This is a genomic window from Ruegeria sp. BHSC223 (genome assembly GCF_059613025.1).
This window is the reverse complement of record NZ_JBXWRR010000006.1, coordinates 1-55,073: the sequence shown is the minus strand read 5'-3', so window position 1 is coordinate 55,073 and position 55,073 is coordinate 1. Positions and strand designations below refer to the sequence as shown.

Sequence of the window (55,073 nt, the reverse complement as noted above, 5' to 3'; positions counted from 1 at the left end):
CACGCTCTCTTGCACGCCGCCCGTCAGGCTGGCGCCGAAGCCGCCGATGCGTTGGTGGTCGAGGGTACCTCGGTCTCGGTCGAGGTGCGCGGCGGTGCCCTGGAACATGCCGAACGTTCCGAAGGGACCGATCTGGGCCTGCGGGTGTTTGTCGGCAAACGGCAGGCGATCGTGTCCAGTTCGGACAGCCGCCCCGAGGCGATGGCCGCGATGGCCGAACGCGCGGTGGCGATGGCGCGTGAAGCGCCCGAGGACCCTTACGCCGGGCTGGCCGACCCTGATCAGCTGGCCCGCGACTGGGACCTTGCAGCGCTCGACCTGCGTGACCCTGCCGCCGAACCCGATCCCGAAGCGCTGATGCAGGACGCGTTGGCCGCCGAGGCCGCCGCCGCGGCGGTAACCGGCGTGACCCAGGTGTCGGATGCCGCCGCGTCTTATGGACAGCATCATGTTCATCTGGCCGCCAGCAACGGGTTTTCCGGCGGATATGGGCGCAGCGTGCGCTCGTTGTCCTGCGTTGCGATTTCGGGCAGCGGGACAGGGATGGAGCGGGACGCCGATGGCGACAGCCGCACCTATCAGTCCGACCTGCGCAGCCCCGAAGAGATCGGCCGCAGTGCCGGCGAACGGGCGGTTGCCCTGCAAGGCGCGCGCAAACCGGCAACCGGCAGCTATCCGGTACTGTTCGATGAACGCATCTCCTCTTCGCTGATCGGGCATCTGCTGGCAGCGGCCAATGGCGCCTCGGTTGCGCGCGGCTCGTCCTGGCTCAAGGACAATCTGGGCGAGCAGGTGCTGCCTGCCGCCCTGTCACTGGTCGAGGATCCGCATCGCCCGCGTGTCTCGGGTTCGCGCCCTTTCGATGCCGAAGGATTGCCCACACGGGCGCGCGCCATCGTGCAAGACGGAGTGCTGACCGGCTGGACGCTGGATCTGGCCAGCGCGCGCAAGCTGGGGTTGGCTTCGACCGGCAATGCCACGCGCGGCGTATCGGGCCCACCCTCGCCCAGCAACTGGAACCTGACGCTGACACCCGGCACGGCGTCGCGTGACGATCTGATGCGCGATATGGGGACAGGGCTGCTGGTGACCTCGCTGATCGGGTCGACGATCAACCCCAACACGGGCGACTATTCGCGAGGGGCCTCGGGCTTCTGGATCGAAAACGGCCAGATCGCCTATCCGGTCAACGAATGCACCATCGCGGGCAATCTGCGCGACATGTTGCTGCGGATGATCCCGGCAAACGATGCCCGCCCCTGGCTGTCGCGGGTGGTACCGTCGATCCTGATCGAGGGGATGACGCTTGCCGGAAACTGACCTCGACCTGTTGATCCGCGCCGCACGCGAGGCCGGGCGCATCGCCACCCGCTACTCAGGCCGCGATGCCCAGAGCTGGGACAAGCCCGATGGCGCCGGCCCGGTGACCGAGGCCGATCTGGCGGTGAACGCGATGCTGGCCCAGATGCTGCCCGCTGCCCGCCCCGGCTATGGCTGGCTCAGCGAAGAGACCGAGGACACCGCCGCGCGGCTGGATCACGACCGTGTGTTCATCATCGACCCGATCGACGGCACCCGCAGCTTTGCCGAAGGGTCGCGCACCTGGGCGCATGCGCTGGCGGTCGCGGATCGGGGCGTGGTTACCGCCGCCGCCGTTTATCTGCCCCAGCGCGACCTGCTGTTCACCGCCGAGGCGGGCGGTGGCGCCTTTCTGAACGGCGAACCGATCCGGGTCTCGGCGCCCACCGACCTGGCGCAGGCGCATATTCTGGCCGCGCGACCAAATCTGCGCCCCGAACACTGGACCGGGGGACAGGCGCCTGAGTTCCACCGCGACTATCGTCCTTCGCTTGCCTATCGTCTGGCGCTGGTGGCGCAGGGGAGATTCGACGGGATGCTGACCCTGCGTCCCAGCTGGGAATGGGATATCGCGGCTGGCGAGTTGATCCTGCGCGAGGCGGGCGGGCTTTGCACCGACCGGAGCGGTGCGGCCTTGCGCTTCAACAATCCCAAACCCCGGCTGGACGGGGTCATCGCCGGTGGGGATATCGTGCATCGCGGCCTGTTCGGCGCCCTCGATCCCGCCGGTACGGGCATTACGGCGCATTGACCGCGGCGGTCCTTGGCGCCCGATGACTTGACCCGGGCCGCCAAACCCGTAGGGTGCCGCCGATTTCAACCCCTCTCCGTCAGGAGCGCCGCATGGCATCCACTGCCCAGACCGACCGGCGATCCGGCGCCCCTGAAGGCATTGCGCCACGAGGGCAGGACTAAGCCATGGCACGGTCTCTCAGCCTTGCGGCCTATCGCGTGCTCAATTGGCGGGGTGTGACCCCCCCGGGCCGGGACATGCCGGATCGCCCCGAGGGCGAACTGGTCTGGATACATGTGAACAACCGCAGCCGGTTCCCCGCGCTTTGCGATCTGTCGCAGCGGCTGGTCGCCCTGCGCCCCGAGCTAAGCCTGCTGTTCACAATCCCGGCGGATATGCGGATCGATGACTGGACCGCGCCCCGTGGTCATATCTCGGTCCTGCCCGAGGATCACCCCGCCCCGGCGCGCCGGTTTCTGGATCACTGGCGTCCGGATCTGTGCCTGTGGTCGGGTGGCGCACTGAAACCCAACCTGATCGACGAGACAGACAGCGCCGGCATTCCGATGCTGCTGATCGACGTCTCTGAACGCGAGCTACAGGCCCGCCGCCACCGCTGGCTGCCAGATCTGACACGCACCATGTTGGATTGTTTCGACATGATCCTGACCGATGGCGAGGCAACCGCGCGCTATGTGCGACGGGCCGGCATCTCGCCAACCAAGGTCCGCGCATCGAGCCCGCTGCAAATCAGCGCAAACCCCACGCCTTGGCCCGAAGAGGAACTGGTCGAGACCAACGCAACCCTGGGTGGCAGGCCGGTCTGGCTGTCGGCCTGGACCCAGCCCAAAGAGTTCATCTCGGTTTTGACCGCGCATCGCCACGCGCTGCGGCTGTTGCACCGGCTCTTGCTAATCGTGCATGTAGTCGACCCGAGCGAGGCTGGACCGCTGCGCACACGGCTCGAGGCGATGGATTTGCGTTGCGCCGACTGGGATGCGGGCGACCGGATCGAGGATTCAACTCAGGTTGTGATCAGCGCCCATGCCGAGGATCTGGGCCTTTGGTACCGGATTTCACCGCTGACCTTCATGGGCAGCTCTCTGGAATTCGGCACTGGCGGGCGCGATCCGCTGACCGCGGTGGCGCTGGGTTCGGCGCTGCTTTACGGTCCGAATGTGCGTGCTCACATGGAGACATATATACGGCTGGCCTCGGCCGGTGCCGCGCGCTCGGTGCGCGATGCCGAGGCGCTGGGGCGCGAGGTCGTCGACCTGCTGGCCCCGGACGCGGCGGCCCGCATGGCCCTTGCGGGCTGGCAGGTTGCCACGGAAACCGCCCATCTGACCGACGAATTGATCGACATGGTGCAGGACCGGCTGGACCGGCGAAAGGCGGTTCATGCGAGCACCTGAATTCTGGCAGAACGATCCGGCACATCCGGGCTGGCAGTCGCGGCTGCTGGCGCCGCTGGGCGCGCTCTATGCCCGCGCCACCGCACGGCGACTGGCGGGCGGTGATCCGATCAAGGTGCCAGTACCGGTGATCTGCATCGGCAACCTGAACGCGGGCGGCACCGGCAAGACCCCCAGCGCGATTTGGGTGGCCGAGCGGCTGCGCGATGCCGGGCACGAACCGCATGTGGTCACGCGTGGCTATGGCGGCACGCTCGAAGGCCCGGTGCAGGTCGATCCACGCCGCCACCGCGCCGAGCAGGTGGGTGACGAGCCATTGCTGCTGGCTGCCTTTGCCGAGGTCTGGGTGGCCAAGGACCGCGCCGCAGGCGCCCGCGCGGCGGCAGCGGCGGGGGCCAGCGTGATCATCCTGGATGACGGGTTCCAGAATCCCGCAGTGGCCAAGGATCTTTCGATCGTCGTTGTGGATGCGGCCCAGGGGTTTGGCAACGGGCGCTGCATTCCCGCCGGCCCATTGCGGGAACCGGTGGCAACAGGTCTTGCCCGTGCCGACCTTGTTCTGGCCCTGGGAGATGCGCAGGCACAGGACCAGTTTCGCGACACCTGGGGCGCCGCGCTGACCGTGCCATTGATCACTGCCGAGCTGAAGCCGCTGCGCACCGGGATGGACTGGACCGCGACCCCGGTGCTGGCCTTTGCCGGGATCGGCAACCCGGCCAAGTTCTTTCGCACGCTTCGGGCCGAAGGTGCCGATCTGCGCCGGGCCGAGGCGCTGGACGATCACCAGCCGCTGACACCGGCCCTGATGACCCGGCTGGAAAACGAAGCGCGGCTTTTGGGCGCCCAGATGGTGACGACCGAGAAGGATGCCGTGCGGCTGCCACCCGCGTTCCGGTCCAAGGTCATCACCCTGCCGGTGCGGCTGGAGGTCACGGACGAGGACAGATTGCGCAGCATCCTGCTGGCCGCCGCGCCGCCCCCGCCCTGAGGTCAGCTACCCAGTTCGGCCTCGATCAGGGCCTTGAACCCTTCATAAGCCTGGTTCTCGACCTTCTTGCCATTGATCATGAAGCTGGGGGTCGAGTTGATCTCGTCCCGGGTCGCGTGCTCCTGATACCAGGCCACCAGCGTCTGTGCCATGGTGGCATCGCCCAGACACGCCTCCAGCTTGTCATTCTCGATCCCGGCCAGTCGACCTATCTTGCGCAGCTCCTCGGCGATCTCGGCCGGGCCACCGGCGCGCGACCATTCGGCTTGCCCCTTGTAGATCAGGTCGGAAATGCCAAAGAACTTCTCGGGACCCGCACAGCGCGCCACCATCGAGGCCCAGAGACCGTAACGGTCGAAATACACCTCGCGATAGACAAAGCGCACCTTGCCGGTGTCGATGAAATCGGCCTTGAGCTGCTTGTAGGGGCCCTGGTGAAACGCTGCGCAATGCGGGCAGGTATACGAGGCATATTCGATGATTTCGACAGGCGCGTCCTCGGCCCCTTGCACCATCTCGACAATGGTCGAGGTGTCGATTTCGGCCTGCTGCGCCTCGGCACCGCCGATAAACGGGTTGGCGGGCAGGTTGCCCTGTGACGGCAGGGTCAGCCAGTAGGCCCCCGCCACGACAGCCACACCGGCAAACACCAGGGTTCCCAAACGGTTCATCTTTCTGCCCTTCCTCAAGATTTCTGTCTCGATAAAACGTTCTGCGCCAGCCTTTCAAGGGCCGCGCGCAAATCTTCATCTTTGGCGCCGTCGGCCACCCGCACCGCTTCGGCCACGATCTCGGGGCGCGGGACGCTGGTAGCGGTCTTGGGGCGATGCTCGAATGTGGCCTGACCTTCGGCAAAGCCGACGGGCGCGGTCTGGGTGATGCGGACCCTGCTGATGGCGTTATAGCCATAGGCGGCGTTCACCCGTTCGCGCAGCTGTTCCTTCTGCATTTCCAGCATCGGCGCCTGGGCCCCGGTGGTCAGCACCGTCAGCGTCGCGCCAAAGCCACCCTTGCCATAGCCGATGTTGACCGGGCGGGCGATGGCGGCCAGATCCTGTCCGACGATCTCGGCCCAGTGGGTCAGCACCCGGCCCACGGCAAAGCCGCGTGTTTCGCCAGCGCGGCGAATCTGATCGCCCAGCACGCTGGCGGTGCGCTTGAAGCCACGGGTCGAGGAACGTCTGCTTGCCATCTGGAATCCGACTCTGTTGCCGCTATTCTAAAGCCCACGCACAGCGGCACCAGTGAAACCGATAGAAGCAAGGGAATTTTCGTGCGCGACCTCCAACACTTTGACGTGAGCGGTGCGCTGCTCGACTGGTACGACCGCCACGCGCGCGAAATGCCGTGGCGGGTGGGGCCAGCGGCGCGCGCGGCAGGCACGCGCCCCGACCCCTATCGCGTCTGGCTGTCAGAAGTGATGCTGCAACAGACCACCGTGGCGGCAGTGCGCGACTATTTCCACCGCTTCACCACCCGCTGGCCAACGGTTGCGGCGCTGGCCGCCGCACCGGACGAGGCGGTAATGGGAGAATGGGCGGGCCTTGGCTATTACGCCCGCGCCCGCAATCTGCTGAAATGCGCCCGCGCGGTAAGTGAGGAGCACGGCGGCCAGTTCCCCGACAGCTACGAGGGGTTGATCGCCCTGCCCGGCATCGGCCCCTATACCGCCGCTGCCATCGCCGCCATCGCCTTTGACCGGGCCGAGACGGTGCTGGACGGCAATGTGGAACGGGTGATGGCGCGGCTACACGACGTGCAAGAGCCGCTTCCGGGCGTGAAGCCGGTGCTGAAGGAGCACGCCGCCGCGATAACCCCGGCCAAGCGGCCCGGCGATCACGCCCAGGCGGTGATGGATCTGGGCGCGACGATCTGCACCCCGCGCTCGCCCGCCTGCGGTATCTGTCCGCTGCGCCCCCCCTGCCTGGCCCGCCAGCGCGGCACCGCCGCCGACCTGCCCCGCAAAAGCCCCAAAAAGCCCAAGCCGATCCGCCATGGGCATGTTTATCTGGCGCAGCATTCCGACGGTGGCTGGCTGATGGAGCGTCGCCCGGACAAGGGCCTGTTGGGGGGCATGCTGGGCTGGCCCGGCTCGGACTGGTCCGAGGCGCCTGCCCCCTCGCCCCCGTTCGAGGCCCAATGGCGCGAACTGCCCGCAGAGGTGCGCCACACCTTTACCCATTTCCACCTGATCCTGCGCATTCATACGGCGCCGCTGGAGGTCGACACCGCGCCCGAGGGGCTGGTCATCATCGACAAACACGCCTTTCGCCCATCAGACCTGCCCACGGTGATGCGCAAGGCCTTCGACCTCTGGCGCGGCCAATAGCGTCATGGGCAGACCCCGAAAAAACGGTTATGTTTCAGGCATTCGGATGTGGAGCCTGCAATGATCCCCACACAAACCCTGGCCCGTTGGCAAAGTGCCTTGCCGTTCTGGCTGTCCTTCCTTCTGATCCCGCTGGTCTGGATCGTGGCCAGCCAGGGCGGATGGTGGCTGTTGGCGGTGCCGCTGTCGACCTGGTGGGCGTTTGCGATTTACGATCAGGTAACGGGCCTCAACGAGGAAAACGCCGACCCCCAGACCGGTGACGAGGCGTTGGGCTGGTACATCCTGCTGCCGAAGCTTTGGGTGCCGCTGCAATTCGTCACGCTTTACGGGCTGATCTGGTACGCCACCCGCGCCGATCACCTGTCGACCGGTGAAAAGATCGCGCTGTTCTTTGGGGTCGGGGTGATTACCGGGACCATCGGCATCAACTATTCCCACGAATTGATGCATCAGAAGAACCGGTTCGAGCGCTGGCTGGGCGATATCCTGCTGGCCATGGTGCTTTACTCGCATTTCCGGTCCGAGCACCTTCTGGTGCATCACCGCCATGTGGGCACCCCGCGCGACCCTGTCACCGCGCGTTACAACGAAGGGTTCCATCGCTTCTATCCGCGCGTCCTGGTGCAATGCCTGCGCTCGGCCTTTCGCGCCGAACGCGAGATGCTGGCCCGCAAGGACCGGCGCTGGACCGATCCGGCCAATCCGTTCTGGCGCTATTGGGCCTTGCAGGGGTTGATGCTGGCGCTGGCCGGGCTGCTGGGCGGTTGGGCCGGGATCGGCCTGTTCCTGGTGCAGGCAGGCACCGCGATCTGGCAGTTGGAACTGGTGAACTATGTCGAGCATTACGGCCTGACCCGCAAATACCTGGGCGACGGCAAATACGAACATGTGATGCCGCGCCATTCCTGGAACGCGGCGCAAAAGGCCTCGAACTGGCTGCTGATCAACCTGCAACGCCATTCGGACCATCACTACAAGCCCGACCGGCGGTTTCCCCTGTTGCAAAACCATACCGAGGCGGATGCGCCGCAGCTGCCCTATGGCTATCCGGTGATGACGGTGGCGGCGATGATCCCGCCACTTTGGCGCCGGGTGATGAACCCGCGTGTGCGGGCTTGGCGGCACCGGTATTACCCCGAGATCACCGACTGGAAGCCCTATAACAAGGCGCTGAACCCGACCCCGCGTTGAGTTCTGTTACAGAACCCAGACCGCCATCGGATCCGCCATGCCCGGGATCATCTCGTCCCGGCGTTCGTCGAACCCATCCATCAGGATCGCCCCACCCTCTGCCTCCACCTGGCGGCGCAGATCGTCGCTGATCACAATGCCGGCGTCATAGACCCGCGACTGGGCTTCCAGCTTGGCGGCAACGTTCACCGTGTTTCCGATCACGGCGAATTCCAGCCGATTGGCACCGATATCACCCAGAACCGCAGGGCCGAAATGCACACCGATCCCGGCCCGGATCTCGGGCTCGCCCTGGCGGCGGCGCTCGCGGTTCCAATCACCGATCACCTTGGCCATGGCGCGGGCGCAGGCCAGCGCGTTGCTGCCATCGGTCTCGCCGGCCACCGGGGTGCCGAATGTCGCCATCAGCCCGTCCCCCAGGTATTTGTCGAGTGTGCCGTTATGGCGGAACACTTCACCCTCCATCCGGGCGTGAAAACCACGCAGCACCTCGATCACCTCATAGGGGTCGCGCCCTGCGGCAAAACGGGTAAAGCCGATTATGTCGATGAACAAAACGGCGATATCCTGTTGCCGCACCTGTTTCAGCGGCTCGTCATTCTGGCTGAGCGCATCGACCACATTGGGCGAGAAATAGCGCGACAGGTTGGCGCGTTCGCGTTCCAGCCCGGCATTGGTGGTCAAGAGCCGGTTGAAACGCCGCACAGTCACCCCGAGCGTGACCGCAACGATCAGGAACACCACCACCTCTTGCACGCGGAGTTGAACCATGAAGCTGTTGGGCTCCATCACTTCGGCCACGTCGGGGAAACCCGCGAATGCCGCCTTCGCGCGGGCGCTTAGCTCGGCAATAGGTTCGGACTGCCACCGGGCGACAACCCAGCCAAGCGTCCACAGGATCGCGGTCCATGTGCCGATTGTAATCACCGTACGCCAGGAATAGGCCAGCGTCCCCGCCGCCAGGATGACAAAGAAGTACTGGAAATTGTCGAACCGGTACTGCATCGCCAGCGGTCGCACGTCGTCGGACAGCGGGTTGGGTATCACCATGCCCAACGTCATGATCAGCAGATCGGCGAGGATCAGCAAGAGCTCCAGCCGCGATTGCCCGACACGCCCCGCCCGCCGGATGAACCAGCCATTGACAGCGAGCAGCGCCAGAATGCCGTGGTAATAGATCACGTCCCAATGCGGGTTCACAAAGATGAGCAGCACCGAGATCACTGCCATCGCGACCCAGCGCGCGCGCACCGCCAGTTCCAGCCCTTCGCGCTTGTGCTTGCTCAGCGCCGCCTGAGTAAACCGGTTGTCGAAATCGAACTCGTCGGGCTGGGTAAAAAAGAACCGCTCACGGCGCGGAGGCGCTGCTGTGCTGTCGGTCATGGGTAGTTTCCTTCGTTCCTGCCCTATCAGATAGTCACAATAGGCCGGGGCGGGTACCGGGTGCGACAAAGAAAAAACCCCGCCGAAATGCGGCGGGGCAAGGTGTAGTGCCATGTGTCAGGCCACAGGCACCGGCGGTATTCTTGGGATTTTATGAGGTCAGTTTTCCAGTTCTGCCCGGATTTGCTGGCGCAGAACATCAATCGGCACCGTCTTGCCGTCACGTTTGAAGCACCAATAGGTCCAGCCATTGCACGACGGCGCATTTTCCAGATGCGCGCCGACCTGGTGAATGGACCCCTTGATGTTCTGGCCGATCAGCGTGCCGTCGGCGCGCACCTTGGCCTTGTGCCGCTGGTTCATGCTGTACAGCTCTTCGCCCGGACGCAGCATGCCGCGCTCGACCAGTTGGCCAAAGGGAATGCGCGGTTCGGCCCGTTTGCTGGCGCTGACTTCCAGCGCCTCGCGATCGAACTTGCGCACCTTGGCGATGCGTTTCTCGGCAACTTTGCGATAGGCTTCCTCACGCTCGATACCGATGAACTCGCGGCCCAGCATCTTGGCCACCGCGCCGGTGGTGCCGGTGCCAAAGAACGGGTCCAGCACCACGTCGCCCGGATTGGTCGAGCTGACCAGAACCCGGTGCAGCAGTGCCTCGGGCTTTTGTGTCGGATGCGCCTTGTCGCCGTTTTCGTCCTTGAGCCGCTCATGCCCGGTGCAGATCGGCATGACCCAGTCGCTGCGCATCTGCACACCTTCGTTCAGCGCCTTGAGCGCCTCATAGTTGAACGTGTACTTGGCGCCTTCGGCCTTGGACGCCCAGATCATCGTCTCATGCGCGTTGGTGAACCGCTTGCCACGGAAATTCGGCATCGGGTTCGACTTGCGCCAAACCACGTCATTGAGGATCCAGTACCCCGCATCCTGCAACGCCGAGCCGACCCGGAAGATGTTGTGATAGGACCCGATCACCCAGATCGCGCCATTGGGCTTCAACAGTCGCCGTGCGGCCTTCAGCCAGTCGCGCGTGAACTGGTCATAGGCGGCAAAGCTGGAAAACTGGTCCCAGTGGTCATCGACCGCGTCCACCTGGCTGTTGTCGGGACGATGCAGCTGGCCCTTGAGTTGCAGGTTATATGGCGGATCGGCAAAGATCAGATCCACCGACGCCTCTGGCATCGCGTTCATCACGTCGATGCAGTCGCCGGCTATAATCGTGTTTAAAGGGAGCGCTGTTGCGCCCTTTGTCTTGGTCGTCGTCATAGTCTGCCTCAAATTCCACGGCGCTTTTTGCGCTCATTTGGTTGATGACAGGATGAGTCAAACCGGATTCGCGGTCAATTTCTTTTTTGAATCAGCGAGTTACGATTTACTCTTGATACAATATCTTGTGCACTGTCTTGAAAGAACGCCTATGGTGTGGGGTTGCACCAAGATCTTGCAAAGCGGCACGATGCTCTTTTGTCGGGTATCCGGCGTTGCGTTCCCAACCATAGCCGGGATGCTGTTGCGCCAAATCCACCATCAGCCGATCGCGCCATGTTTTTGCCACAATCGAGGCCGCCGCAATCGACACCGACCGCCCGTCGCCTTTGATCACCGCCTGCGACGGGATGCTGAGCCCGGCGGGAATCAGGTTTCCGTCGATCAGCAGGAAATCGGGTGCGGGGTCCAGAGCGGCCACAGCACGCTCCATAGCCAGATGCGAGGCGCGCAGGATGTTGAGGGCGTCGATCTCCTCGACACTGGCTTCGGCGATGCTCACCTGGGCACTGGCATGCAGGATATCGTACAACCGCTCGCGCCGGGCGGCCGTCAGTTTCTTGGAATCGTTTAGCCCCGCGGGAATGGCCGCAGGGTCCAGCACCACCGCTGCTGCAACCACCGGGCCGGCCAATGGGCCGCGCCCGACCTCGTCAACGCCGGCGATACGAATGCGGCCTTGCTCTGTCAGGGCCGCTTCGAGCTGGTAATCAGGCTGTGTCATGCCCCTTGGTTGACCTGAATTCACGTCTCGGGACAAGCAAAAAGGCAGGGAGCCATGCCCCCTGCCCCACGGCCCCTTACGGGCCTCCTGCTCGACCTCAGTTGGAATAGGCGACGCGATAGCCGAACTGGCGCAGGCAGTTGGGCTCGTAAGCGTTGCGGGTCCGCTCGCCATTCCAATAGGATACCTTGCATTGCTGCGGCAGGCTGTTGGCATGGCCATAATGCCGCGTCAGGCAACGTGCACCCAGCACCGGACCATGACCGCGATAGCCATCCGCCTCGCGCAAGCAGCGCGACGGAAGATTATAACGTGCCACATCGGTCGGCAGCGGCTTGGCGCGGCGATGCGGGTCATGCGTCGGATACGGGTTGTGTTGGTTGCGGGTGGCGTGCTCTTGCTGGCGGCGGCGGTCCTTCTTCTTGTCATAGTGATGAACGGCGGCACCCAGGATGGCGATGGCCGCCAGACCACCCAGAATGTCATGCGCATCGGCGGCACGCGCCTGGCTGACAGAGACACCGGTGACGGCGATGGCGGTGGACAGGACAAGAGCGATGAACTTGCGGTGCATGAGAGGGATCCTTTCGGTTGTCTGTTCTCTGGCCCGCATCGTCACGGGCGGTGGTGATGTGCCAAACTTGCGCCCGCCCCGTCCGGACAAGCAATATCGCCCCTCTGTTATCCGATATCAGCCCCGCTATCGCCCTGCGGTTATTGAATATCCTCGCCTCAGGGCGCAGGATAATGGCCATGAAACAGTTCTCCCAAATCCTGGCCCTTCTGGCCCTGATCGCGGCCCCCGCCAGCGCCGGCGCCGCGGAATGCTATGCCGATTACAAGGCCAAGCAGGAACAGCCGTTGCGGCTGCATTACGGTGTCATGCAGGTCTCCGGCTGTTCCGCCGGACAGGCCACACCCGAGGTCGCCGCCCGCCTGCAAGCCGCCGGCTGGACCCTGCTCAACGTGCTTTCGGTCTTTGGACCCGAGGGACTGGACCAGAGGAAGGCCGATGCCGGACCCTATTTTCTCCGTTTCTGAGGCACGCCGGTCAGGTACCCGGCTGATCGGGTTCGGCATCGGCGCCATCGTCGTCATCCTGGCGACGGCGGCCACCTTTCTGCTGCTGACCCTGCCCGACGCCAACGCGTTCAACGCGCGGGTCGAGCGGGTGTTCATCGAAAACGATCTGACCACCCAGGCCGAGATCCGGCTGCTGGAAATCCTGGCCCAATCCGGCACCGCCTTTGCCGACACCCTGTCGAGCTATCGCATGGTAATTTTCGTGCTGCTGGTCTTTGCCAGTGCCATGATGATCGCAGCACTGGCCTTTCTGGCGATGCTGGTGCTGCTCAACCGTCGCATGGCCCAGATCGAGCGCACCGGCATTCAGGTGACCTCGCTGCTGATCAGCCGCGAGGAGAACACCGTCTACCTCAACAACATGGAGTTCCAGCTGACCCCCGCCGCCATCGAGACCCTCGCCGTGCTGGCCGAGGCGCGGATGGATGACGAGGTGCTATCGGGGTCGCAGATCGAATCCGTGATCTCGGGCCGGGCTGCCGCCGATTGTGACGAGGCCGCTGGGGCCACCCGGATCAAGCGGCTGCGCGACACGCTGGGCAACCAGATGATCAGCGCCCTGCTGGTCAAGAACATCGCCAAACGCGGTTATATGCTGGCGATCGAGAAAAGCGTGATCCAGATGGTCTGATGCATCAGTGATTGGGCGACTCGCGTCCCGGCGCGGGTCGCGACTGCGCTTGCGCGGGCGGCCAGGCCGGGCAGGCGCAGGTGGCGCGATTGTCGATAATCAGCTCATCCCGGATATGCGGGCATGTCGGCGGCGGCCCCGAGACCCAGGCAGGACGGTTGGTCGCCTGACAGACGGCGATACAGATGCATTGATCGCGCGTCGGCTGGGGTATCCGGCTGTGCTGCGCCTCTAGCGGTGCAATTGGGGCAATGACAAGAGCTGTCATCAGAAGAGATCGCATCAGCTGCCTCACCGATAATTTCAGTTTCGTGCCCTTGGCATTCACCCCCCCTGCCCCCATCCTATGACCTGACGGGCAAAAAGGAGGTTGTCGATGAACGTCCATGCCACCCCACGGGCCCAGAGCTATGGCATCAGTATCGAGCCGCTCGACGGAAAGGTCGAGGTGTATCGCAACGATGTGCTGCTGGCGGCAACGACCCGCGCATTGGTGATGTACGAAACCCGCCTGGCGCCGGCAATCTACATCCCGCGCGACGACGTACTGGTGCCGCTGGGAGATCCGACCGAGCTTCAGACCTTTTGCCCGTTCAAGGGAACGGCCAGTTACCGCGACATGTATGTCGGCGAGGAGAAGGTGGCCAATGCGGTCTGGTCCTACGACACGCCTTTGCCCGAGAGCGCCGGCATACGCGGTTATGTCGGATTCATGCCGCAGGCGCATACGCGGATCGAACTGGGCGACAACAGCCTGAACGAGGGGGCGGATGGCCATGTCAGCGGCCCGCTTGTCGACTGGCTGTTGCGCGGTGCGGCTTCGTTCCGTACGGCCGAGGAATTCACCCGCGCGCTGGCCGAAAAGATGCTGGATCACGGGATCGCGGTCTCGCGGCTGAGCGTTCTGGCCTGGTCGCTGCATCCGCTGATCGCAGGCAAACATTACATCTGGGAAAAGGGGAAGGCCGAGATCTCGACCTATGCGCCGACCTATGAGATCCACGATCATCCGGCCTTCAACAACAGCCCGCTGCGGCATGTATCAAACGGCCTGGGCGGCATCCGTCAGCGGTTGACAGACGGGCCGACCGATACAGAATTCCCGATCATGCAGGAGTTGCGCGCGCAGGGCGCCACCGACTATGTCGCGATGCCGATGCCGTTTTCCGATGGGCGCATCAACGTCTTGACCATGAGCTGCGATCACCCGGACGGGTTCACCACCGCCAACCTGGGCCTGATCTTTGAATGCTCCGCCGTGATCGGCCGCTATTACGAGGTGTTCATGCAGCGCGAGAATGCGCAGTCACTGCTGGAGACCTATGTCGGCAAGCGCAGCGGGGCCCGGGTTCTGGGTGGCGAAATCCGCCGTGGTGACGGCGACGAGATCGACGCCGCGATCATGTTCTGCGATCTGCGCGGATCGACCCGGCTAGAAGAGGAGTTGGGGCGCGCCAGCTATATCGGCACGTTGAACCGGTTCTTCGAGACGGTGTCCGAAATCGTGCATGCCAATGAGGGCGAGGTCCTGAAGTTCATCGGCGACGCGGTGCTTGCGGTATTTCCTGCCGGTGCCGATGCCCAGACCGCCCATCGTCAGGCCATGACCTCGGCAACCGAGATCGTTACGAAGCTGGCCGAAACACCCGAGGGGGACGTGGCGCTGGATTGCGCCATCGGGCTGGCCTATGGCCGGGTCACCTATGGCAATGTCGGATCAAAGGAACGTCTCGATTTTACCGTGATCGGTCAGGCTGCGAATATCGCGGCGCGGTTGGGCGACTATGGCAAGGCCACCGGACACAGAATTGTCGTCTCGGAAGAGGTCGAAAGCGCCTGCGGCAATTGCCTGCCGCTGGGTGAAGTCGCGTTGCACAATGTCTCGCACCCCGTGACCTGTTATGCGGTCGAGATCGACCGGACAGTGTTTCGGGCGCAACAGCCAGAGAGCTGACCGCCCCACCGATCACCGCAGATTGCCCAACAGCGTCAAAGCATTCTGGGCCGCTGACGCTCCCTGCGATTGGCTGTTGATCTGTGATCGCGCCAGATAGGCAATGGTCACCTTGTCCAGCATTTCCGGATCGGTGAACTGAGACACTTTGGACGAGCCGGTCAGCGCCTGCAATTTGTCTTCGAATATCTCCAGTTGTTGGTCGATGTCGATACGCCCAAGGCCCGACGGCAGGCCCAGCGCGGTTTCCATCATCTTGCGCAGCGGCGGAACTCCCATCAGGCTGAACCATTTGGCATTGTCGCTTGAGCGGTCTTCGGCAAGGGCCTTCAACTCGTGCTGCGCATAGAGAGCGATCCGCATGGTTTCGTCCTGTTCGCCGATCGCCTGTTCGAACCCTGCCGCCTCGTTCTTGGCGACGATATCCTCCATGAAGGTGACCAGACCGGTTGTCCGCACCTCACCCGGCCCCAGTCCGAACGCCTTGGAGAACTCGCGATAGCGTTTGTCCGAAAGCTTGTTGGCCAGAGCATCGGACGCGGTTGTCCCGTCTTCGAGGATTTTGCGAACAAAGTAAGTATTGTTCAGATCATTCTCGAGGCCGAACGCCCCCAAAGCCACCTGCAAAAGCCGCCGGTCCGACACCAGGTCCTTGGCGTTTTTCACCTGGCCGATCTTCTCCATGAAGTAAGAGCTTTCGCGATTGCGAACAGCGGAATTGGAGAAGCTTTGCGCCTGAGCGTCATAGGTGCGCTGCAGGAACCGCCAGCCGGCAATGCCGCCCGATATCAGAACCGGCTGGTAACTCATTGCGGTCGCAGCGCCAGAATGCGCTCCTCGCGAGGAAGAAGAGTACGCAGCGCCTTGAGGCATTTATAGGGATGATCCGCGACCAGTGCCTCGGTCGCTTGCGCCAGCGCCTTGCGGCTGTCGGGATCGGTGAAAACTTGGCTGAGTTCCTCGATCCGGCGCAACAGCGACATTCTGGCCTGCTCGGGGTCGCTGTCGCCGGACAAAACCAGTTGTGCGGCATAGCAGACCCGACGCACCGGAGTCGTTGCTTCTTCGGGATGAATCGCATCGCGCAGACGCAGGATATTGGCATCGGGGGTCATGATCGACAGCCTGCCGCGGCGGTCACCATTCTCGATCACCGCGCCATTGATCAGAACTCGTTCTTTGGGTGCCAGTTTCAGGACCAAACCGCTCATTCCGTTGCGCTCCCTTGACGCAGACCGCGCAGGACGGCCGTGTTGATTTCAAGCAAGGGGCGCGGGGAAGCCTCGCGTCGCAACACCTTGCTGGTATGCACCTGAGTGAACTCGGCCAGATAGAACAGCCGGGCTCGCAGATCGGGTGGCAGAGCGTTGTCAGCCTCAGCCACATTGGTCGCCAGGACCCCCCACAACCGGTTGTTTTCGTGCAACGCCTCGACCAGTTCCCCGAACCCCGCGCGCCCCCGCTTGGCGGCGCTGTGCATGCGGTGAGTGATCCGGGACAGGACTTCGTATTCCATGTTCCGTGGCGTCCTGGTCGGAGCCGAAGCGGCCGAATAGGCCTGTCGTGCCTGAAGAAGCGCGTTCACGTGATGTCCTTACTGTTGGGAAATGTCGGCAGGAGGGACCGGGGCGCGAACGCCCCGGCCATACTGCTTAGCGGAACAGCGACAGGATCGACTGCGGCGCTTGGTTGGCGATGGACAGCGACTGAACCGCCAGCTGCTGCTGCACTTGCAGCGCTTGCAGGCGGGCCGAGGTCTCTTCCATATCCGCATCCACCATCGAACCGATGCCCGACTTCAGCGAGTCGGTGAGGTTCGAGATGAAGGTCTTTTGCGTCTCGATCCGCCCCTGAACCGAACCAAAGGCTGCCGCGGCATCAATCGATGTGTCGATCAGGGTCTCGACCGTGGCAAGCGCGGCCGTCGCACCAACACCGGTCGATACGTCGATCGTGCTCAGTGCGCCCAATCCGCCCGAACCGGCATTCGTGAACTGGCCACTTACGGTCAGGTCGTTCGCGCCACCATTGGTAAAGTCGAGCGTACCCGGCGTACCGCTGTCGTAATCGACGACAAGTCCGGCGACACCCAGATCGTCGATCTTGGCCTTCAGGGCCACAGCGACGATGTCTGCCGTGGTGGTCGCTGCCGCATCGTCGGCGGTCACCGTATACGACACGGTCTCGTCACCAACGGTGATGCTGACCTTGTCACCGGCCACAAAAGCCGCGCCATTCTCGGCAATCTCGATCTGCTCGTTGCCGCCACCATTGTCGAGCGCGATGGCCACGGTGTCGCCATTTGTCGATGCACCCGCCGAGCTGCCCGAGAAGATGTCGTTGGCAGTGTAACCGCCAGTAGACAGATCCTGCCCCGTCACCGTGATCGAGGACGCGGTCACGTTGCCGGCATTGTCACGGTCAAGCGATGCCAGGATCGAAGCGGAACCCGCGGAGCCATTGACCAGGTTCAGCCCGTTGAACTGGGCCGCGCCAACAACGGCCGCGATCTGGTCTTTCAGCGCAGTGACGTCGGCGTTGATCTTGGTGCGGTCAACGTTGTCCTCTTGTGCGGCAACGATCTTGCCCTTCATCTGGGTCAGAAGATCGGTCACGGTTTCAGCCGCGTTGCGGGCAACGGCGACCGTCGATTCACCCAGGCTCAGGCTGTCCTTGATCGCCTTGAACCCCTTAACGTCGGATTCCATCACTTTCGAAATGGCCCAGATGGCCGAGTTGTCCTTTGCGGTGGCCACGTTCTTACCGGTCGAAATGGCGTTTTGGGTCTGACCCAGGTTCATATTCACCGACTTGAGGGTCTGCAGCGCCACCATTGCGCCATTGTTCGTCAGAATGCTGGACATAACATCATCCTTTGATCTTGTGGGCCTTTGGCCCGGGTTTGCATCCGCCCCTTCAGGCGTTCGGAAACGTCTTTCTGACGAATGCGAAAGTCCGAGAACCGGTCTCGCGCCACACTCATTCCGAGGTGCGACGCTAGATTTGCCCCCGATCTCCTAACGGTTTGCTAAAGCGGGCCCGCTGCATTCCACAAATTTGACTCAACTGTTCTTTCATGCCCGTTTCTCTAGCTGAGTCTTTCCGAATGCTGCGTACCGATGCTTGTGACCATCACGGTCATAGGTTTCGAGCCCCTGTCGCACCTTGCGAAGTTCGGACATACGGTTGGACACTGCCCGAATCCCCTCAAGCGCGCTGTTCAACAAGACCTGGTTGCGGGTCACTTTCTGGTGCAGCGGCCTAAGCTGCTCATGTAGAAGATCGGGAGTCGCGTTGATACGCTGAACCAGTCTTTCCTTTTCGTCGGTCATCCGCCCGAGTTGTTCCAGTTCGCCCCGCACCAGCGCGGCGCGCTCCATCTCCAGCAGTTCATCAAGCGACGAGAGCAGATCATCAAGATCAGTATTGTCCATCTCGGGAGTCCTTCAATGCGTTGAAGAGTGATTCGGCCAATCCAATTCCACCGGATCGGGCCAGCTGATCCGCCTGTTGACGAACCAAAAATGAATTGAACTGTTCTTCGCCGGCACCGCCACCAAAGGCGCTGCGAGCCTTACCAAGACCCGCAGATTTCAGCATTTCAGCAAGAAAAGTCGCTTCCAGTTCAACCGCGACTTTTTGCAAAGCGCTGTCTGCCGTTTGCCTTTCGCCCGATAGAGTAGTGGCCAGATATGTCTGAGATACGTCCATTGATCGCCTCGAAATTGTTTCGAACTTTTCCGATCAGACAGATAAGCGGTTAAAAAAACCGTAACCGGTTTGCGACAATGCTTGGTCTCACAACGAAAGAAATTCGCATGACCGGACTGACCAGCCCCAACAACCTGCCGCTTGCCGGCCAGACAACAAATTCGCGCATAGAAACCCTTGCTCCTGGCCAGCACACCGGCAGCACTCGCTCCGATTTTGGTGACGTGTTTCATGCATGGACCGGCTCAACAGCAAAGCAGGGGCGCGTCCCGTTGGAAGAAAACGAACCCACGCCGACAGATGACGAAGCTTTGGCTGTCGAACAAGCTGACGAGATTGAAGAGGCAACCGCGCAGATCGGAACGAACCGATTTGATCAACAGCCAAAAGACTCGCCTATTCGAGAATCCGGCGTTCAGGAAATCACCACCCAGGATGAGATAGGTACCGCTGGCGACAAGCCCGTCTTGTCGGATGGTCCGGATGAAGCGCAACAAATTGGCAGCGCTCTCAGAGAGACGCGCTCTGGCGAAAATGGCCTGACCATCAATTCGGCGCGACTGAGTGCAGCCGTCCAACGCACGGATGACCGACAGAAGCTATCAGATTTCAGGCTCTCATCCTTTACTTCGCCTACTATCGAAACCAACCGCCCAACCCAGAGTACGAGGCAACAACAATACCTGAATCGGGTTGGAACACCTTCCTTCAAAGTCGGAGAGGTCGAGACAGCCGGTTCCACCCGCCTGATCTGGGAGCCTCCGGCAAAACCCATCCAAGTAGAAAAGCAGCTTCGGATATCTCCGTATTCCGCCTTGTCCAGGGACGGACTGCTTTCACAACCGCGCGTATTACATTCGGCAACAAGCGACTCGGAAACGGTTTCCGCCGCGAACGACCATACGGCCAAATCGGTTGACAAAGAGCGGATCGCTTCGGCCATCGAGATCTCGGCCAACATGAAAGGGGGCGAAGAAGCAACCCAGCGCCCTACACAGGAAAAGGTGCGGGTAACTGGCGCACTGGAAAGTACCGTTCCGGAAACTGACCTGCCTCGAGCCGATCGGGCCATGATAAAACAACGGGTCGCGGTGAGCGCCGCCAAAGCTCAAGAGTTCGCATCAACTCCCCTCCAACCGTTTACGAACTTATCCACGGCCCGGTTTCCGATCAGCGCCGACTTGTTGATGGAGCATGGGGGCGAGCGACTCTTGGACATGTCATTTGCCACGCCCGCCGCTTCCGGCACTCAATCCTTAGTTCACACGACAGCAATCACCGCAGAGGCGGTGCGAAATATTGGTGGGCAACTAGCTGCTGCGGTCGCCAACCGACCCGATGCGGGCAGCGTCGAAATCGCGCTTGATCCCGAAGAGCTGGGACGCGTGCAGATGACTCTAAAAACCCGCGGTGACATTCTGACACTGACGATCTTTGCGGACAGGCCCGAAACGCTCGACCTAATGCGGCGCCATATCGACGAGTTATCCGCGGATTTCCGCGATATGGGATTCGCCGATGTCTCCTTCAGTTTCGGTGGGTCGCAAAGCGAAACAGGCGACGATACCGAGCAAAGATCAAACGGCGGGGAACCGAAGATGCATACGCCCGAATCACTCCCATCAATCGAACCTGACAACAGACTACGTATCGCTACCAGCGGCTTAGACATAAGGCTTTGAACCATGGTCACAGCGGTAAACCCTGTCACGGCGGCAACTCAACAGAAATCGTCGCCCTCCAACGCCCAGGATTCGCGCGTTCTTAGTTCTGATTTCAACACATTCATTCGAATGCTTACAACCCAAGCAAAATACCAGAACCCGCTCGAACCTCTTGATTCTTCAGAATACGCCGCTCAGCTGGCGCAATTCTCGATGGTCGAACAACAGACAAAAACCAACGACACCCTAGCCGCCTTGGTGGAGAAGATGGGTGCCACCAATATGGCGGAATTGTCAAACTGGATCGGCAAAGACGCCCGCGCAATTGCCCCGGTACACTTCAGTGGTTCTCCCGTTACCGTATCGCCCGCTCCACTCGCTGCTGCCGACAAAGCCTACCTGGTTGTGCGCGACGCACAGGGCGAAATCATAGACCGCTACGAGATACCGGTTTCCGCAGAGCCTGTTACCTGGTCCGGGTTGGAAAGCGACGGGTCGCAACGAGCCCACGGTCTTTATAGTATTGCGATCCAAAGCTACAAGTCAGACGAATTGCTGCTGGACGAGGCCGCCTCCGTTTATCACCCGGTGACCGAAGCCCAGATCGAGAATGGCGAAGTGATCTTGATCCTTGAGGGCGGTCAGGCGATTTTGGCCAATATGGTAACCGGCGTGCGCGCGAACGGCTGATCCGCTCGTCGCCCCGGGTTGCCAAGGCGGGCGGGACTGCCCGCGCCAAGAACCTGAGGCCGAGTTGGAACAGACAAAGCATATCCCGCCCCCGGGTCTTGTCGCGCAGCTGCGCGAACGTGGCCTGTTGCAGAATGGTGACCGGTTCGAAACGCTTTATGGCGGGCGCACCAACAGGGTCTGGCGGTTGCTTGGCCCGGCCGACGATCTGGTGGTGAAGCTCTATCGCAGGAATTTCGATAACCCTCTGTTCGGCAACGATGCACAGCTTGAGGCGCTCTGCCTGAACCAGCTGCAGGGCACCGGGCTGGCTCCGCAACTGCGGGCTTCGGGCACGCTGGCGCAAGAGGCATGGGTCGTCTACGACCATGCCCCAGGCGACCCATGGCAATCTGACCCGACGGTCGCTGCCCGAATTCTGGCTAATCTGCACCGGCGGGCGCTCGACATCCCGGCGCCAGTGGGCTGCAACGGCAGCGCCGCCATAGGTGCGCATGCCGAGGCCATTCTGGCGCGCTGCACTCACGCCGACCGCGAATTGCTCCAGAAAGCGCGGCCGCAGGCAGCGACGATCGATCCGGGGCCTACCTGTCTGATCCATGGCGACCCGGTTGCTGGAAACCTGTTGGTTTCCGGCAACCAGGCGATCCTGATCGACTGGCAATGCCCTGCCATCGGCGACCCGGCCGAGGATCTGGCGATGTTCCTGTCGCCGGCCATGCAGCAGGTCTATCGGGGCGCTCCTCTGACAGCAGCAGAGGAGCAGCAGTTTCTTGGCGCCTATGAAGACACCGGCACGGTGGCGCGTTACCTGTCGCTGAAGCCGTGGTTTCACTGGCGCATGGCGGCCTATTGCCTTTGGCGGACCCGGAATGGGGCGCCCGATTATGCCCCGGCCTTTGAGCTTGAGAGCGCGGCACTGGCAGCCTGCTGAGCGATCAAAGATCGCCCAGCCCAAGCGCCAGATAGACCGGCGGCATGATCGCACGGCGGAACCGGCCAAGGGGAAAACGCGCCAAGGGTGTTTTCATCGCGTGCGGCAAACCAGGGTCCGAGCCCAGCGCCAGCCGCGCCAGTGCGCGCCCAGAATAGGTTCCCATCGCCACCCCGTTACCGTGATAGGCAAGCCCGGCAAACAGGCCCGGCGTCCCCGGCACCGGGCCGACATAGGGCATCAACCCCCGGGTCAGACAGACCATCCCGGACCACAAGTTGGTTGCCTCGACCCCCGTCCATGCCGGGAACATCGCATTGAAATGCCGACGCAACCGGGCGTGGATACTGGCCTCGGCACGGGGAGAGGAAAGCAGCCCACCACGCATACCGAACAGAAACCTCCGGTCCGGCATCAGGCGAAAATAGTGGAGCAGGTTGCGCGTGTCATAGGCCATCTGGTCCGAGGTCCAACCCTGCGCTTGCAGTTCTGCTTCGGACAGGGGGCGGGTGACCATGACGCTCGACTGCGCGGGCATGTAACGGCCAGCGAGCCACGGCGGCATGTCCTCGCTGGAATAGCCGTTTGTGCAGATCAGTACGGTCTCTGCCTTGATCCGGGCCTTTGGCGTATGCAGGATATGGCCCCGCGCGCCCTGCTCGATCCGGTTGACAGGGCTGTTTTGGAACAGGCGCGCACCCGACGCCGCAGCAGCAGCGGCCAGGCCGAACAGGTATTTGCGCGGGTTCAAGGCAAAACCGACATCGCTGGTCAGCCCGCCAAGGAACTCTCCGTTCAGACCTTCGGTCGCCAGCTCGTGTTTCTCGTGAAGACGACCATGCCCCGCGTCTGCCTGACGGCGCAGCGCGTCCATGGCGCGGGCGTTATGCGCCAATTGTGTTTCGCCATGCGAATGGGTGTCAGCACTGATCAGGTGCCGTTCAATCAGGCTGGCGACAAGAGCAACCGCCTCTCTCTCGGCGTCATCGAACGCGCGCGCGCCCTCGGCGCCATAACGTCTGCGTTTCTGGGCATCGCTCAGCTTGGAACCGCCCAGACAGCAGAACCCGCCATTGCGGCCCGAAGCGCCCCAACCGGGGGCCTTGGCCTCGAACATCGCAACCGATACCCCGCTTTCGGCAAGGTGCAACGCGGCCGACATGCCGGTGAAACCACCGCCGATAATCGCGACGTCCGCTCGAATGTCGCCCGCCGCAACGGGCCAGTCCGGCGCGGCGATGGTCTCGTCCCACCAGCAGCCCGCGCGCGGCCCGTCACCATAGGCATACTCGGAAAAGATCCGACGCATCAGCCGCGGGCCGCCGCCTGTTCATCCCGTTTCTGGCGCACCAACGCCTGTTTCGAGATCAACGAGGCGCTGATCACGCCAACGGTGACGATGCCAATCATGATCGTGCTGAGCGCGTTGATCTCGGGGCTGACCCCCAGACGCACCGCCGAAAAGATCTTGATCGGCAGGGTGGTCGCCGCAGGACCCGAGGTAAAGGAGGCGATCACCAGATCGTCCAGCGACAGGGTAAAGGCCAAAAGCCAGCCCGAGATCACCGCAGGCGCGATGATGGGCAGGGTAACCAACCGAAAGGCCTCGGCCGGGGAGCAGCCCAAATCCAGCGCCGCCTCTTCCAGCGAACGGTCGAAAGTAACCAGCCGCGAGGACACCACCACCGAGACATAACACATGGCAAAGGTCGTATGCGCCAATACGATGGTCATCACGCCGCGATCCAGACCGATCCCGATGAAGAGCAGCAAGAGCGACAGGCCGGTGATCACCTCGGGCATCACCAGCGGCGCATAGATCATGCCCGAGAACAGGGTACGGCCCATGAACCGTCCTGCCCGCACCAGCACCAGCGCCGCCATCGTGCCCAGGATGGTGGCCAGGGTCGAGGACATCACGGCAACCTTGAGTGTGACCCAGGCCGCGTTCAGGAACGCATCATTCTGGAACAGCTCGCCATACCATTTGGTCGAGAACCCGGCCCAGACCGTCACCAGCTTGCTCTCGTTGAAGCTGTAGACGATCAGGATCAGCATCGGGATATAGAGAAACGCAAACCCCAGCGTCAGCGACACGGTGTTGAACCAGCTCATCCTGCTCATTTCTCGGCCTCCGCCTGTTTCTGCTGGTTACGCTGGAACAGCACGATGGGCACCACGAGGATCAACAGCAGCACCACGGCCACCGCCGAGGCAACCGGCCAGTCGCGGTTCGAGAAGAACTCTTCCCACAGAACCTTGCCGATCATCAGCGTGCCGGACCCGCCCAACAGCGAGGGGATCACAAACTCACCCAAAACCGGAATGAAGACCAGAAAACAGCCCGCGATGATACCAGGCCGGGACAGCGGGATGGTGACCAGCCAAAAGGCCTGCGCCCGCGAACAGCCCAGATCCTCGGCGGCCTCGATCAGCGACCCGTCCAGCCGGTCAAGCGCCGAATAGATTGGCAGGATCATGAAGGGCAGATAGGTATAGACGATACCAATATAGACCGCCGTATTGGTGTTCAGAATGGTCAGCGGCTCTGAGATGATCCCGGTCCAGAGCAGGATCTGGTTCAGGTAACCTTCGTTCGACAGGATACCCATCCACGCATAGACGCGGATCAGGAACGACGTCCAGAACGGCAGGATCACCAGCATCATCAGGGTCGGGCGCCATTCCTCGGGCGCGCGCGCCATGGCATAGGCAATGGGATAGCCCGCCACCAATGTCAGCACCGTCGCTGTAAGCGCGATCTTGAGACTGCTCAGATAGGCTTTCCAATACAGGTCATCTTCGGTCAGAAAGATGAAATTCTCGAAATCCAATTCCCGGACAAAGGCCATGATGCCTTCGGCCCAGTCGAATTGCGGGAAATAGGGCGGCCGGGCGATGGCCGCATCCGACAGCGAGATTTTCAGCACGATGGCGAAGGGCACCAGGAACAGCACCAGCAGCCAGGCATAGGGAATGGCGATCAGAAGGAACCGGCGCATCAGTTTGCCAGCAGCACACCCGCCGTGGCTGTCCATGACAGCCAGACGGTGTCTTCCCAGGTAAAGCTGCGGCGCGAGATGCGGCGCGTGTTCGAGGTCTGCGCCTTGATGATCGAACCGTCCGCAAGTTCGACGTAATATGTGGACAGATTGCCCAGATAGGCAATGTCATGCACCCTTCCCTGCACCGCATTGGCGGCATCGGCGGGGCGTTCGGCGCTGATCGCCACTTTTTCGGGGCGGATGGCCAGATGGCATTTCTGCCCCTTGTCGAACTTGGCAGAGGATTTCGCGGTCAGCGCCGGCTGCCCCTCGGCCCAGTCGATGTGATAGCCGTCTTCGCCCTCGGGCGTGGCGCGGCCCTCGATGATGTTCACGTCGCCGATGAAGTCGGCCACATAGACGGAATTGGGGGTTTCATAGATGCGGTCAGGCGTGGCGACCTGCATCAGCTGGCCCTGATCCATGACCGCGACACGGCTGGCCACGGTCATTGCCTCTTCCTGATCGTGGGTCACGATCACGAATGTGGTGCCCGTCTTCTCCTGGATATCCATCAGTTCGAACTGGGTATCCTGGCGCAGTTTCTTGTCCAGCGCGCCCAGCGGCTCGTCCAACAGCAACAGTTTCGGTGCCTTGGCCAGCGATCGGGCCAGTGCCACCCGCTGCCGTTGACCGCCCGAGATCTGGTGCGGTTTGCGATGGGCGAATTTCTCCAGCCGGACCAGACGCAGCATCTCTTCGACGCGGGCCTTGATCTCGTCCTTGGACTTGCTGTCGCGACGCAGGCCAAAGGCTATGTTGTCCCAGACGCTGAGATGCGGAAACAGCGCGTAGGACTGGAACATCATGTTCACCGCGCGCTTGTTCGGCGGCACCGGCGCGATGTCCTGACCGGCCAGTTCGATGACGCCCTCGGTGGCGGTTTCAAATCCGGCCAGCATGCGCATCATCGTGGTCTTGCCACAGCCGGACGGGCCAAGCAGGGCAAAGAACTCGCGCTCGAAAATATCCAGCGTCAGGTTGTCGATGGCGGTGAATTCGCCAAACCGCTTGGTCACGTTCTTGAAACGGATCAGCGGTTTCGCATCGGGGTCTTCCCAAGGCGCGAAGGTCGATGATTGCAAGGCTGGCCCCCGTATTCGGCTAAATGGGGTTGAGACTGGGGCAGGCCGTCAGGCCCGCCCCTCATAAGGTCCGGACCGGATCAGGTGCCCGATTTGACCTTGGTCCACAGACGGGTGACCGTCCGCTGGATTTTCGCCGGATAAGGCGTGGTGGTATAGAGGTTGTCCATGGTTTCCGCGTCCGGATAGATCGCGGTGTCGCCGATCACGTCCTCGACCAGGAACTCCTGGCTCGCCTTGTTGCCATTGGCGTAATAGACATAGTTCGACGCAGCGGCCATGTTCTGGGCGTCCATGATGAAGTTCAGGAACACATGCGCCGCATCCGGGTTCGGTGCGTCGACCGGAATGGCCATCTGGTCGAACCACATCAGCGAGCCCTGCTTGAAGGCGTGATACTCGATCTCGACGCCATTGTCGGCCTCGGCCGCGCGGTCACGCGCCTGAAGGATATCGCCCGACCAGCCGATCGCCACGCAGATGTCGCCATTGGCCAGCGCGTTGATATATTCCGAGCTGTGGAACTTCTGGATGTAGGGGCGCACCGCCATCAGCACCGGTTCGGTCTTGGCGATCACATCGGCGTCGTGGCTGTCGGGGTTCTCACCCAGATATTTCAGTGTCGCCGGGATGATCTCGGTCGGTGCATCCAGGAAATGCACGCCGCAGGCGGCCAGCTTTTCCATGTTCTCGGGCTTGAACACCAGATCCATGCTGTTCATCGGCGCGTCTTCGCCCAGCACTTCCTTGACCTTGCCGACGTTCACACCCAGGCCGGTGGTGCCCCACATGTAGTTGATCGAATACTCGTTGCCCGGATCGTATTGCGCGGTACGGGATTCGATCTGGTCCCACATGTTTGCGTGGTTGGGCAGCTTGGACATGTCCAGCTTCTGGAAGGCGCCTGCCTGAATCTGACGTTGCAGGAAAGTTCCGGTCGGCACCACCACGTCATAGCCGGACCCGCCGGCGAGCATCTTGGTCTCCAGCACCTCGTTGCTGTCGAACACGTCATAGATCAGCGTGATGCCGGTCTCGGCCTCGAACTTGGCCAGCAACTCCTCGTCGATATAGTCCGACCAGTTGTAGACGCGCACTTCGTCCGCAAAGGCCGTCGAGCTTGCCAGCGCAACCACCGCCGTGAGTGTCAGCGATTTGAATGTCATTGAGTGTCTCCCTGCAAGGTGGCGGGTATTTTCCCACCTCGGTAGATTTGATCAAGTTTTGCCTTCTGCGGCAACAGTGTTTATGTTTTCACCTAGTCGATGGTCTGACAAGTCGTCATGACGAAATAGGGGCAACTCCTTTGAATATGATCAAAAAAGCTGCATCTGGGCCCACTCCGAGTGAAGGAAAACAGCCTGTTCACGAACAGGTTTATCAGATGTTGCGGGCCCGAATCCTGTTCGGAGAGCTGGCTCCGGGGCAGGCCGTGACCATCCAGGGGCTGACTGATTCGCTGGGTGTCGGGATGACTCCGGTGCGCGAGGCGATCCGCCGCCTGATGTCCGAAGGCGCGCTGTCATTTCAGGGCAACCGGCGGGTTAGCGTACCGGTGCTGACCCAGAACGATTTGCAGCAGGTTATTTTCGTAAGAAAATCAATCGAGGCCGAACTCGCCCGCCGCGCGGCCGAGAGGATGACACCCGAAGCCGTTGCTCGGCTGGTGGAGTTGGATTCGGCGCTTGATCAGGCGATCGAGAGTGGCGATGTGGGCGGATATCTGCGCTCGAACTATGATTTTCACGCTCTGCTCTATCAGGTAGCGGACGCGCCGATCCTCTCCGAAATGGCAGAACGGCTATGGCTGCGATTCGGCCCGTCGCTCAGGGTGGTCTGCGGTCGGTTCGGCACCCAGAACCTTCCGGACCGGCACAAGGAAATGCTCGATGCCTTGCGCGCAGGCGATGTCGACGGGGTCGCTCTTGCCATGGAACAGGACGTCGAACAGGGCATGGAACAGATGGCCGGAGTACTGGCGGAAAACGCCTGAGATCACGATTCGATTTGACACGATCAAATTTGATCATATTCTGCCATCAAGACCGTTTTTGCAGGAGACTCACCCGATGGCGACCATCACAAATCACATGCCCACCGCCGAGTTGCAGGCGCTGGATGCGGCCCATCACCTGCATCCGTTCTCGGCAAACAACGCGCTGGGCGAAGAAGGCACCCGTGTCATCACCCGCGCCCGCGGCGTCTGGCTGAACGACAGCGAGGGCGAAGAGATCCTCGATGCGATGGCCGGGCTGTGGTGCGTCAATATCGGCTATGGCCGTGACGAACTGGCCGAGGTCGCGGCCCGCCAGATGCGCGAGCTGCCCTATTACAACACCTTCTTCAAGACCACCCATGTGCCGGCCATCGCGCTGGCACAGAAACTGGCCGAACTGGCCCCCGGCGACCTGAACCACGTCTTCTTTGCCGGTGGCGGGTCCGAGGCCAACGACACCAATATTCGCATGGTCCGCACCTATTGGCAGAACAAGGGCAAGCCCGAGAAGAACGTCATCATCAGCCGCAAGAATGCCTACCACGGCTCGACCGTGGGGTCGTCGGCACTGGGCGGCATGGCTGGCATGCATGCGCAAAGCGGCATGATCCCAGGTGTCCACCATATCAATCAGCCCAACTGGTGGGCCGAAGGCGGCGACATGGACCCCGAGGAATTCGGCCTGGCCCGCGCCCGCGAGTTGGAAGAAGCCATTCAGGAACTGGGTGAGGACCGCGTCGCGGCCTTTATCGCCGAGCCGGTTCAAGGGGCTGGCGGCGTTATTGTCGCCCCCGACAGCTACTGGCCCGAAATTCAGCGGATCTGCGACAAATACGATATCCTGCTGATCGCGGACGAGGTGATCTGCGGCTTTGGCCGGACCGGCAACTGGTTCGGGATCCAGACCCTGGGTATCCGCCCCCATATCATGACCATCGCCAAGGGGCTCAGCTCAGGCTATGCACCCATCGGAGGCTCGATCGTCTGTGACGAGGTCGCCCATGTGATCGGTATGGACGAGTTCAATCACGGCTACACCTATTCCGGTCACCCGGTCGCCGCCGCCGTCGCGCTTGAGAACCTGCGCATCCTTGAAGAAGAGAACATCATCGACCACGTCCGCAACGTGGCCGCGCCCTATCTCAAGGAAAAATGGGAAGCGCTAACCGACCATCCGCTGGTGGGCGAAGCCAAGATCGTCGGCATGATGGCCTCGATCGCGCTGACCCCGGACAAGGCCAGCCGCGCCAAGTTCGCGTCGGAACCCGGCACTATCGGTTATATCTGCCGCGAACGGTGCTTCCGCAACAACCTGATCATGCGCCACGTGGGCGACCGGATGATCATCTCGCCGCCGCTGGTGATCACGCCGGCCGAGATCGACGAGATGTTCGTGCGCATCCGTAAATCGCTCGACGAGGCGCAGGCTGAAATCGAGAAACAGGGCCTGATGAAATCCGCTTCCTGATCGGCGGACAATCGGTACAGAATCTCAAGCCGGTCCCGATGGGGCCGGCTTTGCTTATTCCGACAGCATTAGCGGTCACAGCTTAGCAATGCGTCGCATCCGTCGCTAAACTGTCGCAAATCGGTTGCAACTCACCCCAGTGCGCGCTTAACCTCAGGGCAATAGCGGCCAAGATCGCAGTGTAAGTGTACGGGGAGCTGGCATTGACCACACGCACCAGCAACGATGCGTTCGTTGAATTCGAACGCGTCCAGAAGAGCTATGACGGCGAAACGCTTGTCGTAAAAGATCTCAATCTGACCATGCCCAAGGGAGAGTTTCTGACGATGCTCGGCCCGTCGGGTTCCGGCAAGACAACCTGCCTGATGATGTTGGCCGGGTTTGAAACCGCCACACATGGCGAAATCAAGCTGGATGGGCGTCCGATCAACAATATCCCACCGCACAAGCGCGGCATCGGCATGGTGTTCCAGAACTATGCCCTGTTCCCGCATATGACGATTGCCGAAAACCTGTCGTTTCCGCTGGAAGTGCGCAATATCGGCAAATCCGACCGCGAGGCCAAGATCAAGCGCGCGCTCGACATGGTCGAGATGGGCGCCTTTGGCGGCCGTCGTCCGGCACAGCTTTCGGGCGGCCAGCAGCAGCGCGTCGCCTTGGCCCGCGCACTGGTCTTCGAACCGGAGCTGGTGTTGATGGACGAACCGCTGGGCGCGCTGGACAAGCAGTTGCGCGAAAAGATGCAGTTCGAAATCACCCGCCTTGCCCATGATCTGGGAATCACCGTGGTCTATGTGACCCACGACCAGACCGAGGCGCTGACCATGTCCGACCGCGTCGCGGTGTTCAACGACGGTGTGATCCAGCAGCTGGCGCCGCCCGACGAGCTCTATGAGCAGCCTGCCAACAGCTTCGTTGCCCAGTTCATCGGTGAGAACAACACGCTCGAGGGCGAAGTGCAGGAAATTCGCGACGGTATCGCGGTGGTCCGTCTCGACGACGGCGAGTTGATCGACTGCAAACCGGTCAATGTCAGCCGCCCGGGCGAGCGTACCCGTGTCTCGATCCGCCCCGAGCGTGTCGAGTTCAACAAGAGCCGCCTGAAAGCGGGTGCGCACACGCTCAAGGCCGAGGTGATGGAATTCATCTACATGGGTGACATCTTCCGCACCCGTGTCCGCGTTGCCGGCAACGATGAATTCATCATCAAGACACGGAACGCGCCCGATCAGGTGCGACTGGAACCCGGCGCCCAGATCGAAATCGGCTGGCTGCCCGAAGATTGCCGCGCGCTGGACGCCTGATCCAGCGCCGGAAACGCTCGCCTCGTGAACCGGGGCGGATGCAACCGGACCTGGCCGCAGCGCCCGTCGCGGCCGGTCCCGTGAAAAAACCAAACGGGTCAACAAGGGAGCAATCCATGAAACTTAAGACAGCTTTGCTGGCAACCGCGCTGACCTCGGCAGCCTTTGCCGTTTCCGCGCAGGAAGTCACCGTGATGTCCTGGGGCGGCGCCTATACCAAGAGCCAGGTAGAAGCCTATCACAAGCCCTTCACCGCCGAGACCGGCATCAAGGTGAATTCGGTCGACGCCGACAACCCGGCAACCCCGATCAAGGCCCAGGTCGAGGCCGGCAACGTGTCGGTTGACGTCGCCGACGTCGAATTCTCGGACGCCGTGCGCCTGTGCGACGAGGGCCTGCTGGAAGAGATCGACCCGTCGATCCTGTCCGCGGCGCCCGATGGCACCGCCGCGACCGACGACTTCATCGATGGCGCGCTGCAGGATTGTGCCGTCGCGAACATCGTCTGGTCGACCTCGGTTGCCTACAACACCGCAAACGTGTCGATGGCCCCCAGCTCGATCGCCGATTTCTTCAACACCGACAAGATCCCCGGCAAGCGCGGCCTGCGCAAATCCGCCAAGGCCACGCTGGAAATGGCGCTGATGGGTGACGGCGTGCCGGCCGGCGAGGTCTATGAGATGCTGGAAACCGATGAAGGCGTTGATCGCGCATTCGCGGTTCTGGATCGGATCAAGGACGACATCGTCTGGTGGGAAGCTGGTGCACAGCCGCCGCAGCTGCTGGCAGACGGCGAAGTCGTGATGTCGACCGCCTATAACGGCCGTATCTTCAACGCCGCCGTGGCCGAAGGCCAGCCCTTCGAGATCATGTGGGACGGCCAGATCCTCGACTTCGACCTGTTCGTGGTCCCCAAAGGCGCACCGAACAAGGACGCCGCCATGCAGTTCATCGCCTTCTCGACCAGCACCCAGGCGCTGGCGGATCAGGCCAAGTGGATCAGCTATGGCCCGGCACGTAAGTCCTCGGGCGCGCTGGTCGGCCTCTACCAGGACGGCAAGACCGAGATGGCACCGCACATGCCGACCTCGGAAGCAGCCCTGAAGAACGCGCTGGTCAACAACTTCGAGTTCTGGGTCGACAAGGACGCCGAGCTGAACGAGCGCTTCAACGCCTGGCTGGCGAACTGATCTGACACTACCGGGCCGCCCCTTTCCGGGGCGGCTCTTTCCCACACAAGTTTCCCAGGACGAAGCCCCGATGACCGATATCGCTCAGCCGCTGACCACTGCGGACGGCAAACCGCTCAAGGGCGCGCTGCTCAGGGCGCAGGCCCGTGCGCGGCGCCGCGCCTTTCTTCTTGTTCTGCCGCTTCTGGCCTTCATCCTGATCACCTTCGTGTTCCCGATCGGACAGATGCTCTATCGCTCGGTCTATAACGACGGGTTCACCTGGCACGAGGACGTGACTTCGGGCGACCGCACCCCGATCATGACCAACCTTGCCACCTGGTTCGAGGCCAACCCGCCGGGCACCGAGCCCGACGAGGCCGCCTTTGCCGCGCTGGCCGCCGATCTGGTGACGCTGCGCGATCTGAAAGCACCCGGTCAGGCCGGAACCCGGATCAATTATGAACTGTCGGGCTCGCGTTCGATGTTCACCAAGGCCGCCCGTAGCGCCAAAAAGCTGGAACCGCCCTACAAGGAGGCGATTCTTGAGCTGGACAAGGATTGGGGTAATCCCGAACTTTGGCAGGCGATGCGCGGGGCCTCGTCCTCGTACACGACGAACTTCTACCTTGCCGCCATCGACCGCGAACGCGATGCAAGTGGCTCAGTGACGATGGTACCGGAAAACCGGCAGGTCTATGTCAAGCTTTTCACCCGCACGCTTAGCTTGTCGCTGCTGATCACTTTCCTGACCTTCATATTGGCTTATCCGATCGCACATCTGCTGGCGACGCTTCCGCTGCGCCATTCCAACCTGCTGATGATCCTGGTTCTGCTGCCCTTCTGGACCTCGCTGCTGGTGCGGACCACCAGTTGGATGGTGCTGCTGCAAAGTCAGGGTGTGCTGAACGACACGCTGGTCGGCCTGGGCATCCTTGGCGACGATGGCCGCTTGCAGCTGATGTATAACCGGGCAGGCACCGTGATCTCGATGACGCATATCCTGCTGCCCTTCATGGTTCTGCCGCTTTATTCAGTGATGCGGATGATCAACCCGTCCTATGTGCGCGCCGCGCGCTCGCTGGGCGCCACCAGCTGGACCGCGTTCCGCCGCATCTACTTTCCGCAGACCGTGCCGGGGATCGGCGCCGGGGCGCTGCTCGTCTTTATCCTGGCGGTCGGGTATTACATCACGCCCGCACTGGTCGGTGGTGCGGATGGTCAGCTGATCTCGAACCTGATCGCATTCCACATGCAGAAATCGCTGAACTGGTCGCTCGCCGCCGCCTTGGCCGCGCTGCTGCTGGCGGGGGTCCTGCTTCTCTACTGGCTGTACGATCGCCTGATCGGCATCGACAATCTGAAACTGGGGTAATCGGACATGGCACTTCCCAAACACGCATCGCCCCTGGAACGGGTCTGGCATTATGCCTATCTCGTGATCTGCGCGCTGATCTTTCTGTTCCTCATCGCGCCGATCCTGGTGATCATCCCGCTCAGCTTCAACGCCGAGCCCTATTTCACCTTTACCGAGAAGATGCTCTCCTTTGACGCCGAGGGGTTTTCGACCCGCTGGTATGATCTACTGCTGACCTTTGGCATGCTGGAGCCCGAGGCACCGCGCGACAGTTCATGGTGGGCTGACGCATGGGCGAACGCACAGTGGATCCAGGCCACCAAGAACTCGATCATCATCGGTTTCTTCTCGACCATCCTGGCCACCACGCTGGGCACCATCGCGGCGCTGGGCCTGTCCCGGCCCGAGATGCCCGGACGGCGCGCGGTCATGGCGATCCTGATCTCTCCGATGATCGTGCCGATCATCATCACCGCGACGGGTCTGTTCTTCTTCTACTCGTCGATCGGCATTCAGGACTGGGGCATACCCTATCTGGGCATCATCCTCGCCCATGCGACGCTTGGCATCCCCTTCGTGATCATCACCGTGACGGCAACGCTGGTGGGGTTCGACCACTCGCTGACACGGGCGGCGGCGAATATGGGCGCTGATCCCGTCACCACCTTCTTCAAAGTGCAGATGCCGCTGATCCTGCCCGGTGTGATCTCGGGCGCGCTCTTTGCCTTTGTCACCTCGTTTGACGAGGTTGTGGTGGTGCTCTTTGTCGGCGGTCTGGACGAACAGACCATCCCGCGCCAGATGTGGAACGGTATCCGCGAACAGATCAGCCCGGCAATCCTGTCGGTGGCCACGATCCTCGTGGTGATCTCGATCGCGCTGCTGACCGTGGTGGAACTGCTGCGTCGCCGCTCCGAAAAGCTGCGCGGCATGTCTCCGGGCTGAGACGACACTCGATTCTCAAAGCAACACGAGGGGCCGGGCAACCGGCCCCTTTGCATTTCCGCGGCGGCATTTCAGGTCAAGGCAGGTCGACCACCAGCCGCTGCGACGCCCAGCCATCCACGTTGCAACGCGCCTCGATCTGTACCTGCGTCGTGCCCTCTGGGATGGCGACCCCACCCAGCGAGCGGGTAAAGGGCTGCTCGGTCTCATGCGGATGGAACAAGGTACGCATCCCTAGTTCCCGCCCCTGCATGTCCAGCACCCGCCAGCCATCGGCATAGTGGTCCCACCCGGTATCGGGGTGGCGCAGGGTGACATCGAATCGCCAGCCATCGCCGCTTCGATGCACGGTGACTTTCTCTATAGCGGGCGGGTCAGCAAGGATCGGCGTCGCCAAGAAAAGAAACGGAATCAGGTATCGCATGCGATCAGCCTAGCCCGGCCCGACAGTCGATGGGCTCACGATGCCGTGTCCAGCCCGCCTTCGGCGGGTAGGGACAGCAGAACCGTCCGCGAGTGGGAGGCGAATTCGCGTCGGTAGAGCACCGCAACCGTCAGCACCCCTGCCCCGATCAGCGCCAGTGGCCCGACCAACCAGGCCACCGAAGCGAGCGCGAAATAGGTCGAGCGCAGCCCCTTGTTGAAGCTGCGCGCAGCGGTGATGCAGATCTCGGCCGCCTGGGCCGCGCGCGGCAGACAGCGCGCGTCCTCGGGCTCGTTCGGAACCGCGGCCATCAGCACCGCGCAGTACCCGAACAGCCGATTGGCCCAGACGAATTTCAGGAAGGCATTGGACAGGAACAGCAGCACGATTAGGATCTTGACCTCCCACACCAGCGCGGGCGCGCTGGTCAGCGCCAGATCCTGCGCAATGCCTGACAACCGGTCGGTATTGCCGATCAGCGCCAACCCACCGCCCACCGCGATCACCGCCGTCGAGGCAAAGAAGGATGTGCCCTGCCGCATGATCGAGATCAGCTGCGCATCGAAGACGCGCGGTTGACGGGTCACCATCTGGCGCATCCAGTCGCGCCGGAAATCTGCCATCAAAGCCGAGACCGAAGGCTTGCCCGGTGCCGGGTTCTCGATACGCCAGCCGATCCATAACCACCCCGCCAGCAAGACGGCAACGGCAAGGTAATCCATCGGGGCAAAAGCAAGGGCACGGTCGATCCAGGTCATGGGCGCGACAGTACGTCTTACCGCTTTGCCTTGCCAGATCGCAAAATTGGTAATATTAATTTACCAGATGGAGGTTCCCCGATGGATATGCCCGCCCCGAATCCAACCGTTCTGGCCAAGAAGCCGCGCCTTGTGCAGCGACTACGGCAGGTCTTGCCCGCCGACGCGGTGATCGACGACCTGTCCGAGACCCGCGCCTATGAATGCGACGCGCTGACCGCCTATCGCTGCCCGCCGCTGCTGGCCGTCCTGCCCGCCTCGACACAGGAAGTCTCGGACGTGCTGCGCATCTGCCATGAAGAGGGCGTGCCGGTGGTCCCGCGCGGTTCGGGCACCTCGCTGGCCGGGGGCGCTTTGCCCACCGCCGACAGCTTGATCCTGGGCGTCGCTCGGATGAACGAGGTTTTGGAGACCGACTATGACAACCGCATCATCCGGGTGCAATCGGGCCGCACCAACCTGAGCGTCACCGGCGCGGTCGAGGCCGAGGATTTCTTTTACGCCCCCGACCCCTCGTCGCAGCTGGCCTGCGCCATCGCGGGCAATATCGCGATGAACTCGGGCGGGGCGCATTGCCTGAAATACGGGGTGACCACCAACAACCTGCTGGGTGTCACCATGGTGCTGATGGACGGCACCGTGGTCGAGATCGGCGGCGCCCATCTGGATGCGGGCGGGCTGGACCTGCTGGGCGTCATCTGCGGCAGCGAGGGGCAATTGGGCGTAGTCACCGAAGCCACACTGCGCATCCTGCGCAAGCCCGAGGGCGCGCGTCCGGTGCTGATGGCGTTCGACAGCAACGAGGTCGCGGGCGCCTGCGTCAGCGACATCATCAAGGCGGGCGTTCTGCCAGTGGCGATCGAGTTCATGGACCGGCTCTGTATCGAGGCCTGCGAAGCCTTTGCGAAGGCGGGCTATCCGCAATGCGAGGCGTTATTGATTGTTGAGGTCGAGGGGTCCGAGGCCGAAATCGACGACCAATTGACCCGCATCCTGGAAATCGCCCGCAGGCACGACCCGCTGGAACTGCGCGAAAGCCAGTCAGCCGAGGAGAGTGCCAAGATCTGGCTGGGCCGTAAATCGGCCTTTGGCGCCATGGGGCAGATCAACGATTACATGTGCCTCGACGGCACCATCCCTGTCTCCGCCCTGCCGATGGTTCTGCGCCGGATTGGCGAGCTGAGCCAAGAGTATGGGTTGAAGGTGGGCAACGTGTTCCACGCCGGCGATGGCAACATGCACCCGCTGATCCTGTTCGATGCCAACAAGCCCGGTGATCTGGAAAAATGCGAGTCCTTTGGCGCCGATATCCTGAAACTCTGCGTCGATGCGGGCGGCTGCCTGACCGGCGAACACGGGGTAGGGATCGAGAAGCGCGACCTGATGCTGCACCAATACGCAGCCGTCGATCTTGAGGCGCAGATGGCGGTCAAGGACGTGTTCGACCCGCAGTGGCTGCTGAACCCCGCCAAGGTGTTTCCGCTTTCGGTCTCGGAAAGCCGACGCGCGGTACAGGTGGCGGCAGAGTAGCCGGGGGCGCTGCCCCCCTTGGCCTGCGGCCAATTCCCCCCGGAGTATTTGGAGCAAAGTGAAGAGATGAGACCTCAGACAGAGGCCGAACTGGCCCAGATCGTGGCCGGGCTGACTGCACCGGTTCGGATACGGGGCGGCGGGACGCGGGGCGTGCCGGGGCCGGAGGCCGAGTTGGATATCTCGGGGCTGAGCGGCATCACGCTCTATGAGCCCGGCGCGCTGACGCTGGTCGCCAAAGCCGGAACGCCGGTGGCCGAGATTGAGGCTGCACTGGCGGCTGAGGGGCAACGGCTGGCCTTTGAGCCGATGGATCATCGCGGGTTGATGGGGACCGAGGGCACGCCCACCATCGGTGGCGTGGTGGCTGGCAATATCTCGGGCCCCCGCCGGATACAGACGGGCGCAGCGCGCGATTTCCTGCTGGGCGTGCGCTATGTCGATGGCCTGGGTCAAGTGATCAGCAATGGCGGCCGGGTGATGAAGAATGTTACCGGCTATGATCTGGTCAAGCTGATGGCCGGGTCCTGGGGCACTTTGGGGGTGCTGAGCGAGGTCTCTCTGAAGGTGCTGCCAAAGGCCGAGACGCAAACCACGCTGACGATTTCCGTGCCCGATGCGGCAACCGCAGTGCGCGCGCTGTCGGCGGGTCTGGGCTCGCCCTATGAGGTGACCGGCGCGGCCTATGATCCGGCCTCAGGCCAGGCGCTGGTTCGGATCGAGGGGTTCGAGGCCTCCGTCGCCTATCGGGCAGAGGCGCTGATCCGGCTGTTTGCGCCATTCGGAACGGTGGCGCAGGTGGAGGACGATCCCTGGCCCGGCATTCGCGATGTGGCGCCATTTCACGGGCGCGAAGGCGATGTCTGGCGGATCTCGGTGAAACCGGGCGACGCGCCAGAGCTGGCCGCGCGCTGCAAGGCCGAGGCGCTGCTGTTCGACTGGGGTGGCGGGTTGATCTGGGCGCTGATGCCCACAGGCACCGACCTGCGCGCGCGGCTGGGCGAATTTGCGGGCCATGCGACCCTGATCCGGGGGGATCGGACGCAGCACGCCATGTTCCAGCCGGAACCGGCCCCGCTCGCCGCCCTGTCGCGCGGGTTGCGGCAGCGGTTCGACCCGAAAGGGCTCTTCAATCCGGGACTGATGGGGTAAGCGATGCAGACGAATTTCACCACCGAACAGCTGACCGATCCCGGCATCCAGCGCGCCAACGAGATCCTGCGTTCCTGCGTGCATTGCGGATTCTGTACCGCCACCTGCCCGACCTATCAGGTGCTGGGCGACGAGCTCGACAGCCCGCGCGGGCGCATCTACCTGATCAAGGACATGCTGGAAAACAGCCGGGTGCCCGATGCAAAGACGGTCAAACACATCGACCGTTGCCTCAGCTGTCTGGCCTGCATGACCACCTGCCCCTCGGGCGTGCATTACATGCATCTGGTCGATCAGGCGCGCGAATATATCGAGCAGAAATATCGCCGCCCGTTCAGCGACCGGGCGCTGCGCTGGATTCTGGCGCGCATCCTGCCCTATCCCACGCGGTTCCGGCTGGCACTGCTGGGGGCCAAGATCGGCCGTCCGTTCCGGGGGCTGATGCCCGATGCGCGGCTGCGCGCGATGCTCGACATGGCGCCAAAGCACATTCCGCCGGTCAGCCGCAACGACGATCCGCAGAGCTTTGCCCCGGCTGGCGCGCGCAAGAAGCGGGTCGCCCTGATGACCGGCTGCGCGCAAAAGGCGCTGAACACCGATATCAACGACGCCACCATCCGCCTGCTGACCCGGCTGGGTTGCGAGGTCGTGGTGGCCGAGGGCGCGGGCTGCTGCGGCGCGCTGACCCATCACATGGGGCGCACGGGCGAGAGCCATGCGGCGGCGGCCAAGAACATCCGTGCCTGGGTGCGCGAAATGGATGGCGACGGGCTGGATGCCATCGTGATCAACACCAGCGGCTGCGGCACAACGGTCAAGGATTACGGCCACACGTTCCGTAACGAGCCGCTGGCGGCCGAGGCCGCCCGCGCGTCGGCCATCGCCATGGACATAAGCGAGCTGTTGATGCGGCTCGACCTGCCCGAAGGCACCGACAAGGGGCTGACCGTGGCCTATCACGCCGCCTGTTCGCTGCAACACGGGCAAAAGATCAAGACTTATCCCAAGGACCTGCTGAAACGGGCGGGTTTTACGGTGGTCGAACCTGCCGACAGCCATCTGTGCTGCGGCTCGGCCGGGACCTATAACCTGATGCAACCCGAGATCTCGGGCAAGCTCAAGGCACGCAAGATCCGTACGCTTGAGGCCAAGAAACCCGACCTGATCGCGGCGGGCAATATCGGCTGTTTGATGCAGATCGGGTCGGGGACCGAACTGCCCATCATGCACACGGTCGAACTCTTGGATTGGGCCACGGGCGGGCCGCAGCCACCGGCAATGACGGCACCGGGGAAACGCGCACCCGAGGTGCCGATCCTGCGTTAGAGCGGCCGCTGCCGCGACGCAATCGCCGCCCCGGCCAGCAACAGGCCGGCGGCGACCAGCAGGCTGATGCCGATATCGCCGACCAGATCGCCGACCAGTCCCGCGCCATAGGGGCCCAAGGTCTGGGCCACTGCAAACACCACCGTGAACAGGCTGATCGCCCGGCCCCAGCTTTCCGGCGGCAGGTTCTGGCGCGCGAAATTGGTCACCGCGCCCGGTGCCATGAAGACCGACAAGCCAAAGACCACCGCCGAGACCAGCAGGGCCGGGCCATTGGGCAACACCACCGGTAGCGCCGAGCCGACGGCGATGCCGGTCAGGATCATCGCCAGCGGCAAGCCCGAGGCATGGCGTGCCAGCACCGGCCGCCACACCAGCGGCGAGACCGAAATGCATAGCCCCAGGATCACCCAGACCAGCGCAATGAAGGGCGCGCTGGCCGCCTGCTCGGTCATCCAGGCGGACAGAAAGGTCAGATAGACGATATAGCCCAGACCGAACCCGGCATAACCCGCCAGTTCCGGCAACATCCGGCGCAGCGGCAAGGGGGCATGCCCGGCCTGCGACTGGACAGGTGCGCGTTGTTGCACCGCCGCCCACAGGGCCAGCGGCAGGAAGGTCAGGCTGGCCCCACCGATCAGATACCAGGCGATAGGCCAGGCCGCCGGGCCATAGGCCTCCAGAAACAGCGGCAGCGCGGCGCCGGCCAGCACGATGCCCAAGCCCCCGCCCGACCCGAAAAGGATCGCAATGGCCAGCGCATTGCGCCGCGGATCGTCGCGAAACAACCCGGCCGTCAGCGTTCCGGCGGTGGAAAAGGACATCGCGCCAAAGAACCCGGCCAGAAAGCGCCATGAGGTCTGCCACCACAGCTCGGCATTCGCTCCGGTAGCCAGCAGCGCCAGCGTTGTGGCAATCAGCCCAGTGATGAACAGGCGCACCGGGCCGATGCTGCGGATTGTCGCCATGGTCAGCACCGCACCCGCGATATAGCCCAGCGCATTGGCCGTATTCAGCCAGCCCGCCTGCGCATAGTTCCACTGCATTTCCGATTTCATCGCCGGCAGCAACAGACCATAGGCAAAACGGGCAAACCCGTTGGTCACCGTCACGCCCAGCGCGAGCCCTGCCAGCACCAGCCACGACCGTGTAGCAGATAATGTCATTGCTCGACCGATAGATGCAGAGACAATTCGGAACCCTCGTTATGTCGGTGCGTCAGCCGCGCGACAACTGACGCGACCCTGCCAAGCCTACCGCTTTGGCGCAAGCCGCTGCATGGCATAGGTTCGCCAAGAAGCCCCGACCGCGCCCCATTTTCGCCCAATGCGCCCCCTACCTCTGTCCCCGACAACAGGTGCGGAGGACCGCGTGCGCAAATCCATACTGGCATTCGTTCTTGCCACCGCGGCGACCATCGCGGGCGCGCAGGACAGCGGGCTGACCAGCCTAGAGACCACCGATGCCGGGCGCAGCTGGCTTGCAGTCGGGCGGCTGGATATCGACGGGACCGGGTTCTGTACCGGTGCCCTGATCGCACCCGATCTGGTGCTGACCGCCGCCCATTGTCTTTACGACAAAACCACCGGACAGCGGATCGACCCGGCCCGGATCGAGTTCCTGGCAGGTTGGCGGCGCGGGCGCGCCTCGGCCTATCGCCGGGTTGCGCGGGCGGTTCATCACCCCGACTATCTCTACGAGGGGACGGTCACCGCCGACCGGGTACGCAACGACCTGGCGCTCTTGAAGCTGAGCCAGCCGATCCGCAACACCACCGTCATCCCGTTTGAGACCGGTAGCCACCCGATGCGGGGCGATGCGGTTCAGGTGGTCTCCTATGCCCATGACCGGGCCGAGGCGCCCTCGCTGCAAAGGGCCTGCGCCGTCATGGCCCGGCAGCAGGGCGTGCTGGTCATGACCTGCGATGTGGACTTCGGCGCCTCGGGCTCGCCGGTCTTCAGCCTGTCGGACAGCACCCCGCGCATCGTCTCGGTGGTTTCGGCCAAGGCCGAGGTCGATGGCGCGCGCGTGGCGCTTGGCACCTCGCTCGATGACACCCTGACCTATCTGATGGGAGAGCTGGACAGTCGCAAACGGGCTGCCAATCCGACGGTACCGCGCGTCAACCGCCTGTCCGTCAGCAATCGGGGCAGCGCATCGGGCGCCAAGTTTGTCAAACCATGAAGGCACTGTGCGTCCTTGCACTCTCGGCCCTGCTGGCCCTGCCTGCCCTGGCACAGAATTCCGGGCTCCGCCGCCTGACCGACCGCGACGACCTGTTCGGGTGGGAGGCGGTCGGACGCCTTGATATAGCCGAACAGGGCTTTTGCACCGGTACCCTGATCGCCCCCGATCTGGTTCTGACCGCCGCCCATTGCGCCTTTGACGGGCGCACCGGCGCGCATTACCGCGCGGGCGAGATCACCTTTCGCGCCGGGTTCCGCGATGGCACCTCGGTGGCCGACCGCCGCGTCGTGCAGATCGTGACACCTTCCGAGTTCCAGCCCGCGGGCGCTGTCTCGGCCGAGCGTATACGGGTCGATGTGGCGCTGATGCGGCTGGACAATCCGGTGCCGACCGCGCTGGCTGACCCCTTCGCCCTCCATTCGGGCGACGTGACCGGCAGCGAAATCAGCGTCTCGTCCTACGGGCGTGGTCGGGCCGAGGCGATATCGCGCCAGCGCGCCTGCCAGATGCTCTGGCGACAACAGGGCCTCATCGCCTTTGATTGCGACGTGACCTTTGGCTCGTCCGGCGCCGCCATCCTTGCGCGCGAAGGCAGCCGGGGCCGGGTGCTGTCGCTGGTTTCCGCCGGTGCCGTGATCGAGGGCCGCTCTATCGGCTATGGCATGGAGCTGGCCGATACCGTCGCCGCCCTGAAACAGAAGCTGCGCGCCAATGCTCCGGCGCCAACAGCGAACATCCGCCGTCTGCAAGTGGGCGGCGGCCTGTCGTCGGGTGCCTCGGGGGCCAAGTTCCTGCGCCCCGGCGGCTCTTGAAAACAGTTCTGCGCTTTCCCATTTCAGTTTGACCGGGCCGCCGCAATGCGGGGTCCGGGCCTGCAACCGCCCGTCCGTGACGGAGGGCTTTGACATCAATCGCTCGAAAAAGAGGATTACGACATATGCGCAGTTTCGATTTCGCCCCGCTGCACCGCGCCAGCATCGGTTTCGACCAGATCGCCGATCTGATGGACAGGGTCATGTCCAGCGACGTGGGGCAGCCCAGCTATCCGCCATATAACATCGAGAAAACCGCCGCAGACGCCTATCGCATCTCGATCGCCGTGGCCGGTTTCGCCGATAGCGACCTGTCGGTCGAGGTCAAGGAAAATGCCCTGGTGGTTTCCGCCCGCAAGGCTGCAGACGAGGCCGAGCGGACCTATCTGCATCGCGGCATCGCCACCCGCGCGTTCGAGCGCCGCTTTACGCTGGCCGATCACGTGCGCGTCACTGGCGCCAGCCACGAAAACGGCATGCTGCATATCGACCTGAAACGCGAGATTCCCGAGGCGCTGAAACCGCGCCGTATCGAGATCGCGTCGGCGCAACCTGCCGACATGCCCGAACGGATCGAGGCAAAGTCGGTCAACTAACCTCAGATCCGCGCGTCCTTGCGGTTTGATGGGCGCGTGGGTCATTCGCGATAAACCGGACCTCCCTCGGTTGTCGCACCCAGTGCGCGCCTCATGTTCCTCCAGGCATGGGGCGCGCCGTTCGTTTCGAGCAGTGATCCGGGGTCGGCGCAACAGATGGCCAGCCAGCGCGCGCAGGTTGACCAGACCCGCGCTGTGCGCTCGGACAGGCCGCAAACCGAAACAACCGTTGAATCCATTGGGTCGGTCATGTCAGGAGCAGGGTCTCGTCCATCCTGTCGATATACTCGGACAGAATACGATCCTCGGCAATGCGGCACTGCAAAGGCGTGGCAACGGGTGTTGCCCGCATCGCGGCCAGCATCGGCGCCACCGACAGGTCTGCGGTGGTCGGATACTCGCCAAACAGATAAGGTTTCTGCCACAAGAGCGCAGTCAGCGCCTCCAAGCTCCGCTCGACCCGATCCCGCCTTTCGACATCAGAGAACCGGGCGGCGCCCTGAAAGTCGAGCCCGCGCAGCACCTGCGCCCGGATCCGTTTGGTGACCGGCTTGCGCAACAGGCGCGGGATATCGGCAAAGAACGTTTCGCGTATGACGGGCCAGACTGCATCATTCTCCCAACGGTCCAGAACCAGAAAGGGATAGAGGTGATCTTCGGCCATGTGGACCAGCGCGCAGGCATGGGCGCGTTGCGCATCTGAGAGGCCCCGGTCGAAATCCGCGCCCTGCGCCTCGAGCCAGGCCCGGATACCCTCACTGTCGGGCACAAGCCGTTCCGGGGTCCGCAGGACCGGCAGTTTGCGATGGGGCATCTGGCGCGGATCGTTCAGGTCCTGCCGCCGCCAAGGCTGTCCGGCCAACTGCATAAGATAGGCCGCTTTCACGCAGAACGGGCTGGCAGAATAAAGCCCGAAGGCCTTGGGAAACATCATCAGGGTCAACATCTGTCCGGTCCTTGGTTTCAACTGCCGACTGGATAGGGCAGCATGATGTCAATTCCTGTCATCAGGCCCGGGTTACCCTGCACCATGTCGAAAACTGCAAGATTGTTCCAACTGATGCAGGCCCTGCGCTCGGGCCCGGCGCCGCATACCTCGACGGCGCTGGCGCAGGATCTGGGTGTCTCGCCGCGCACCATTCATCGCGACATCGATGCGCTGCGCGGTCTTGGTGCCGTGATCGACGGCGAGGCGGGGTTTGGCTTTACCCTGATCGAAGACGCCACCCTGCCCCCGCTCGGCTTTACCGATGACGAGTTGGAGGCGCTGGTTCTGGGTCTGCGCGAGGCGGAACTGATCGGCGACCCGGCACTGAGCCAGGCCGCCAGCGCCGCCTTGCGCAAGCTTCAGGGCCGCCTGCCGCCGCGCCAGTCGCACCGCCTGTCCCATGCGGTGCTGACCGCGACGCGGTTTGACCGCCCCCAGCCGCCGACGATCCCGGTGGCCCAGCTGCGCGCCGCCGCCTGGGACGAAATGGCGGTCAGTTTCGACTATACCGACATGCATGGCGCGGCCACCTCGCGCACCGTCTATCCGCTGTCCATCGTCTATATGGATCGCTCAAGCGTGCTGATCGCCTGGTGCCTGTTGCGGATGGATGTGCGGGTGTTCCGGCTTGATCGGATGCGCGATCTGGTGGTTACCGGGCAGAGCTTTCGCCCGCGCCGGGTGCCGATGCTACGCGATGCGCTGGCACAGATCCGCGCGCAACAGGTGTGAGTGCTTTGTCCACCGCCGCTTTCGCGCTACTCTGAGGCCGAGCAGCAAAACAGGGCGCGACCCATGATCCGGTATCTGACATGTCTGGCGATTTGCCTGGGCGGCAGCGTTCTGGCAGAGACCCCCGCCACGCTGATTCCCGCGGTGGCGCAATCGCTGCGTCCGGTATTGCGGCCGTTTACACTCACGCCTGCCTCTCAGGATCTCGAAGCGCAGTTTCAAACCTGGTTGGCCGGGTTTCGGAACCGTGCGCTGACCCTCGGCATCACCCCGGCCACGCTGGATGCCGCCCTGCCCGGCCTCAGCTATGACGCCGAAGTGGTCCGGCGTGACCGCAACCAGGCGGAATTCACCAAGACGATCTGGGACTATCTCGACACCGCCGTGTCCGAGGCCCGCATCGCCAATGGCCGCAAGGCCGTCGCGCGCCACGCCGACCTGCTGACCCGGGTCGAGGCGCAATGGGGCGTCGACCGCCATGTGGTCGCCGCCATCTGGGGGCTGGAAAGTGCCTATGGCGCGGTGCGTGGGGGCGACAGCACCCTGCGTTCGCTGGCTTCGCTGGCCTTTGACACCCGCCGCGCCGCGTTCTTCGAAGACCAGCTGATCGCCGCCCTTCGCATCCTTGACAGCGGCGACGCACGGCTGCGCGACCTGCGCGGCAGCTGGGCGGGCGCCATGGGCCATACCCAGTTCATGCCGACCTCGTATCAGGAGCACGCGGTGGATTTCACCGGCGACGGGCGCCGCGACATCTGGTCCGACGACCCCAGCGACGCGCTGGCCTCGACCGCCGCCTATCTCAAGGCCAATGGCTGGGTGACCGGCCAGCCCTGGGGGGTCGAGGTGCAGCTGCCCAAGGGGTTCGACCTGACCAGCGCCCGGCGCGAGTTGACGCGGATGCCGTCGGACTGGGCCGCTCTGGGCGTGCACGGCGTTCAGGGCCACGCAGTGCCCGACCATGGCCCCGCCAGCATATTGCTGCCCGCCGGACACAGCGGCGCGGCCTTCATGATCTTTGACAATTTCGCGGTGATCGAGACCTATAACACCGCCGATGCCTATGTGATCGGGGTCGGCCATCTGGCCGACCGCATCGCGGGTGGAGGGCCGATCCGGGGCAACTGGCCGCGCGCTGACCGGGCGCTGACCCTGGACGAGCGGATCGAGTTGCAAGAGCGCCTGACCGCCGCCGGGTTCGATACGCAAAAGATCGACGGCAAGATCGGACCGTTGACCATCAACGCGGTGCGCGACTATCAGCTGGATCAGGGCCTGGCGCCTGACGGCTATGCCTCGTTGCGGGTGCTGGAACGGCTGCGCAACGCAAGCTGACAGCCCGCACATATGCGGTCCACTCTTTTCCATCCTGACCTAATCCGCTAAAGCCGGTCTGACCAAAACGAACCTTGGCAGCAGCGTACCGGAACCGGCGACGGGCTGACCCGCATCAAGGACAGGACGACGACATGAAATTCACCCTCTCCTGGCTGAAGGACCACCTCGACACCACCGCCAGCGTGGACGAGATCGCCGAGGCGCTGACCGATCTAGGGCTCGAAGTCGAAGGCATCGAGAACCCCGCCGCGCGTCTGGCCGGGTTCACTCTGGCCCATGTCAAATCAGCCAGCCAACACCCCGATGCCGACCGCCTGCGCGTCTGCGTGGTGGAAACCAACGAGGGCGAGAAACAGATCGTCTGCGGCGCCCCCAATGCGCGCGAAGGCATCACCGTGGTTTTGGCAAAACCGGGCGATTATGTGCCGGGTATCGACGTGACCCTGTCGGTCGGCAACATCCGGGGCGTCGAAAGCCACGGCATGATGTGTTCCGAACGCGAGCTGGAACTGTCCGAGGAACATGACGGCATCATCGAACTGCCCTCGGGCGAGGTGGGCGAGCTGTTCATCGACTGGCTGGCCGAGAACGACCCGGCCAAGGTCGATCCGGTGATCGAGATCGCGATCACCCCCAACCGTCCCGATGCGCTGGGCGTGGCGGGGATCGCCCGCGACCTGGCCGCGCGTGGCCTTGGCACGCTGAAAACCCGCGCCTATGCGCCGGTGCCGGGCGATTTCGACTGCCCGATCAAGGTGACCATCGACGAGGATACGCGCGATGGCTGCCCGCTGTTCACCGGCCGCCTGATCCGCGACGTGCGCAATGGCCCCAGCCCGCAATGGTTGCAGGACCAGCTGCGCGCCATCGGCCTGCGCCCGATCTCGGCGCTGGTCGATATCACCAACTACATGACCTATGACCACAACCGCCCGCTGCACGTCTTTGACGCCGACAAGGTCAAGGGCAACCTGCGCGTCCACCGCGCGGCAGGGGGCGAAACGCTCAAGGCGCTGGACGAGAAGGAATACACCTTCCAGCCCGGCATGATGGTGATCTCGGACGACGAAGGGCCCGAAAGCATCGCCGGTATCATGGGCGGCGAGGCCACCGGCTGCACCGAAGAGACGGTGAATGTCTTCCTCGAAAGCGCCTATTGGGACAATGTGCAGATCGCACTTGCGGGCCGCGCGCTGAAAATCAACTCGGACGCACGCTATCGTTTCGAGCGCGGGGTCGATCCGGAATACACGCTCGAAGGGCTGGAACACGCGACCCAGATGATCCTCGATATCTGCGGCGGCGAGGCCTCTAACGTGGTGATCGCGGGCGCGGTTCCCGACCATTCCCGCGCTTATAAGCTGGACGCCGAACGCGTGCGGTCGCTGGTCGGCATGGACATCCCCGAAAGCGAGCAGCGCCAGACGCTGACGCGCCTCGGCTTCCGGCTCGAAGGCAACATGGCGCATGTGCCCAGCTGGCGCCCCGATTTGCAGGGCGAGGCCGATCTGGTCGAGGAAGTGGCCCGCATCGCCTCGCTGACCAAGCTGGTGGGCAAACCCCTGCCACGTCTGACCTCTGGCGTGCCGAAACCGGTGATGACCCCGCAACAGCGCCGCCTGTCGATGGCCCGCCGCACGGCGGCCTCGCTGGGTTACAACGAATGCGTCAGCTACACCTTCATCGACCAGGCCGCCGCGGCCCTGTTCGGCGGTGGCACCGACGCCACCATGCTGGAAAACCCGATCTCGTCGGAAATGAGCCATATGCGCCCCGACCTGCTGCCGGGCCTCTTGGCCGCCGCTGCCCGCAACCAGGCGCGCGGATATGCCGATCTCGCCCTGTTCGAGGCGGGGCCGGTGTTCCACGGCGGCGAACCGGGCGAACAGCGGGCGCAGATCGCGGGCCTGTTGGTGGGCCGCACCGGCCCCAAGGACGTTCATGGCGCCGCGCGCGCTGTCGACCTCTACGATGCCAAGGCCGATGCCGAGGCGGTGCTGGCCGCCATGGGCGCTCCTGCCAAGGTGCAGATCCTGCGTGGGGCCGACGGCTGGTGGCATCCGGGCCGCCATGGCCGCATCTGTCTGGGCCCGAAAAAGGTGCTGGGCGTGTTTGGCGAGTTGCATCCCCGCGTGCTCCAGGCGATGGATGTCAAGGGACCTGCGGTCGCCTTCGTGCTCTGGCCCGAAGAAGTGCCGCTGCCCCGTAAATCGGGCACCACGCGCGAGGCGCTGGCGCTGCGCGACCTGCAAGCGGTCGAGCGCGATTTCGCCTTTGTCGTTGATGCGAATGTCGAGGCGCTGACGCTGGTCAATGCCGCCGCCGGGGCCGACAAGGCGCTGATCGAGGATGTGCGCGTCTTTGACGAGTTCATCGGCGGTTCGCTGGGCGAGGGCAAGAAATCGCTGGCCATCACCGTGCGCCTGCAACCAACCGAGACCACGCTCAAGGAAAAGGATATCGAGGCCGTCAGCGCCAGGATCGTCCAGAAGGTCGCCAAGGCCACCGGCGGCACCCTGCGCGGCTGATCCGGCTCTCGTCTCACGGTACAAGGGCGCGCCTCCTGGCGTGCCCTTTTGCATCTCAAGCGGCCAGGAAATCGGCCAATATGTCGAACACCAGACGGATGCGCCGGCTGGTGTGCACCTCGCGATGCGCAGTCAGCCAGACCGGGAACAGCAGCGGCTCCATCTCTGGCAATAACCGCTCCACACCTTCGGTCAACGCGGCCACATCATCGCCCATCGGCGCGATACCGAACCCCTGCCGCACGTAATCCCAGGCCACCACCCCGCTTTGCGAGCCGAGGCGAAAGTTGGCGCGGGTCAACGGCAATCCCAGCGGTGTCAGATGGCCGAGCATCTCGGTGACATCGCCAAAGGCGATGAAGTCATGCGTCGCCAGATCAGCCTTGGTCACCGGACGCCCGCGCCGGTCGAGATAGGCGGAGGCAGCGTAGAAATGCGCCGTCGCTTCGCGCACCAATCGGGCGATCAGATCGGGCTGTTCGGGGCGCACATGGCGGATTGCGATATCCGCCTCGCGCCGCATCAGATCGCGGATATCGTTGGCGGCAATCACCTCGATCTCCAGCCGGGGCGCCTGCGCATGGATGCGGCGCAGCGCCTCGGGCAGCACATAGGCCGACATCACGTCGCTGGCGGTGATCCTGACGCGCCCCTCGATGGATTGCGCCTGGCCCGAAGCTGCCAGCGCCACCCGCTCCGCCGCCGCCCCCATGGCGCGGGTATGTTCCAGCAGGTCGGCCCCGGCCTCGGTCAGCACCAGCGCCCGCCCGATCCGCTCGAACAGCAAGACGCCCAGATCCTGCTCCAGCGCGGCGACCTGGCGACTGAGCGTCGGCTGTGTCAGGTTCAATCGCCGCGCTGCCGCCGACAGCGATCCCGCCTCGGCGGTTTTCAGAAAGGCGCGGATGTGGTTCCAGTCCAGCCTGGTCAGATCGTTCATGCATTTCTGTATAAGCAAACTGCGAATTTCGGCAATTACTAATGGCTCTGCGCATATCTATTCTGCCGCCAAAAGGAGACACCCATGGTTGACAGCGTCACATTCTGGAACCGGATCGCCGAGAAATACGCCCGCACCCCGATCGCGGACATGGCATCCTATGACTATACACTCGAACGCACCGCCGCCCACCTGAAGCCCGGCGACCGGGTTCTGGAACTGGGCTGCGGCACCGGCACCACCGCCTTGCGGCTGGCGCCGAAGGTGGCTGGGATCGTCGCCACCGACATAGCGCCTGCAATGCTGGCCGTGGGGCGGCGCAAGGCGGCGGAGCAGGGGGTGGAGAACGTCGAGATTGTAGAAGCCCGGGCCGAGACCCCGCCCGAAGGGACGTTCGATGCGGTACTGGCCTTCAACCTGCTGCATCTGGTCGATGATCTCGATGCCAGCCTGGCCGCGATCCATGACCGACTAAAACCTGGCGGGCTGTTCATCTCCAAGACTTTCTACTTGAGCAAGAGCCGCAACAGCCTGAAGCTGACCCTGATCCGCCTGGCCCTGCCGGTGATGCAACTGCTGGGCAAGGCACCCCCGGTTACCTTTTCGACAGAGGCGCAACTGGAACGCGCCATCACCTGCGCGGGCTTTGACCTGGTCGAGCAAGAGAGCTTTCCCGCCAAGGACCCGCGCCGCTTTCTCGTTGCCCGCCGTCGCTGAAGCGTCGGGTTGCTCCCCGCTCTCCCGCGCCTTAGGCTCCACCCGGAACAAGGCAAGGAGAGCGGCATGACCCTGAACGTCTATCTGTCCGGAGAGATTCACACCGACTGGCGCGAACAGATCGTGACCGGAGCGCAGGGTTTGGATGTAAGTTTCTCGGGCCCGGTCACCGACCATGCCGCCAGCGACGATTGTGGCGTGGCGATCCTGGGCGCCGAACCTGACAAGTACTGGCACGACCACAAGGGCGCCATGGTGAACGCGATCCGTACCCGCAAGGGCATATCCGATGCGGATGTTGTCGTGGTCCGCTTTGGCGACAAGTACAAGCAGTGGAACGCCGCTTTTGACGCGGGCTATGCCGCCGCGCTGGGCAAGTCGATCATCGTGCTCAGCCCGCCCGAACACCAGCACGCGCTGAAAGAGGTGCACGCTGCTGCGCTCGCCGTCACCGAGACGCCCGCGCAGGTGGTCGCCGTCTTGCGGTATGTGCTGACCGGGACCTTGCCCGCCTGACCCTCACGCGATTTTCGTTGACGGACAACGGATTATACTGATGCTAGTTGCATTTGCTGTCGGAGGGGGAACGATGGCGTTGCACTGGCGTATTCTTATCCTGCTGTTTCTGGTGCGCTGCACCATGGCCTTTCAGTTCGCGACCATCGGCGGCATCGGTCCGGTGTTGTCTGACTCCTACACGCTGGATATCGCCGGGCTCGGCTGGATCGTGGGGCTCTATTTCCTGCCGGGCGTGGTGGTCGCCTTGCCGGGCGGCGGCATCGCCCGCCGGTTCGGTGATGAAAGGGTGATCCTTTTCGGCCTGGCGCTGATGATGGCGGGGTCGTTGATCATGGCGCTGCAACCGCCGTTGAGCATGTTCAGTGCCGCCCGGCTGATGGCCGGTATCGGCGGCATCCTGATGAACGTCCTGATGAGCAAGCTGGTGCTCGACTGGTTCGCCAATCGCCAGATCGCAACCGCCATGGTGATCTTCATTAACTCCTGGCCTGCCGGTATCGGCCTGTCGCTTGTGGTACAGCCCTGGCTGGCGGCCCAGGGTGGCGTTGCCCTGCCGTTCGCGGTCGAAACCGGCCTGATCGCGACGGCCCTGGCCGCCTTTTTCCTGTTCTATCGCCGCCCCGACACAGCGCCCGTCACCACAGGCACGCCTGCCCGGGCCGTGCCGCAGGGCGCGATTCTTGGCGCGGTGCTTGTTGCCGGGTTCTCTTGGGGCGCGTTCAACGCCAGCCTTGCCGCCTTGCTGTCTTTTGGTCCCACATCGCTTGTCGACAGGGGGATGTCGCTGGAACTGGCGGGCCTGTCGATCAGCATCGTGTCCTGGACCGTTGTCGTGACCGGTACATTTGGCGGCTGGCTGACAGATCGCACCGGGCGGCCCGCGATGGTGTTGTTGACCGGCCTCAGCCTCTTTGGCCTCGCCCTGTTCCTGTTTCCCCGCGTCCCGCCGATGCTGATCACCATGGCCTTGATCGGTCTCTTGTCGGGCATCCCGGTCGCGGGATTGATCAGCCTGCCCGCCCGCGTTCTGAAACCCGAACAGCGGGCCATCGGCATGGGCCTGTTCTACACCGTCTATTACGCCTGTTTCGCGATCCTGCCCGGTCTGGGCGGCAAATGGGCCGAAAGCGCCGGAACTGTGTCCGCCGCTTTCGAATTTGCCGCCTTTGTCATCGTGCTGGCGATACTGGGCGTATTTGTCTTTCTACCCCTGTCGCGCCGGGTCTGATTGGGATCACCCCTCGCGCGCCGGGATCGTCAGCCCGCGCTGCACCGCAGGCCGCGCCAGGAACCGGTCGAGATAGGCCACGACATTTGGGAAACCGTCCCAGCCCAGAACCTCGCGCGCGCCGTAATAATCGAGCCCACGCAGCCAGGGGGCGATGGCGATATCCGCGATCGAGTATTCGCCCGCGATCCAGTCCCGTGTCGCCAGCTGCCCGTCAAGAACCGCCAGAATCCGCCGTGCCTCGGCGATATAGCGGTCACGCGGGCGCGGATCCTCGATCTCAGCTCCGGCAAACTTGTAGAAAAACCCGAGCTGGCCGAACATCGGCCCGACCCCGCCCATCTGGAACATCAGCCATTGCACGACGCGCGCCTTGTCTGCGGCGGTCTCACCGATGAAACGCCCGGTCTTCTCCGCCAGGTACAGCAGGATCGCACCGCTTTCGAACAGCGCCAGCGGCTGCCCATCCGGCCCGTCCGGGTCGATGATCGCCGGGATCTTGTTGTTGGGGTTCAGAGACAGGAACTCGGGGCTTTTTACATCCGCATCCGACAGCGTCACGGTATGTGCCTCATAAGGCAGGCCCAGTTCCTCGAGCAGGATCGTAACCTTGACCCCATTTGGTGTGGGAAAGGAATAGAGTTGCAGGATATCGGGGTTTGCGGCGGGCCAGCGGCGGCTGATCGGGAATTCGGCAAGATCGAACATGGCGTGTCTCCGGTTGCGGTGTCGGACACAACCTATGCTCCCTGCCGGGCGAAAGAAGAGGTCGCATTGTGCGCCCCTGTCCAACTGGCTGTGTAGCAGCGAACAGGCCTAAACCGGCGTCTGAAAGCCGGGTCACGCTCATATTGCTGCAAAAACACGTATTTCCGCGTTATTTTTCCCCGTGCGGATACACCGCACCCTGTTATTTCTGACCCTACGCCGGGCCGGCCACGAAGCCTGGCAACACAACAACGGCACAAACTCAGACACGGAACTGACCATGCTAAAAGAGTTCAAGACCTTCATTGCCAAGGGAAACGTGATGGACATGGCGGTGGGGATCATTATCGGCGCAGCCTTTACCGCGATCGTTAAATCGCTGGTCGACGACCTGATCAATCCCATCGTCGGCCTGTTTACCGGTGGCGTCGACTTTACCAACAATTTCGTCGTCCTGGGCGGCGATGGCACCACATTTGACTCGCTGGCCGCCGCCCGCGAGGCCGGCGCTTCTGTCTTTGCCTATGGGGCCTTCATCATGGCGGTGTTCAACTTCCTGATCATCGCCTGGGTGGTGTTCATGCTGGTAAAGGCGGTTAATCGCGCCAAGGAGTCCGCCGCAAGGGAAGAGGCCGCCGCCGAGCCGGCCGCGCCCGCAGGCCCGTCGGAACTCGACGTGCTGCTGGAAATCCGCGACTCGCTGAAACGCTGAGCAACCCGCTTGTCGTTTCGACCGCTCCGGAATGCCAGGGGCGGTTCATTCATTCAAGGCAACCCGCATCAACAGGAGCTAACAAGACCATGCAGGACTATCTGAACCAGGCCGAGGTCATCTGGCCGCTCATCGCAAGCGCGGGCAAAGCGCTGGTTGTGCTGATCCTGGGTTGGACCGTTGCCGGTATGATCGCCGGCCTGGTCCGCCGACGCATCAACGCGACCCCGCAAATCGACCCGACACTCGGCAACTTCACTGCCAGCCTCGTGAGATGGGCGATCCTCGCCATGGTTCTGGTCGCCGTTCTGGGCATCTTCGGGATCGAGGCAACCAGCATCGTCGCCGTATTGGGCGCCGCCTCGCTCGCCATCGGTCTGGCGCTGCAGGGGACGCTCAGCGATCTGGCAGCGGGGGTAATGCTGGTGGTGTTCCGGCCCTACAAGCTCGGTCAATTCGTCGATATCGGCGGAACCTCGGGAACCGTGCGTGATCTCAACCTCTTCACCACCGAGTTGGTGACACCGGACAATGTGCAGATCATCGTACCCAACGGTCAGGCCTGGGGCAGCATCATCACTAACTACTCCGCCCACGACACCCGCCGCGTCGATCTGGTCTTCGGCATCGACTATGGCGACGATGCGGGAAAAGCGATGGAGATCGTCGAAAGAACCGCCCACTCAGACAAACGTGTTCTTGCCGATCCTGCCCCCTGGGTTCGGGTCACCAATCTGGGCGACAGTTCGGTCGATCTGACCGCGCGGATATGGTGTCGGGCCGAGGACTACTGGGAGCTGAAATTCGAACTGACGCGCCGGGTCAAGGAAGCCTTCGATGCCGGCGGCATCTCGATCCCCTATCCCCACAGCGTCGAGATCCACAAAGAGGCTTGAGCCCCTTTTCATTCCGCCCGAAGCGCTCCAGGGGAGTCGCCCCGCGCGGCGATAGGGGCAGCGCCCCCTCCCCCGTTTGAGGCCGCAAAAAAACGGCGACAAAGGGCCGGAATCCGTTTGACACCGCCGCGGGCCTTAGGTAGTCACCGCGCGTGGTTGCGGCGTGATAGCTCAGTTGGTTAGAGCACAGCACTCATAATGCTGGGGTCGGCGGTTCAAGTCCGCCTCACGCTACCACTCTTCTCCCGATTTTTCCCACATATGAAGCAGACCGCTGGTCGTTCGCTGCCTTGGCCCTCGGCTTGGTTCGAGATTATTCGTCGAATAATCTCGGTTATCGGATCGTTTGAGGACATGAAAAAGGCCGCTCCGGGGGAGCGGCCTTTTCTGTTTGTCGCCCTTTTTGCACTTGGCAGATTTTCCGGGGGAAAATCTCCTGGAGCAACCAGGCGTGTCTCGGGATCACCGATTACTCGATGATCTTCGACACATTCCTGATGGCGTGTCTCGGGATCACCGATTACTCGATGATCTTCGACACGACGCCGGCGCCGACGGT

At 63.0% G+C, this 55,073-nt stretch carries 55 protein-coding genes and 1 tRNA gene (1 of these 56 running past the window's edge); 33 read left to right on the top strand and 23 right to left on the bottom strand.

What is annotated here, in order from left to right:
- The 4 genes from AC2FNY_RS11630 to lpxK all read left to right on the top strand — a co-directional run.
- On the top strand, positions 1-1,320 hold the 3' portion of the coding sequence (locus AC2FNY_RS11630; RefSeq protein WP_496802539.1) for a TldD/PmbA family protein. The gene continues 27 nt to the left of window position 1, outside the view; 1,320 of the gene's 1,347 nt are visible here — the last part of the coding sequence; its start codon lies beyond the left edge, outside the window; its stop codon occupies positions 1,318-1,320.
- On the top strand, positions 1,307-2,110 hold the full coding sequence (locus tag AC2FNY_RS11625) for an inositol monophosphatase family protein (RefSeq protein ID WP_496802538.1): 804 nt from the start codon (positions 1,307-1,309) through the stop codon (positions 2,108-2,110). Before AC2FNY_RS11630 ends, AC2FNY_RS11625 begins: the two co-directional genes overlap by 14 nt.
- A gap of 167 nt (positions 2,111-2,277) precedes the next feature.
- The gene (locus AC2FNY_RS11620) at positions 2,278-3,507 is read left to right on the top strand and encodes a 3-deoxy-D-manno-octulosonic acid transferase (protein ID WP_234176833.1); all 1,230 of its coding nucleotides are present in this window, start codon (positions 2,278-2,280) and stop codon (positions 3,505-3,507) included.
- Positions 3,494-4,495, top strand: a complete 1,002-nt coding sequence (gene lpxK / locus AC2FNY_RS11615) for a tetraacyldisaccharide 4'-kinase (RefSeq protein WP_496802537.1) — start codon at positions 3,494-3,496, stop codon at positions 4,493-4,495. The genes AC2FNY_RS11620 and lpxK overlap by 14 nt, the downstream gene beginning before the upstream one ends.
- 2 nt (positions 4,496-4,497) lie before the next feature.
- Here lpxK and AC2FNY_RS11610 read toward each other — a convergent pair whose 3' ends face one another.
- Together AC2FNY_RS11610 and AC2FNY_RS11605 are read right to left on the bottom strand one after the other, a co-directional pair.
- A complete protein-coding gene (locus tag AC2FNY_RS11610; protein ID WP_234138364.1) occupies positions 4,498-5,166 on the bottom strand; it encodes a DsbA family protein in 669 nt (222 codons plus the stop codon).
- 14 nt (positions 5,167-5,180) lie between these two features.
- On the bottom strand, positions 5,181-5,687 hold the full coding sequence (locus tag AC2FNY_RS11605) for a DUF721 domain-containing protein (RefSeq protein WP_496802536.1): 507 nt from the start codon (positions 5,685-5,687) through the stop codon (positions 5,181-5,183).
- 81 nt (positions 5,688-5,768) lie between these two features.
- On the opposite strand from AC2FNY_RS11605, the gene mutY reads away from it, so the two are divergent.
- Together mutY and AC2FNY_RS11595 are read left to right on the top strand one after the other, a co-directional pair.
- On the top strand, positions 5,769-6,824 hold the full coding sequence (mutY, locus tag AC2FNY_RS11600; RefSeq protein ID WP_234167570.1) for an A/G-specific adenine glycosylase: 1,056 nt from the start codon (positions 5,769-5,771) through the stop codon (positions 6,822-6,824).
- 60 nt (positions 6,825-6,884) lie between these two features.
- Positions 6,885-8,018 (top strand): alkane 1-monooxygenase, encoded by a 1,134-nt coding sequence (locus tag AC2FNY_RS11595; protein ID WP_496802535.1) that lies wholly within the window; start codon positions 6,885-6,887, stop codon positions 8,016-8,018.
- Positions 8,019-8,024: 6 nt separating this feature from the next.
- Here AC2FNY_RS11595 and AC2FNY_RS11590 read toward each other — a convergent pair whose 3' ends face one another.
- The 4 genes from AC2FNY_RS11590 to AC2FNY_RS11575 form a co-directional block, all read right to left on the bottom strand.
- A complete protein-coding gene (locus tag AC2FNY_RS11590; protein WP_496802534.1) occupies positions 8,025-9,401 on the bottom strand; it encodes an adenylate/guanylate cyclase domain-containing protein in 1,377 nt (458 codons plus the stop codon).
- Positions 9,402-9,560: 159 nt separating this feature from the next.
- Positions 9,561-10,664 carry a site-specific DNA-methyltransferase gene (locus tag AC2FNY_RS11585; RefSeq protein ID WP_234138342.1) on the bottom strand — a complete coding sequence of 368 codons (1,104 nt, stop codon included), beginning with the start codon at positions 10,662-10,664 and terminating at the stop codon, positions 9,561-9,563.
- A 106-nt stretch (positions 10,665-10,770) separates the two neighbouring features.
- A complete protein-coding gene (rnhB, locus tag AC2FNY_RS11580; RefSeq protein WP_234144440.1) occupies positions 10,771-11,388 on the bottom strand; it encodes a ribonuclease HII in 618 nt (205 codons plus the stop codon).
- Positions 11,389-11,485: 97 nt separating this feature from the next.
- On the bottom strand, positions 11,486-11,962 hold the full coding sequence (locus AC2FNY_RS11575) for a hypothetical protein (RefSeq protein ID WP_234138337.1): 477 nt from the start codon (positions 11,960-11,962) through the stop codon (positions 11,486-11,488).
- 179 nt (positions 11,963-12,141) lie between these two features.
- Between AC2FNY_RS11575 and AC2FNY_RS11570 the strand changes: the two genes are divergently transcribed.
- The 3 genes from AC2FNY_RS11570 to AC2FNY_RS11560 all read left to right on the top strand — a co-directional run bounded on the left by AC2FNY_RS11570 (position 12,142) and on the right by AC2FNY_RS11560 (position 15,056).
- Entirely contained in the window at positions 12,142-12,429 is a 288-nt protein-coding gene (locus AC2FNY_RS11570; protein WP_234138334.1) for a hypothetical protein, read from the top strand.
- Positions 12,401-13,102 (top strand): winged helix-turn-helix domain-containing protein, encoded by a 702-nt coding sequence (locus AC2FNY_RS11565; RefSeq protein ID WP_234144443.1) that lies wholly within the window; start codon positions 12,401-12,403, stop codon positions 13,100-13,102. The genes AC2FNY_RS11570 and AC2FNY_RS11565 overlap by 29 nt, the downstream gene beginning before the upstream one ends.
- Before the next feature lie 376 nt (positions 13,103-13,478).
- Positions 13,479-15,056 carry a DUF427 domain-containing protein gene (locus AC2FNY_RS11560; protein ID WP_496802533.1) on the top strand — a complete coding sequence of 526 codons (1,578 nt, stop codon included), beginning with the start codon at positions 13,479-13,481 and terminating at the stop codon, positions 15,054-15,056.
- 12 nt (positions 15,057-15,068) lie between these two features.
- Here the strand turns inward: AC2FNY_RS11560 and AC2FNY_RS11555 are convergent, their stop codons facing one another.
- From AC2FNY_RS11555 to AC2FNY_RS11530, 6 genes are all read right to left on the bottom strand, one after another.
- The gene (locus AC2FNY_RS11555) at positions 15,069-15,866 is read right to left on the bottom strand and encodes a DUF1217 domain-containing protein (RefSeq protein ID WP_496802532.1); all 798 of its coding nucleotides are present in this window, start codon (positions 15,864-15,866) and stop codon (positions 15,069-15,071) included.
- On the bottom strand, positions 15,863-16,267 hold the full coding sequence (gene flbT / locus AC2FNY_RS11550) for a flagellar biosynthesis repressor FlbT (RefSeq protein WP_234138298.1): 405 nt from the start codon (positions 16,265-16,267) through the stop codon (positions 15,863-15,865). Before flbT ends, AC2FNY_RS11555 begins: the two co-directional genes overlap by 4 nt.
- The gene (gene flaF, locus AC2FNY_RS11545) at positions 16,264-16,641 is read right to left on the bottom strand and encodes a flagellar biosynthesis regulator FlaF (protein WP_234138295.1); all 378 of its coding nucleotides are present in this window, start codon (positions 16,639-16,641) and stop codon (positions 16,264-16,266) included. Before flaF ends, flbT begins: the two co-directional genes overlap by 4 nt.
- 67 nt (positions 16,642-16,708) lie before the next feature.
- Positions 16,709-17,920 carry a flagellin N-terminal helical domain-containing protein gene (locus AC2FNY_RS11540; RefSeq protein WP_496802531.1) on the bottom strand — a complete coding sequence of 404 codons (1,212 nt, stop codon included), beginning with the start codon at positions 17,918-17,920 and terminating at the stop codon, positions 16,709-16,711.
- Positions 17,921-18,130: 210 nt separating this feature from the next.
- Positions 18,131-18,490 (bottom strand): flagellar biosynthesis protein FlgN, encoded by a 360-nt coding sequence (locus AC2FNY_RS11535; RefSeq protein WP_234216436.1) that lies wholly within the window; start codon positions 18,488-18,490, stop codon positions 18,131-18,133.
- Positions 18,477-18,767, bottom strand: a complete 291-nt coding sequence (locus AC2FNY_RS11530; RefSeq protein WP_234138284.1) for a rod-binding protein — start codon at positions 18,765-18,767, stop codon at positions 18,477-18,479. The genes AC2FNY_RS11535 and AC2FNY_RS11530 overlap by 14 nt, the downstream gene beginning before the upstream one ends.
- A gap of 107 nt (positions 18,768-18,874) precedes the next feature.
- On the opposite strand from AC2FNY_RS11530, the gene AC2FNY_RS11525 reads away from it, so the two are divergent.
- From AC2FNY_RS11525 to AC2FNY_RS11515, 3 genes are all read left to right on the top strand, one after another.
- The gene (locus AC2FNY_RS11525) at positions 18,875-20,449 is read left to right on the top strand and encodes a flagellar hook-length control protein FliK (RefSeq protein ID WP_496802530.1); all 1,575 of its coding nucleotides are present in this window, start codon (positions 18,875-18,877) and stop codon (positions 20,447-20,449) included.
- Between the two features lie 3 nt (positions 20,450-20,452).
- Positions 20,453-21,121, top strand: coding sequence for a flagellar hook capping FlgD N-terminal domain-containing protein (locus AC2FNY_RS11520; protein WP_234167580.1), 669 nt, complete (start codon positions 20,453-20,455; stop codon positions 21,119-21,121).
- A 64-nt stretch (positions 21,122-21,185) separates the two neighbouring features.
- Positions 21,186-22,055 (top strand): phosphotransferase, encoded by an 870-nt coding sequence (locus AC2FNY_RS11515; protein ID WP_496802529.1) that lies wholly within the window; start codon positions 21,186-21,188, stop codon positions 22,053-22,055.
- Between the two features lie 4 nt (positions 22,056-22,059).
- On the opposite strand, the gene AC2FNY_RS11510 is transcribed toward AC2FNY_RS11515, so the two are convergent.
- The 5 genes from AC2FNY_RS11510 to AC2FNY_RS11490 form a co-directional block, all read right to left on the bottom strand.
- Complete coding sequence (locus AC2FNY_RS11510; protein ID WP_496802528.1) at positions 22,060-23,364, bottom strand: NAD(P)/FAD-dependent oxidoreductase; 1,305 nt, start codon at positions 23,362-23,364, stop codon at positions 22,060-22,062.
- Positions 23,364-24,179, bottom strand: coding sequence for an ABC transporter permease subunit (locus AC2FNY_RS11505; protein ID WP_234138257.1), 816 nt, complete (start codon positions 24,177-24,179; stop codon positions 23,364-23,366). The genes AC2FNY_RS11510 and AC2FNY_RS11505 overlap by 1 nt, the downstream gene beginning before the upstream one ends.
- On the bottom strand, positions 24,176-25,057 hold the full coding sequence (locus AC2FNY_RS11500; protein WP_234138255.1) for an ABC transporter permease subunit: 882 nt from the start codon (positions 25,055-25,057) through the stop codon (positions 24,176-24,178). Before AC2FNY_RS11500 ends, AC2FNY_RS11505 begins: the two co-directional genes overlap by 4 nt.
- Entirely contained in the window at positions 25,057-26,184 is a 1,128-nt protein-coding gene (locus AC2FNY_RS11495; RefSeq protein ID WP_234138253.1) for an ABC transporter ATP-binding protein, read from the bottom strand. Before AC2FNY_RS11495 ends, AC2FNY_RS11500 begins: the two co-directional genes overlap by 1 nt.
- An 80-nt stretch (positions 26,185-26,264) precedes the next feature.
- Positions 26,265-27,350 carry a polyamine ABC transporter substrate-binding protein gene (locus tag AC2FNY_RS11490; protein ID WP_234138252.1) on the bottom strand — a complete coding sequence of 362 codons (1,086 nt, stop codon included), beginning with the start codon at positions 27,348-27,350 and terminating at the stop codon, positions 26,265-26,267.
- A gap of 146 nt (positions 27,351-27,496) precedes the next feature.
- Between AC2FNY_RS11490 and AC2FNY_RS11485 the strand changes: the two genes are divergently transcribed.
- The 6 genes from AC2FNY_RS11485 to AC2FNY_RS11460 all read left to right on the top strand — a co-directional run bounded on the left by AC2FNY_RS11485 (position 27,497) and on the right by AC2FNY_RS11460 (position 34,423).
- Positions 27,497-28,177: a GntR family transcriptional regulator gene (locus AC2FNY_RS11485; protein WP_496802644.1), complete on the top strand. Its 681-nt coding sequence runs from the start codon at positions 27,497-27,499 to the stop codon at positions 28,175-28,177.
- A 76-nt stretch (positions 28,178-28,253) separates the two neighbouring features.
- Positions 28,254-29,648, top strand: a complete 1,395-nt coding sequence (locus AC2FNY_RS11480) for an aspartate aminotransferase family protein (protein ID WP_234138248.1) — start codon at positions 28,254-28,256, stop codon at positions 29,646-29,648.
- Between the two features lie 203 nt (positions 29,649-29,851).
- Positions 29,852-30,952 (top strand): ABC transporter ATP-binding protein, encoded by a 1,101-nt coding sequence (locus tag AC2FNY_RS11475; protein ID WP_234138246.1) that lies wholly within the window; start codon positions 29,852-29,854, stop codon positions 30,950-30,952.
- Between the two features lie 116 nt (positions 30,953-31,068).
- The gene (locus AC2FNY_RS11470; protein WP_234182570.1) at positions 31,069-32,142 is read left to right on the top strand and encodes an ABC transporter substrate-binding protein; all 1,074 of its coding nucleotides are present in this window, start codon (positions 31,069-31,071) and stop codon (positions 32,140-32,142) included.
- A 70-nt stretch (positions 32,143-32,212) separates the two neighbouring features.
- Positions 32,213-33,496: an ABC transporter permease gene (locus AC2FNY_RS11465; RefSeq protein WP_234167590.1), complete on the top strand. Its 1,284-nt coding sequence runs from the start codon at positions 32,213-32,215 to the stop codon at positions 33,494-33,496.
- A gap of 6 nt (positions 33,497-33,502) precedes the next feature.
- Positions 33,503-34,423 carry an ABC transporter permease gene (locus AC2FNY_RS11460; protein ID WP_234169053.1) on the top strand — a complete coding sequence of 307 codons (921 nt, stop codon included), beginning with the start codon at positions 33,503-33,505 and terminating at the stop codon, positions 34,421-34,423.
- A 76-nt stretch (positions 34,424-34,499) separates the two neighbouring features.
- On the opposite strand, the gene AC2FNY_RS11455 is transcribed toward AC2FNY_RS11460, so the two are convergent.
- On the bottom strand, positions 34,500-34,847 hold the full coding sequence (locus AC2FNY_RS11455) for a hypothetical protein (RefSeq protein WP_234169052.1): 348 nt from the start codon (positions 34,845-34,847) through the stop codon (positions 34,500-34,502).
- A gap of 35 nt (positions 34,848-34,882) precedes the next feature.
- Positions 34,883-35,605, bottom strand: a complete 723-nt coding sequence (locus AC2FNY_RS11450; protein WP_496802527.1) for a DUF599 domain-containing protein — start codon at positions 35,603-35,605, stop codon at positions 34,883-34,885.
- A gap of 81 nt (positions 35,606-35,686) precedes the next feature.
- Here AC2FNY_RS11450 and AC2FNY_RS11445 point away from each other — a divergent pair, with 81 nt between their 5' ends.
- From AC2FNY_RS11445 to glcF, 3 genes are all read left to right on the top strand, one after another.
- Positions 35,687-37,135 (top strand): FAD-linked oxidase C-terminal domain-containing protein, encoded by a 1,449-nt coding sequence (locus AC2FNY_RS11445; RefSeq protein ID WP_496802526.1) that lies wholly within the window; start codon positions 35,687-35,689, stop codon positions 37,133-37,135.
- A gap of 66 nt (positions 37,136-37,201) precedes the next feature.
- Positions 37,202-38,287 (top strand): FAD-binding protein, encoded by a 1,086-nt coding sequence (locus AC2FNY_RS11440; RefSeq protein WP_234138225.1) that lies wholly within the window; start codon positions 37,202-37,204, stop codon positions 38,285-38,287.
- A gap of 3 nt (positions 38,288-38,290) precedes the next feature.
- On the top strand, positions 38,291-39,613 hold the full coding sequence (glcF, locus tag AC2FNY_RS11435) for a glycolate oxidase subunit GlcF (RefSeq protein ID WP_496802525.1): 1,323 nt from the start codon (positions 38,291-38,293) through the stop codon (positions 39,611-39,613).
- Here the strand turns inward: glcF and AC2FNY_RS11430 are convergent.
- Positions 39,610-40,779, bottom strand: a complete 1,170-nt coding sequence (locus AC2FNY_RS11430; protein ID WP_496802524.1) for a YbfB/YjiJ family MFS transporter — start codon at positions 40,777-40,779, stop codon at positions 39,610-39,612. The genes glcF and AC2FNY_RS11430 overlap by 4 nt on opposite strands.
- 205 nt (positions 40,780-40,984) lie before the next feature.
- Here AC2FNY_RS11430 and AC2FNY_RS11425 point away from each other — a divergent pair, with 205 nt between their 5' ends.
- From AC2FNY_RS11425 to AC2FNY_RS11415, 3 genes are all read left to right on the top strand, one after another.
- Entirely contained in the window at positions 40,985-41,797 is an 813-nt protein-coding gene (locus tag AC2FNY_RS11425) for a trypsin-like serine protease (RefSeq protein WP_234144463.1), read from the top strand.
- Positions 41,794-42,612 carry a trypsin-like peptidase domain-containing protein gene (locus AC2FNY_RS11420; protein ID WP_234182559.1) on the top strand — a complete coding sequence of 273 codons (819 nt, stop codon included), beginning with the start codon at positions 41,794-41,796 and terminating at the stop codon, positions 42,610-42,612. Before AC2FNY_RS11425 ends, AC2FNY_RS11420 begins: the two co-directional genes overlap by 4 nt.
- A 125-nt stretch (positions 42,613-42,737) precedes the next feature.
- Positions 42,738-43,208, top strand: coding sequence for an Hsp20 family protein (locus tag AC2FNY_RS11415; RefSeq protein ID WP_234144465.1), 471 nt, complete (start codon positions 42,738-42,740; stop codon positions 43,206-43,208).
- A gap of 247 nt (positions 43,209-43,455) precedes the next feature.
- Here AC2FNY_RS11415 and AC2FNY_RS11410 read toward each other — a convergent pair whose 3' ends face one another.
- Positions 43,456-44,154, bottom strand: a complete 699-nt coding sequence (locus AC2FNY_RS11410) for a glutathione S-transferase family protein (protein ID WP_496802523.1) — start codon at positions 44,152-44,154, stop codon at positions 43,456-43,458.
- An 84-nt stretch (positions 44,155-44,238) separates the two neighbouring features.
- On the opposite strand from AC2FNY_RS11410, the gene AC2FNY_RS11405 reads away from it, so the two are divergent.
- From AC2FNY_RS11405 to pheT, 3 genes are all read left to right on the top strand, one after another.
- Complete coding sequence (locus tag AC2FNY_RS11405; RefSeq protein WP_234138186.1) at positions 44,239-44,928, top strand: helix-turn-helix transcriptional regulator; 690 nt, start codon at positions 44,239-44,241, stop codon at positions 44,926-44,928.
- A gap of 63 nt (positions 44,929-44,991) precedes the next feature.
- Entirely contained in the window at positions 44,992-46,263 is a 1,272-nt protein-coding gene (locus AC2FNY_RS11400; protein ID WP_496802522.1) for a lytic murein transglycosylase, read from the top strand.
- Between the two features lie 134 nt (positions 46,264-46,397).
- Complete coding sequence (pheT, locus tag AC2FNY_RS11395) at positions 46,398-48,794, top strand: phenylalanine--tRNA ligase subunit beta (protein ID WP_496802521.1); 2,397 nt, start codon at positions 46,398-46,400, stop codon at positions 48,792-48,794.
- 55 nt (positions 48,795-48,849) lie between these two features.
- On the opposite strand, the gene AC2FNY_RS11390 is transcribed toward pheT, so the two are convergent.
- Positions 48,850-49,734, bottom strand: a complete 885-nt coding sequence (locus AC2FNY_RS11390) for a LysR family transcriptional regulator (protein WP_496802520.1) — start codon at positions 49,732-49,734, stop codon at positions 48,850-48,852.
- Between the two features lie 84 nt (positions 49,735-49,818).
- On the opposite strand from AC2FNY_RS11390, the gene AC2FNY_RS11385 reads away from it, so the two are divergent.
- The 3 genes from AC2FNY_RS11385 to AC2FNY_RS11375 all read left to right on the top strand — a co-directional run bounded on the left by AC2FNY_RS11385 (position 49,819) and on the right by AC2FNY_RS11375 (position 52,198).
- Positions 49,819-50,451 carry a class I SAM-dependent methyltransferase gene (locus tag AC2FNY_RS11385; protein WP_496802519.1) on the top strand — a complete coding sequence of 211 codons (633 nt, stop codon included), beginning with the start codon at positions 49,819-49,821 and terminating at the stop codon, positions 50,449-50,451.
- Positions 50,452-50,517: 66 nt separating this feature from the next.
- Positions 50,518-50,967 carry a YtoQ family protein gene (locus tag AC2FNY_RS11380; RefSeq protein ID WP_496802518.1) on the top strand — a complete coding sequence of 150 codons (450 nt, stop codon included), beginning with the start codon at positions 50,518-50,520 and terminating at the stop codon, positions 50,965-50,967.
- Positions 50,968-51,040: 73 nt separating this feature from the next.
- The gene (locus AC2FNY_RS11375; RefSeq protein ID WP_496802517.1) at positions 51,041-52,198 is read left to right on the top strand and encodes an MFS transporter; all 1,158 of its coding nucleotides are present in this window, start codon (positions 51,041-51,043) and stop codon (positions 52,196-52,198) included.
- Positions 52,199-52,204: 6 nt separating this feature from the next.
- Here the strand turns inward: AC2FNY_RS11375 and AC2FNY_RS11370 are convergent, their stop codons facing one another.
- Positions 52,205-52,906 carry a glutathione S-transferase N-terminal domain-containing protein gene (locus AC2FNY_RS11370; RefSeq protein WP_496802516.1) on the bottom strand — a complete coding sequence of 234 codons (702 nt, stop codon included), beginning with the start codon at positions 52,904-52,906 and terminating at the stop codon, positions 52,205-52,207.
- A gap of 280 nt (positions 52,907-53,186) precedes the next feature.
- Here AC2FNY_RS11370 and mscL point away from each other — a divergent pair, with 280 nt between their 5' ends.
- The 3 genes from mscL (at position 53,187) to AC2FNY_RS11355 (ending at position 54,751) form a co-directional block, all read left to right on the top strand.
- A complete protein-coding gene (mscL, locus tag AC2FNY_RS11365) occupies positions 53,187-53,618 on the top strand; it encodes a large conductance mechanosensitive channel protein MscL (RefSeq protein ID WP_234144661.1) in 432 nt (143 codons plus the stop codon).
- 89 nt (positions 53,619-53,707) lie between these two features.
- Positions 53,708-54,514: a mechanosensitive ion channel family protein gene (locus AC2FNY_RS11360; RefSeq protein WP_496802515.1), complete on the top strand. Its 807-nt coding sequence runs from the start codon at positions 53,708-53,710 to the stop codon at positions 54,512-54,514.
- A gap of 160 nt (positions 54,515-54,674) precedes the next feature.
- Positions 54,675-54,751, top strand: a tRNA-Met gene (locus AC2FNY_RS11355).
- Positions 54,752-55,073 lie beyond the last annotated feature (322 nt).

Excerpts from the sequence above, each read along its gene's own strand:
- AC2FNY_RS11535 (WP_234216436.1), bottom strand. The coding sequence starts at position 18,490 with ATGGACAATACTGATCTTGATGATCTGCTCTCGTCGCTTGATGAACTG.
- AC2FNY_RS11540 (WP_496802531.1), bottom strand. The coding sequence starts at position 17,920 with ATGTCCAGCATTCTGACGAACAATGGCGCAATGGTGGCGCTGCAGACC.
- AC2FNY_RS11420 (WP_234182559.1), top strand. The coding sequence starts at position 41,794 with ATGAAGGCACTGTGCGTCCTTGCACTCTCGGCCCTGCTGGCCCTGCCT.
- AC2FNY_RS11440 (WP_234138225.1), top strand. The coding sequence starts at position 37,202 with ATGAGACCTCAGACAGAGGCCGAACTGGCCCAGATCGTGGCCGGGCTG.
- AC2FNY_RS11595 (WP_496802535.1), top strand. The coding sequence starts at position 6,885 with ATGATCCCCACACAAACCCTGGCCCGTTGGCAAAGTGCCTTGCCGTTC.
- AC2FNY_RS11505 (WP_234138257.1), bottom strand. The coding sequence starts at position 24,179 with ATGAGCAGGATGAGCTGGTTCAACACCGTGTCGCTGACGCTGGGGTTT.
- AC2FNY_RS11470 (WP_234182570.1), top strand. The coding sequence starts at position 31,069 with ATGAAACTTAAGACAGCTTTGCTGGCAACCGCGCTGACCTCGGCAGCC.
- AC2FNY_RS11575 (WP_234138337.1), bottom strand. The coding sequence starts at position 11,962 with ATGCACCGCAAGTTCATCGCTCTTGTCCTGTCCACCGCCATCGCCGTC.
- AC2FNY_RS11360 (WP_496802515.1), top strand. The coding sequence starts at position 53,708 with ATGCAGGACTATCTGAACCAGGCCGAGGTCATCTGGCCGCTCATCGCA.
- AC2FNY_RS11530 (WP_234138284.1), bottom strand. The coding sequence starts at position 18,767 with ATGGACGTATCTCAGACATATCTGGCCACTACTCTATCGGGCGAAAGG.
- AC2FNY_RS11500 (WP_234138255.1), bottom strand. The coding sequence starts at position 25,057 with ATGCGCCGGTTCCTTCTGATCGCCATTCCCTATGCCTGGCTGCTGGTG.
- AC2FNY_RS11520 (WP_234167580.1), top strand. The coding sequence starts at position 20,453 with ATGGTCACAGCGGTAAACCCTGTCACGGCGGCAACTCAACAGAAATCG.
- AC2FNY_RS11370 (WP_496802516.1), bottom strand. The coding sequence starts at position 52,906 with ATGTTCGATCTTGCCGAATTCCCGATCAGCCGCCGCTGGCCCGCCGCA.
- AC2FNY_RS11480 (WP_234138248.1), top strand. The coding sequence starts at position 28,254 with ATGGCGACCATCACAAATCACATGCCCACCGCCGAGTTGCAGGCGCTG.
- AC2FNY_RS11415 (WP_234144465.1), top strand. The coding sequence starts at position 42,738 with ATGCGCAGTTTCGATTTCGCCCCGCTGCACCGCGCCAGCATCGGTTTC.
- rnhB (WP_234144440.1), bottom strand. The coding sequence starts at position 11,388 with ATGACACAGCCTGATTACCAGCTCGAAGCGGCCCTGACAGAGCAAGGC.
- AC2FNY_RS11485 (WP_496802644.1), top strand. The coding sequence starts at position 27,497 with ATGATCAAAAAAGCTGCATCTGGGCCCACTCCGAGTGAAGGAAAACAG.
- AC2FNY_RS11560 (WP_496802533.1), top strand. The coding sequence starts at position 13,479 with ATGAACGTCCATGCCACCCCACGGGCCCAGAGCTATGGCATCAGTATC.
- AC2FNY_RS11525 (WP_496802530.1), top strand. The coding sequence starts at position 18,875 with ATGACCGGACTGACCAGCCCCAACAACCTGCCGCTTGCCGGCCAGACA.
- AC2FNY_RS11570 (WP_234138334.1), top strand. The coding sequence starts at position 12,142 with ATGAAACAGTTCTCCCAAATCCTGGCCCTTCTGGCCCTGATCGCGGCC.
- pheT (WP_496802521.1), top strand. The coding sequence starts at position 46,398 with ATGAAATTCACCCTCTCCTGGCTGAAGGACCACCTCGACACCACCGCC.
- AC2FNY_RS11620 (WP_234176833.1), top strand. The coding sequence starts at position 2,278 with ATGGCACGGTCTCTCAGCCTTGCGGCCTATCGCGTGCTCAATTGGCGG.
- AC2FNY_RS11610 (WP_234138364.1), bottom strand. The coding sequence starts at position 5,166 with ATGAACCGTTTGGGAACCCTGGTGTTTGCCGGTGTGGCTGTCGTGGCG.
- AC2FNY_RS11590 (WP_496802534.1), bottom strand. The coding sequence starts at position 9,401 with ATGACCGACAGCACAGCAGCGCCTCCGCGCCGTGAGCGGTTCTTTTTT.
- AC2FNY_RS11605 (WP_496802536.1), bottom strand. The coding sequence starts at position 5,687 with ATGGCAAGCAGACGTTCCTCGACCCGTGGCTTCAAGCGCACCGCCAGC.
- mscL (WP_234144661.1), top strand. The coding sequence starts at position 53,187 with ATGCTAAAAGAGTTCAAGACCTTCATTGCCAAGGGAAACGTGATGGAC.
- flbT (WP_234138298.1), bottom strand. The coding sequence starts at position 16,267 with ATGAGCGGTTTGGTCCTGAAACTGGCACCCAAAGAACGAGTTCTGATC.
- AC2FNY_RS11390 (WP_496802520.1), bottom strand. The coding sequence starts at position 49,734 with ATGAACGATCTGACCAGGCTGGACTGGAACCACATCCGCGCCTTTCTG.
- AC2FNY_RS11405 (WP_234138186.1), top strand. The coding sequence starts at position 44,239 with ATGTCGAAAACTGCAAGATTGTTCCAACTGATGCAGGCCCTGCGCTCG.
- glcF (WP_496802525.1), top strand. The coding sequence starts at position 38,291 with ATGCAGACGAATTTCACCACCGAACAGCTGACCGATCCCGGCATCCAG.
- AC2FNY_RS11400 (WP_496802522.1), top strand. The coding sequence starts at position 44,992 with ATGATCCGGTATCTGACATGTCTGGCGATTTGCCTGGGCGGCAGCGTT.
- AC2FNY_RS11455 (WP_234169052.1), bottom strand. The coding sequence starts at position 34,847 with ATGCGATACCTGATTCCGTTTCTTTTCTTGGCGACGCCGATCCTTGCT.
- AC2FNY_RS11565 (WP_234144443.1), top strand. The coding sequence starts at position 12,401 with ATGCCGGACCCTATTTTCTCCGTTTCTGAGGCACGCCGGTCAGGTACC.
- AC2FNY_RS11375 (WP_496802517.1), top strand. The coding sequence starts at position 51,041 with ATGGCGTTGCACTGGCGTATTCTTATCCTGCTGTTTCTGGTGCGCTGC.
- AC2FNY_RS11380 (WP_496802518.1), top strand. The coding sequence starts at position 50,518 with ATGACCCTGAACGTCTATCTGTCCGGAGAGATTCACACCGACTGGCGC.
- AC2FNY_RS11385 (WP_496802519.1), top strand. The coding sequence starts at position 49,819 with ATGGTTGACAGCGTCACATTCTGGAACCGGATCGCCGAGAAATACGCC.
- AC2FNY_RS11445 (WP_496802526.1), top strand. The coding sequence starts at position 35,687 with ATGGATATGCCCGCCCCGAATCCAACCGTTCTGGCCAAGAAGCCGCGC.
- AC2FNY_RS11465 (WP_234167590.1), top strand. The coding sequence starts at position 32,213 with ATGACCGATATCGCTCAGCCGCTGACCACTGCGGACGGCAAACCGCTC.
- AC2FNY_RS11450 (WP_496802527.1), bottom strand. The coding sequence starts at position 35,605 with ATGACCTGGATCGACCGTGCCCTTGCTTTTGCCCCGATGGATTACCTT.
- AC2FNY_RS11510 (WP_496802528.1), bottom strand. The coding sequence starts at position 23,364 with ATGCGTCGGATCTTTTCCGAGTATGCCTATGGTGACGGGCCGCGCGCG.
- AC2FNY_RS11555 (WP_496802532.1), bottom strand. The coding sequence starts at position 15,866 with ATGAGTTACCAGCCGGTTCTGATATCGGGCGGCATTGCCGGCTGGCGG.
- lpxK (WP_496802537.1), top strand. The coding sequence starts at position 3,494 with ATGCGAGCACCTGAATTCTGGCAGAACGATCCGGCACATCCGGGCTGG.
- AC2FNY_RS11410 (WP_496802523.1), bottom strand. The coding sequence starts at position 44,154 with ATGTTGACCCTGATGATGTTTCCCAAGGCCTTCGGGCTTTATTCTGCC.
- AC2FNY_RS11430 (WP_496802524.1), bottom strand. The coding sequence starts at position 40,779 with ATGACATTATCTGCTACACGGTCGTGGCTGGTGCTGGCAGGGCTCGCG.
- AC2FNY_RS11490 (WP_234138252.1), bottom strand. The coding sequence starts at position 27,350 with ATGACATTCAAATCGCTGACACTCACGGCGGTGGTTGCGCTGGCAAGC.
- AC2FNY_RS11585 (WP_234138342.1), bottom strand. The coding sequence starts at position 10,664 with ATGACGACGACCAAGACAAAGGGCGCAACAGCGCTCCCTTTAAACACG.
- AC2FNY_RS11460 (WP_234169053.1), top strand. The coding sequence starts at position 33,503 with ATGGCACTTCCCAAACACGCATCGCCCCTGGAACGGGTCTGGCATTAT.